General features: G+C 60.5%; 50 protein-coding genes and 6 tRNA genes (2 of these 56 running past the window's edge). 27 read left to right on the top strand and 29 right to left on the bottom strand.

The window, feature by feature from the left end; all coding sequences use genetic code 11:
- Window positions 1-1,374, top strand: the 3' portion of a protein-coding gene (hflX, locus tag HMPREF2526_RS09150) for a GTPase HflX (RefSeq protein WP_070547112.1). 105 nt of this gene lie to the left of the window's left edge; the window shows 1,374 of its 1,479 coding nt (coding positions 106-1,479); its start codon lies off the left edge, out of view; it ends in the stop codon at window positions 1,372-1,374.
- A gap of 34 nt (window positions 1,375-1,408) precedes the next feature.
- A complete protein-coding gene (locus tag HMPREF2526_RS09145) occupies window positions 1,409-2,689 on the top strand; it encodes a uracil-xanthine permease family protein (RefSeq protein ID WP_046648237.1) in 1,281 nt (426 codons plus the stop codon).
- Between the two features lie 364 nt (window positions 2,690-3,053).
- Here HMPREF2526_RS09145 and HMPREF2526_RS09140 read toward each other — a convergent pair whose 3' ends face one another.
- The 3 genes from HMPREF2526_RS09140 to pfkB are packed head-to-tail and all read right to left on the bottom strand — an operon-like array spanning window position 3,054 to window position 6,461.
- Window positions 3,054-3,323: an HPr family phosphocarrier protein gene (locus HMPREF2526_RS09140; RefSeq protein WP_010190265.1), complete on the bottom strand. Its 270-nt coding sequence runs from the start codon at window positions 3,321-3,323 to the stop codon at window positions 3,054-3,056.
- Between the two features lie 58 nt (window positions 3,324-3,381).
- Entirely contained in the window at window positions 3,382-5,466 is a 2,085-nt protein-coding gene (locus HMPREF2526_RS09135) for a PTS fructose transporter subunit IIABC (RefSeq protein ID WP_070547110.1), read from the bottom strand.
- Window positions 5,467-5,489: 23 nt separating this feature from the next.
- Window positions 5,490-6,461, bottom strand: coding sequence for a 1-phosphofructokinase (gene pfkB / locus HMPREF2526_RS09130; RefSeq protein WP_070513101.1), 972 nt, complete (start codon window positions 6,459-6,461; stop codon window positions 5,490-5,492).
- Window positions 6,462-6,697: 236 nt separating this feature from the next.
- On the opposite strand from pfkB, the gene ptsP reads away from it, so the two are divergent.
- Window positions 6,698-8,392, top strand: a complete 1,695-nt coding sequence (ptsP, locus tag HMPREF2526_RS09125; RefSeq protein WP_070547108.1) for a phosphoenolpyruvate--protein phosphotransferase — start codon at window positions 6,698-6,700, stop codon at window positions 8,390-8,392.
- 105 nt (window positions 8,393-8,497) lie between these two features.
- Here the strand turns inward: ptsP and HMPREF2526_RS09120 are convergent, their stop codons facing one another.
- Together HMPREF2526_RS09120 and lexA are read right to left on the bottom strand one after the other, a co-directional pair.
- Complete coding sequence (locus tag HMPREF2526_RS09120) at window positions 8,498-9,280, bottom strand: DeoR/GlpR family DNA-binding transcription regulator (protein WP_046648229.1); 783 nt, start codon at window positions 9,278-9,280, stop codon at window positions 8,498-8,500.
- A 372-nt stretch (window positions 9,281-9,652) separates the two neighbouring features.
- Complete coding sequence (lexA, locus tag HMPREF2526_RS09115) at window positions 9,653-10,375, bottom strand: transcriptional repressor LexA (protein ID WP_046648227.1); 723 nt, start codon at window positions 10,373-10,375, stop codon at window positions 9,653-9,655.
- A gap of 777 nt (window positions 10,376-11,152) precedes the next feature.
- Here lexA and nrdR point away from each other — a divergent pair.
- Window positions 11,153-11,611, top strand: coding sequence for a transcriptional regulator NrdR (gene nrdR, locus HMPREF2526_RS09110; protein WP_046648225.1), 459 nt, complete (start codon window positions 11,153-11,155; stop codon window positions 11,609-11,611).
- Between the two features lie 4 nt (window positions 11,612-11,615).
- On the opposite strand, the gene hrpA is transcribed toward nrdR, so the two are convergent.
- Entirely contained in the window at window positions 11,616-15,491 is a 3,876-nt protein-coding gene (gene hrpA / locus HMPREF2526_RS09105) for an ATP-dependent RNA helicase HrpA (RefSeq protein ID WP_070547107.1), read from the bottom strand.
- 110 nt (window positions 15,492-15,601) lie between these two features.
- On the opposite strand from hrpA, the gene HMPREF2526_RS09100 reads away from it, so the two are divergent.
- Window positions 15,602-16,684, top strand: a complete 1,083-nt coding sequence (locus HMPREF2526_RS09100) for a hypothetical protein (RefSeq protein WP_049157529.1) — start codon at window positions 15,602-15,604, stop codon at window positions 16,682-16,684.
- 164 nt (window positions 16,685-16,848) lie between these two features.
- Here the strand turns inward: HMPREF2526_RS09100 and HMPREF2526_RS09095 are convergent, their stop codons facing one another.
- On the bottom strand, window positions 16,849-17,808 hold the full coding sequence (locus HMPREF2526_RS09095) for a hydrogen peroxide-inducible genes activator (RefSeq protein WP_049157528.1): 960 nt from the start codon (window positions 17,806-17,808) through the stop codon (window positions 16,849-16,851).
- 173 nt (window positions 17,809-17,981) lie between these two features.
- On the opposite strand from HMPREF2526_RS09095, the gene HMPREF2526_RS09090 reads away from it, so the two are divergent.
- Both HMPREF2526_RS09090 and HMPREF2526_RS09085 read left to right on the top strand, forming a co-directional pair.
- Window positions 17,982-18,575 carry a peroxiredoxin gene (locus HMPREF2526_RS09090; protein ID WP_070547105.1) on the top strand — a complete coding sequence of 198 codons (594 nt, stop codon included), beginning with the start codon at window positions 17,982-17,984 and terminating at the stop codon, window positions 18,573-18,575.
- A gap of 44 nt (window positions 18,576-18,619) precedes the next feature.
- Complete coding sequence (locus HMPREF2526_RS09085; protein WP_070547103.1) at window positions 18,620-19,153, top strand: alkylhydroperoxidase, AhpD family; 534 nt, start codon at window positions 18,620-18,622, stop codon at window positions 19,151-19,153.
- Between the two features lie 132 nt (window positions 19,154-19,285).
- Here HMPREF2526_RS09085 and HMPREF2526_RS09080 read toward each other — a convergent pair whose 3' ends face one another.
- The 5 genes from HMPREF2526_RS09080 to HMPREF2526_RS09060 all read right to left on the bottom strand — a co-directional run bounded on the left by HMPREF2526_RS09080 (window position 19,286) and on the right by HMPREF2526_RS09060 (window position 25,446).
- Window positions 19,286-19,996, bottom strand: a complete 711-nt coding sequence (locus HMPREF2526_RS09080) for a VIT1/CCC1 transporter family protein (protein WP_046648218.1) — start codon at window positions 19,994-19,996, stop codon at window positions 19,286-19,288.
- 144 nt (window positions 19,997-20,140) lie between these two features.
- Window positions 20,141-20,518 carry a hypothetical protein gene (locus HMPREF2526_RS09075; RefSeq protein ID WP_046648216.1) on the bottom strand — a complete coding sequence of 126 codons (378 nt, stop codon included), beginning with the start codon at window positions 20,516-20,518 and terminating at the stop codon, window positions 20,141-20,143.
- Window positions 20,519-20,546: 28 nt separating this feature from the next.
- The gene (locus tag HMPREF2526_RS09070; RefSeq protein WP_371326148.1) at window positions 20,547-21,572 is read right to left on the bottom strand and encodes a PTS sugar transporter subunit IIC; all 1,026 of its coding nucleotides are present in this window, start codon (window positions 21,570-21,572) and stop codon (window positions 20,547-20,549) included.
- A gap of 181 nt (window positions 21,573-21,753) precedes the next feature.
- Entirely contained in the window at window positions 21,754-24,327 is a 2,574-nt protein-coding gene (locus tag HMPREF2526_RS09065) for a DEAD/DEAH box helicase (protein WP_070513113.1), read from the bottom strand.
- A 99-nt stretch (window positions 24,328-24,426) separates the two neighbouring features.
- Entirely contained in the window at window positions 24,427-25,446 is a 1,020-nt protein-coding gene (locus HMPREF2526_RS09060) for a PAC2 family protein (protein ID WP_070513116.1), read from the bottom strand.
- 335 nt (window positions 25,447-25,781) lie between these two features.
- Here HMPREF2526_RS09060 and HMPREF2526_RS09055 point away from each other — a divergent pair, with 335 nt between their 5' ends.
- Entirely contained in the window at window positions 25,782-26,930 is a 1,149-nt protein-coding gene (locus tag HMPREF2526_RS09055) for a DUF4192 domain-containing protein (RefSeq protein WP_046648207.1), read from the top strand.
- On the opposite strand, the gene galE is transcribed toward HMPREF2526_RS09055, so the two are convergent.
- The 6 genes from galE to HMPREF2526_RS09025 all read right to left on the bottom strand — a co-directional run bounded on the left by galE (window position 26,887) and on the right by HMPREF2526_RS09025 (window position 32,620).
- Window positions 26,887-27,870 carry a UDP-glucose 4-epimerase GalE gene (gene galE / locus HMPREF2526_RS09050; RefSeq protein WP_046648205.1) on the bottom strand — a complete coding sequence of 328 codons (984 nt, stop codon included), beginning with the start codon at window positions 27,868-27,870 and terminating at the stop codon, window positions 26,887-26,889. The genes HMPREF2526_RS09055 and galE overlap by 44 nt on opposite strands.
- Before the next feature lie 4 nt (window positions 27,871-27,874).
- Complete coding sequence (locus tag HMPREF2526_RS09045) at window positions 27,875-28,555, bottom strand: metal-dependent transcriptional regulator (RefSeq protein WP_046648203.1); 681 nt, start codon at window positions 28,553-28,555, stop codon at window positions 27,875-27,877.
- A 287-nt stretch (window positions 28,556-28,842) separates the two neighbouring features.
- Window positions 28,843-29,838: a sigma-70 family RNA polymerase sigma factor gene (locus HMPREF2526_RS09040; RefSeq protein ID WP_046648202.1), complete on the bottom strand. Its 996-nt coding sequence runs from the start codon at window positions 29,836-29,838 to the stop codon at window positions 28,843-28,845.
- Between the two features lie 139 nt (window positions 29,839-29,977).
- Window positions 29,978-30,454 carry a D-aminoacyl-tRNA deacylase gene (gene dtd, locus HMPREF2526_RS09035; RefSeq protein WP_070513120.1) on the bottom strand — a complete coding sequence of 159 codons (477 nt, stop codon included), beginning with the start codon at window positions 30,452-30,454 and terminating at the stop codon, window positions 29,978-29,980.
- 77 nt (window positions 30,455-30,531) lie between these two features.
- The gene (locus tag HMPREF2526_RS09030) at window positions 30,532-32,073 is read right to left on the bottom strand and encodes a DUF7782 domain-containing protein (RefSeq protein ID WP_210384413.1); all 1,542 of its coding nucleotides are present in this window, start codon (window positions 32,071-32,073) and stop codon (window positions 30,532-30,534) included.
- An 85-nt stretch (window positions 32,074-32,158) separates the two neighbouring features.
- Complete coding sequence (locus tag HMPREF2526_RS09025; RefSeq protein WP_118779511.1) at window positions 32,159-32,620, bottom strand: DUF3099 domain-containing protein; 462 nt, start codon at window positions 32,618-32,620, stop codon at window positions 32,159-32,161.
- Between the two features lie 48 nt (window positions 32,621-32,668).
- On the opposite strand from HMPREF2526_RS09025, the gene HMPREF2526_RS09020 reads away from it, so the two are divergent.
- The 7 genes from HMPREF2526_RS09020 (at window position 32,669) to dhaM (ending at window position 39,569) form a co-directional block, all read left to right on the top strand.
- Complete coding sequence (locus HMPREF2526_RS09020) at window positions 32,669-32,920, top strand: DUF3039 domain-containing protein (RefSeq protein WP_046648196.1); 252 nt, start codon at window positions 32,669-32,671, stop codon at window positions 32,918-32,920.
- A 102-nt stretch (window positions 32,921-33,022) separates the two neighbouring features.
- Window positions 33,023-34,813: a DEAD/DEAH box helicase gene (locus HMPREF2526_RS09015; RefSeq protein ID WP_070513127.1), complete on the top strand. Its 1,791-nt coding sequence runs from the start codon at window positions 33,023-33,025 to the stop codon at window positions 34,811-34,813.
- A gap of 162 nt (window positions 34,814-34,975) precedes the next feature.
- Entirely contained in the window at window positions 34,976-35,422 is a 447-nt protein-coding gene (locus HMPREF2526_RS09010; RefSeq protein ID WP_070513130.1) for a DUF2871 domain-containing protein, read from the top strand.
- 2 nt (window positions 35,423-35,424) lie between these two features.
- Entirely contained in the window at window positions 35,425-37,053 is a 1,629-nt protein-coding gene (locus HMPREF2526_RS09005; protein ID WP_070513133.1) for an MFS transporter, read from the top strand.
- A 124-nt stretch (window positions 37,054-37,177) separates the two neighbouring features.
- Window positions 37,178-38,179: a dihydroxyacetone kinase subunit DhaK gene (gene dhaK / locus HMPREF2526_RS09000; protein ID WP_070513136.1), complete on the top strand. Its 1,002-nt coding sequence runs from the start codon at window positions 37,178-37,180 to the stop codon at window positions 38,177-38,179.
- A 10-nt stretch (window positions 38,180-38,189) separates the two neighbouring features.
- Window positions 38,190-38,855, top strand: a complete 666-nt coding sequence (dhaL, locus tag HMPREF2526_RS08995; protein WP_070513139.1) for a dihydroxyacetone kinase subunit DhaL — start codon at window positions 38,190-38,192, stop codon at window positions 38,853-38,855.
- 3 nt (window positions 38,856-38,858) lie between these two features.
- Entirely contained in the window at window positions 38,859-39,569 is a 711-nt protein-coding gene (gene dhaM, locus HMPREF2526_RS08990) for a dihydroxyacetone kinase phosphoryl donor subunit DhaM (RefSeq protein ID WP_070513142.1), read from the top strand.
- A 164-nt stretch (window positions 39,570-39,733) separates the two neighbouring features.
- Here the strand turns inward: dhaM and HMPREF2526_RS08985 are convergent, their stop codons facing one another.
- The 3 genes from HMPREF2526_RS08985 to ppgK form a co-directional block, all read right to left on the bottom strand.
- Complete coding sequence (locus tag HMPREF2526_RS08985; RefSeq protein ID WP_070513145.1) at window positions 39,734-40,060, bottom strand: hypothetical protein; 327 nt, start codon at window positions 40,058-40,060, stop codon at window positions 39,734-39,736.
- Window positions 40,061-40,168: 108 nt separating this feature from the next.
- On the bottom strand, window positions 40,169-41,641 hold the full coding sequence (locus tag HMPREF2526_RS08980; protein WP_070513148.1) for an RNA polymerase sigma factor: 1,473 nt from the start codon (window positions 41,639-41,641) through the stop codon (window positions 40,169-40,171).
- Window positions 41,642-41,843: 202 nt separating this feature from the next.
- Entirely contained in the window at window positions 41,844-42,641 is a 798-nt protein-coding gene (gene ppgK, locus HMPREF2526_RS08975) for a polyphosphate--glucose phosphotransferase (protein WP_046648180.1), read from the bottom strand.
- Window positions 42,642-42,962: 321 nt separating this feature from the next.
- Between ppgK and HMPREF2526_RS08970 the strand changes: the two genes are divergently transcribed.
- Window positions 42,963-43,253 (top strand): DUF4193 domain-containing protein, encoded by a 291-nt coding sequence (locus tag HMPREF2526_RS08970; protein WP_070513154.1) that lies wholly within the window; start codon window positions 42,963-42,965, stop codon window positions 43,251-43,253.
- Between the two features lie 44 nt (window positions 43,254-43,297).
- Here the strand turns inward: HMPREF2526_RS08970 and HMPREF2526_RS08965 are convergent, their stop codons facing one another.
- Window positions 43,298-43,834 carry a DUF3093 domain-containing protein gene (locus HMPREF2526_RS08965; RefSeq protein ID WP_070513157.1) on the bottom strand — a complete coding sequence of 179 codons (537 nt, stop codon included), beginning with the start codon at window positions 43,832-43,834 and terminating at the stop codon, window positions 43,298-43,300.
- A gap of 124 nt (window positions 43,835-43,958) precedes the next feature.
- Here HMPREF2526_RS08965 and dut point away from each other — a divergent pair, with 124 nt between their 5' ends.
- From dut to dxs, 5 genes are all read left to right on the top strand, one after another.
- A complete protein-coding gene (dut, locus tag HMPREF2526_RS08960; protein WP_070516901.1) occupies window positions 43,959-44,435 on the top strand; it encodes a dUTP diphosphatase in 477 nt (158 codons plus the stop codon).
- Between the two features lie 39 nt (window positions 44,436-44,474).
- Window positions 44,475-45,392 (top strand): DUF3710 domain-containing protein, encoded by a 918-nt coding sequence (locus HMPREF2526_RS08955; RefSeq protein ID WP_070513160.1) that lies wholly within the window; start codon window positions 44,475-44,477, stop codon window positions 45,390-45,392.
- A gap of 182 nt (window positions 45,393-45,574) precedes the next feature.
- Window positions 45,575-46,273, top strand: coding sequence for a DUF3159 domain-containing protein (locus HMPREF2526_RS08950; protein WP_070516979.1), 699 nt, complete (start codon window positions 45,575-45,577; stop codon window positions 46,271-46,273).
- Window positions 46,260-47,576 carry a class I SAM-dependent RNA methyltransferase gene (locus HMPREF2526_RS08945; protein ID WP_070516903.1) on the top strand — a complete coding sequence of 439 codons (1,317 nt, stop codon included), beginning with the start codon at window positions 46,260-46,262 and terminating at the stop codon, window positions 47,574-47,576. Before HMPREF2526_RS08950 ends, HMPREF2526_RS08945 begins: the two co-directional genes overlap by 14 nt.
- Window positions 47,577-47,689: 113 nt before the next feature.
- On the top strand, window positions 47,690-49,618 hold the full coding sequence (gene dxs, locus HMPREF2526_RS08940; RefSeq protein WP_070516982.1) for a 1-deoxy-D-xylulose-5-phosphate synthase: 1,929 nt from the start codon (window positions 47,690-47,692) through the stop codon (window positions 49,616-49,618).
- On the opposite strand, the gene HMPREF2526_RS08935 is transcribed toward dxs, so the two are convergent.
- A complete protein-coding gene (locus HMPREF2526_RS08935) occupies window positions 49,599-50,846 on the bottom strand; it encodes an HRDC domain-containing protein (protein ID WP_070547096.1) in 1,248 nt (415 codons plus the stop codon). The genes dxs and HMPREF2526_RS08935 overlap by 20 nt on opposite strands.
- 1 nt (window position 50,847) lies before the next feature.
- A complete protein-coding gene (locus HMPREF2526_RS08930) occupies window positions 50,848-51,513 on the bottom strand; it encodes a DUF3000 domain-containing protein (RefSeq protein WP_175973075.1) in 666 nt (221 codons plus the stop codon).
- A gap of 126 nt (window positions 51,514-51,639) precedes the next feature.
- Here HMPREF2526_RS08930 and hemQ point away from each other — a divergent pair, with 126 nt between their 5' ends.
- The gene (hemQ, locus tag HMPREF2526_RS08925; protein WP_070547094.1) at window positions 51,640-52,341 is read left to right on the top strand and encodes a hydrogen peroxide-dependent heme synthase; all 702 of its coding nucleotides are present in this window, start codon (window positions 51,640-51,642) and stop codon (window positions 52,339-52,341) included.
- Window positions 52,342-52,375: 34 nt separating this feature from the next.
- On the opposite strand, the gene msrB is transcribed toward hemQ, so the two are convergent.
- The 5 genes from msrB to HMPREF2526_RS08900 form a co-directional block, all read right to left on the bottom strand.
- The gene (gene msrB, locus HMPREF2526_RS08920; protein WP_070547092.1) at window positions 52,376-52,789 is read right to left on the bottom strand and encodes a peptide-methionine (R)-S-oxide reductase MsrB; all 414 of its coding nucleotides are present in this window, start codon (window positions 52,787-52,789) and stop codon (window positions 52,376-52,378) included.
- Window positions 52,786-53,982: a glycosyltransferase family 87 protein gene (locus tag HMPREF2526_RS08915; RefSeq protein WP_070547089.1), complete on the bottom strand. Its 1,197-nt coding sequence runs from the start codon at window positions 53,980-53,982 to the stop codon at window positions 52,786-52,788. The genes msrB and HMPREF2526_RS08915 overlap by 4 nt, the downstream gene beginning before the upstream one ends.
- A gap of 11 nt (window positions 53,983-53,993) precedes the next feature.
- Window positions 53,994-54,644: a dihydrofolate reductase family protein gene (locus HMPREF2526_RS08910; protein WP_070547087.1), complete on the bottom strand. Its 651-nt coding sequence runs from the start codon at window positions 54,642-54,644 to the stop codon at window positions 53,994-53,996.
- A 57-nt stretch (window positions 54,645-54,701) separates the two neighbouring features.
- Window positions 54,702-55,589: a TDT family transporter gene (locus HMPREF2526_RS08905; RefSeq protein WP_070547084.1), complete on the bottom strand. Its 888-nt coding sequence runs from the start codon at window positions 55,587-55,589 to the stop codon at window positions 54,702-54,704.
- A gap of 269 nt (window positions 55,590-55,858) precedes the next feature.
- Window positions 55,859-55,933, bottom strand: a tRNA-Val gene (locus tag HMPREF2526_RS08900).
- Window positions 55,934-56,221: 288 nt separating this feature from the next.
- Between HMPREF2526_RS08900 and HMPREF2526_RS08895 the strand changes: the two genes are divergently transcribed.
- The 5 genes from HMPREF2526_RS08895 to HMPREF2526_RS13510 all read left to right on the top strand — a co-directional run.
- Window positions 56,222-56,297 (top strand) — tRNA-Gly (locus HMPREF2526_RS08895).
- 61 nt (window positions 56,298-56,358) lie between these two features.
- Window positions 56,359-56,430: transfer RNA gene (locus HMPREF2526_RS08890), tRNA-Val, on the top strand.
- 38 nt (window positions 56,431-56,468) lie between these two features.
- Window positions 56,469-56,544: transfer RNA gene (locus tag HMPREF2526_RS08885), tRNA-Gly, on the top strand.
- Window positions 56,545-56,575: 31 nt separating this feature from the next.
- Window positions 56,576-56,646, top strand: a tRNA-Cys gene (locus HMPREF2526_RS08880).
- A 31-nt stretch (window positions 56,647-56,677) separates the two neighbouring features.
- Window positions 56,678-56,727 (top strand) — tRNA-Val (locus HMPREF2526_RS13510) (it continues 132 nt past the right edge of the window).

The raw sequence follows: 56,727 nt of genomic DNA, 5'->3' as shown, positions 1-56,727 counted from the left end.
GCCTTCCGCCGAGTAACCCGCGAGACCACCATTCGCGCAGAAGACACCACCGACGGCTACGAAGTGGAGTACCGCAAGCTGCGCCTTGAACAAGTAGTCCTCGTAGGAGTGTGGACTGAAGGCACCGTGGCCGAGGTTGAGGCCACGATGTCGGAGCTCGCGGCGCTCACGGAAACCGCGGGAGCCGAAGTAGTAGAAGCCCTGTATCAAAAGCGCGATAAGCCAGACCCGGGTACCTATATCGGCTCCGGCAAAGTGAACGAGCTCAAGGATATCGTGGCTGCCACTGGCGCGGATACCGTGGTGTGCGACGGCGAGCTAACCCCCGGCCAGCTCTCTGCCTTGGAACGCGCTCTCAACACCAAAGTTATCGACCGCACCATGCTCATCTTGGATATTTTTGCGCAGCACGCCAAGTCCAAGGAAGGCAAAGCCCAAGTCTCGCTCGCGCAGTTGGAATACCTCTATACGCATACCCGTGGTTGGGGCGGCAACCTCTCGCGCCAGGCGGGCGGCCGTGCTGGTTCCAACGGCGGCGTCGGTCTGCGCGGCCCCGGTGAAACCAAGATTGAGACGGACCGTCGGCGTATCCGCACGCAGATGGCGCTGCTGCGGAAGGAGCTTAAGGCGATGAAGACGGCGCGTGAGATTAAGCGCTCGCGCCGTGCGTCATCGACGATCCCGCAGATTGCGATCGCCGGCTACACCAACGCTGGTAAGTCTTCGCTCATCAACGCAATGACGGGCGCTGGCGTGCTGGTGGAGGATGCGCTGTTCGCTACCTTGGACCCCACCACCCGGCGCGCCGAGCTTGCTGATGGCCGCCAGGTCGTCTTCACCGATACCGTTGGTTTCGTCCGCCACCTTCCCACACAGTTGGTGGAGGCCTTCAAGTCCACCTTGGAGGAGGTCCTCGCAGCAGACTTGATGCTGCACGTCGTGGACGGCTCAGATCCCTTCCCGCTGAAGCAAATTGAGGCGGTTAATGCGGTCATCTATGACATCGTGAAGGAAACCGGCGAGGAGGCCCCGCCGGAGATCATCGTCATCAACAAGATAGACCAGGCCGATCCGCTGGTGCTGGCGGAGCTTCGCCACGCCCTTGACCGTGACAACGTGGTGTATGTCTCCGCCAAGACGGGGGAGGGCATCGATGAGCTCACCACGCGCGTGGAGCTCTTCCTCAATTCTCAGGACGAGCATGTGCAGTTGCTCATTCCGTTTACTCGCGGGGACGTGGTCGATCGCATCCATACCCAGGGTACGGTGCGCAGCGAGGAGTACACGGGGGAGGGCACGCTTGTCGACGTCCGCCTGCCCGCCTCCATCGCCGCCGAACTCAGCGAATTTCGCGTGACTGGTGAGGACGCTTAGGTTTCGGTGCTCGCGTGAGCCATAATTATGGTTCGTGAGTAATTTTGGCTGGGCCGTCCACGGGGACGGAAAGACGATTAAGCCGGGCGCGGTTGTCGCACCCGAAGAACGATTGAGCTGGGGCCGCACCATCGGCATCGGCATGCAGCACGTGGTGGCCATGTTCGGCGCGACGCTGCTGGTGCCCACCCTGACCGGATTCCCGGTCAATACGACGCTGCTGTTTTCAGGCCTGGGAACAATCCTATTCCTCCTGATTACCCGCAACCGCTTGCCTTCCTACCTGGGCTCCTCCTTCGCGTTCATTGCACCGCTGAGCGCCTCCCAGCAGTACGGCATTGGTGCGCAGGCAGGTTCCGTCTTGGTGACGGGCCTAGTCTTGGTGGCGATTGGTTTCGCGGTGAAGGCGGCGGGCCGCAAGGTCCTTGACGCCGTCATGCCGCCGGCCGTAACCGGCGCCATTGTGGCGCTGATCGGCCTTAACTTGGCACCCAATGCTGCCACCAACTATTCGAGCCAGCCTCTGGTTGCCACGGTGACGCTGGCGGTCATCATCCTGGCCACCGTCGCTGGTCGCGGCATGGTTTCGCGTCTGTCGATTCTTATCGGCGTCGTCGTCGGCTGGGCTTTCGCGGCTGCCACGGGCAACCTGGGCGAGGGGGCCGTGGAGTCCATCCGCGAAGCAGCCTGGATTGGCTTCCCCCAGTTCCATGCGCCGGAGTTCCACGTCTCCGCCATCGCGGCAGCACTTCCGGTGCTGGTGGTGTTGATTGCGGAAAACGTCGGTCACGTTAAGGCAGTCTCTGAGATGACTAAGCGCGATCTCGATGATCTCGCTGGCGACGCCCTCATCGCCGACGGCCTGGCCACCTCCTTGGCCGGTGGTTTCGGCGGCTCCGGCACCACAACCTACGCGGAGAATATCGGCGTCATGGCCGCCACCCGCGTCTACTCCACGGCCGCCTACTGGGTAGCTGCTATCACAGCCATCGCTCTGGCCTTCATCCCGAAGTTCGGCGCGCTCATCTTCACCATCCCCACCGGCGTGCTGGGTGGCGCTTGCATCGTCCTCTACGGCCTCATCGGCATGCTCGGCGTGCGCATCTGGATGGACAACAAGGTCAACTTCAACAACCCGGTTAACCTCACGGCGGCGGCGGTGGCGCTCATCGCGGGTATTGGCAACCTCACTCTCGACGTCTTCGGCGTGACGCTGGAAGGTATTGCCTGGGGCTCTGTCGGCATCATCGTGCTCTACCCGGTGATGAAGAAGCTCTATAGCACCATCGGTGAGGGCCGCGGCGCGAAGTACTAGAGGCGCTTCCGCCGACTAGCGAGGATAAGGGACCGGAGTAAAGGCACCATCTGGGGGCTTTGTTTTAGAAAGCCCCCAGGTGAATTCGTGCAGGAATCTGCATAAGGTGCTTTTACTTCGGTCCCTCTGCGGTATGAAGACGCGCATACACATGGTTCCATTCAAACGGTTTGGGTCAGAAGGTTCTTCTGAGGTCAAATGAACCTTCTAGGCACCTCTATTTGGTTTCCTTGCCCCCAACAGAACCGTTTGAGTAGAGCCTGATGACTGGAACCTTGTGCTAGACAACCAAGCAACAGAAAGCTCCCGCTACCCTCAGCAAAGAGGGAAGCGGGAGCGTGGGCCTTAAGCGGCAGGATGCCGTTTAGGAAGCGTCGAGGTCCTGCTCGATGAGGCCGGCGATCTTCTCCACAGCGGCCTCGTTCTCGGAGGTCACGGTGACTTCGTCGCCCTGCTCGGCGCCGAGAGCCATGATCATGAGGGAAGAAGCCGCATCGGTCTCATCCTCGTCCTCATCGCCAACGAGGGTGAGGAAGATGTCCTCATCGAACTCAGCGGCGGCGTCAGCGATGATGGAGGCTGGACGTGCGTGCAGTCCGACGGAGGAGCCAACCTTGACGGTCTTAGAAGCCATGATGATAATCCTTTCGAATTACGGTATTTCGTGCTTACAAGTGTACGCGGGTTAAGCGCTAGGCGGCAGCCTTGGCTTTGTCTGCCTTCGCAGCAGCTTCTTCAGCAGCCTTGTTAGGCCAGAATTGCTTCATCGCGATGACTGCAATGGCGGAGACGATGACGCCAGCGAGGATGGCCACGAAGTAAGCCCACGCAGGTTCGATAGCGAAGATAACGAAGATTCCGCCGTGCGGGGCGCGAGACATGACGTCCAAGGACATCGACAGAGCACCTGTTACTGCGCCACCGAGCATCATGGAAGGGATGACGCGCAGCGGGTCGGCAGCAGCGAACGGGATAGCACCTTCGGAAACGAAGGACAGACCCAGCAGCCAGGCGGACTTACCGTTTTCCTGCTCCGCAGGCGTGAACAGGTTCTTGCGTACGAAGGTAGCGATGGACAGTGCAATCGGCGGAACCATGCCGGAGGCCATAACGGCGGCCATGATCTTCATGGAAGCCTCATCACCCGTGGACAGGCCAGCAGTAGCGAAGAGGTAAGCAGCCTTGTTGACCGGGCCACCCAAGTCGGAGCACATCATAAGTCCCAGGATGATGCCCAGAAGGACCGCGGAGGAACCGGACATAGAGGACAGCCAGTTCTGCAGGCCTTCCATGATGGCGGCCAGCGGTGCACCGAGCAGCAGGTACATGAGCAGGCCAGTAACCATCGTGGCGAGCAGCGGGATGATGACCACAGGCATGAGGGAGCCGATCCAGCGCGGGACCTTCCACTTGCCAATCCACATAGCCACGAAGCCAGCGATAAGGCCGGTGACCAGACCACCGATGAAGCCCGCACCGAGGGTGACCGCAATGGCACCACCGGCGAAGCCCGGCGTGATGCCCGGGCGGCCCGCCAGCGCGAAGGCAATGTAGCCGGAGAGCGCCGCGACGATGAATCCCATCGAGGCTTGACCGATGGCGAAGAGCACGGCGCCGATGTACAGGGCGAACCCTGCCTTCTTGAAGGTCATCATTTCGCCATCAACCATGACGTCATGCCCCGGCAGGTTGGTCAACGAGTAATCGCTGGTGATGGCCTGCCAACCGTTGGCCATGTCGTAGCCACCGAAGAGGAAGCCCAAGGCCAAGAGGAGGCCGCCGGCAGCGACGAAGGGCACCATGTAGGACACGCCGGTCATGATGGCCTGCTGAATGCGCTTGCCCCAGCCCAGTCCTTCGCCTTCTTCCGCGGAACTAGAGGAGGCTGCGCCTGCCGTGCCTGCCACCTTGTGCGCATTGGGATTCTTGGACGCAGCGATGGCCTCATCGAGCATCACGCCCGGCTCGTTGATGGCGCGCTTGACGCCCGACTCAATGACGGGCTTACCAGCGAAGCGCTCCCGGTCGCGAACGCCGACGTCGGTAGCGAAAATGACGGCGTCGGCAGCCGCGATGGTGTCTGCTGAAACAGCGGTGTTGTTGGAGGAACCCTGGGTCTCTACGGTGAGCTCGACATCGTCGCGCTCCTCGGCGGTCTGGGTGAGGGCGTCGGCCGCCATGTATGTGTGGGCAATGCCGGTCGGGCATGCGGTGACGGCCACGATGTGAGTCTTCTTTGAGTCCACAGCCTTGGTCGAGGCAGGCGCTGCAGCCGCAGCGGCAGGTGCCGATTCACTGGACGTCGCCTTCTTCTTCGGCTTTTCGGCGTTAACCACGTCGAGTACCAGGGAGACGATTTCCTCCTTGGTCTGCGCGGTGCGCAGAGCCTCCAGGAAGTCCTTCTTCACCAGCGCGCGGGCAAGCTTGGAGAGGATCTTCAGGTGTGCTTTACCGCCACCTTCCGGGGCAGCAATGAGGAATACCAGGTGGGCGTCACCATCGGGGCCGGAAAAGTCCACGCCGCGCGAGAGGCGGGCGAAGGCCAAGGTGGGTTCAGACACTGCGGCGGAGCGGCAGTGCGGGATGGCAACCCCGCCGGGAACACCGGTGCCGGCCTTGGCTTCACGCTCGATGGCGGGGCCGGCCAGCTCTTCGATGGAGGTGGCGCGGCCGGTGTCATGGACAAGCGTGGCCAGGTTGGTAATGACTGATTCGATGCTGCCACCGAAGTCGGCGTCGAGCGCCACAAGGTCGGTGGTGATGAGTTCTGATGACATCGGGTAAGTACTCCTCAGTACTGCTAAAGGTCGGTGACGGCCTGAACCGTCGTGTGTTTAATATCGAGTTCTTCAGGGGTTGGTATCTGGGTTCCTGGGAGCGCTGCGGCAGCCGATCCGTAGGCCACGGCCTGACGCAACGCTTCGGGGTAGGAGGCACCGCTGCGGCGGGCGAGGATATAGCCGGAGAGCGAAGAATCGCCGGCACCCACGGTGGAACGGAGGGTAATGGGCGGGGGAGTAGCGGCCCACGCTTCATCGGTGGTGACCAGCACTGCGCCAGCGCCACCTAGGGTGACGAGAACCTCAGGAATGCCGCGCTTGACGACGACCCTCGCGGCCTCGACCACACCGCTAAAATCACCGTTCTCGGCGGCAGCTTCGAGGGCCTGGCCATCAACGTTGGCTAGCTGTCCAAGCTCAAGGCCATTGGGCTTGATGAGATCGGGGCTGGCTACCTCGAGGTTCTCTCCGAGAGCCACCATAGGGGCATCGGAGGTGTCGACGGCTACACGGATGTTGGGGTTCGCCTCGCGAGCGACAGTGATGAGCTGCGTGTACCAGTCGGTGGGAACCCCCTTGGGCAGGGAGCCTGCCATGACGATCCACTCGGCGTTGGCGCAGTGTTCAGCAACGGCCTGTGCCACGTCTTGCTGAACTGACTCATCGAGCGTGGGGCCGGGACCGTTGAGTTTGGTCGTCCGGCCGTCTGGCTCGGTCAGAGTGGTATTGGTGCGCACCGCGCCGGCCGTGTGTACTGCATGTACGGGGATGGACGCGTCATCAGCAAGGGCCAAGAAAGGATCAGCGGGGGCGGCGGGGAGCAGCGCCAAGCTGTCGACGTTGGCGAGCGTTACGGCATGCGTAACGTTGACGCCTTTACCGCCAGCAACGCTGGAGACAGACTCGGCGCGGTGGACAGCACCGGGGTCGAGCGCCTCGTTCAGGCGCACTGTGGCGTCGATGCTCGGGTTGGGGGTCAAAGTAAGGATCATCGTGGACAATGTCCCCTTTCGCGGAGTGCGTATATTGGGGCAAAAGCGCCGCGGCGGCTCGAACAAGAACTTCGGTGCAGATTGCCCGTGGTCAGCGTGAAACTAATGTTGCTTAATGTTGATTATTGCCCGTATGTGTCCGAATGTCAACGGAATCACTGTGGTTTTCGTTGCATTTTTGACCGACTTGTGATGATCTGGATAGAGAAAACATCGTCTCCGTAAGGATATGTGTCATGGAAAACGCATCCCCATCCACCATTAAAGGCACCGGCGTCGTCGCCGGCGTTGCATACGCTGAGGCGGTGTGGGTCCGCCCACGCCCAGAACTGCCCACGGCGGGAGAAACCGTGCCGGAGGAGCAGCGTGATGCTGAGTACGAGCGCTTCCTCGAAGCGGCGGACATTGTTGCCAGCCGCCTTGAGCAGCGGGCAGCTGGGGCCGAAGGCCAGGCTGCTGAGGTTCTCGGTGCTACCGCCGGAATGGTGAAGGACCGAGGCTGGCACAAGGCTGTACGCAAGGGTATTCGTAGCGGCAAGAACGCTGAATATGCAGTTGTTGGTGCCACAGACAGGTTTGTCACCATGTTTGAGGCTGCCGGCGGCGTAATGGCCGAGCGTACGACTGACCTCAAGGACGTGCGCGACCGCGTCATCGCACAACTGCGCGGTGAGCAGGAACCGGGCCTGCCCATGGTTGAAGGGGAGGCGGTGCTGCTGGCGGATGACCTCGCTCCAGCGGATACCGCTACCTTGGACATTGCGCATATCAAGGCACTGGTCACCGAGCTCGGCGGGCCGACGAGCCATACTGCAATCATCGCCCGCCAGCTGGACCTTCCGTGCATCGTCGCAGTTGGCGCTGATCTCCGCTCGATTGAAGCGGGAACCCAGATCTTCGTCGATGGTTCCGTGGGAACGGTGTCCCTTGGCGCGGATCGTGACACCTCACTTAAGGCAGTTGAGGAATACCGCGAGAAGGCAGCGCGAGTGGCCGAGTGGCGTGGCCCTGCCCAGACCAAGGACGGTCACCGCGTGCAGCTGTTGGCCAACGTGGCCGACGGGAACGCAGCTCGCATCGCCTCGGATTCGCAGGCAGAGGGGATCGGCCTGTACCGCACGGAGCTTTCCTTCCTCTCTGCCAGCGAAGAACCGACCGTGGAGGAGCAGGCACGCATCTACGGCAAGGTTTTCAACGCTTTCCCCGAATCCAAGGTCGTCGTTCGAACGCTCGACGCCGGATCGGATAAGCCGATTTCCTACGCCACGTTGGACTCTGAGGAGAACCCGGCCTTGGGTGTGCGCGGCCTGCGCATCGCCCGAAACAACGAGGCGCTTCTCACCCGTCAGCTCGACGCCATCGCACAGGCCGCGGAAAAGCGTGCTGATGGCGCTACCACTTGGGTCATGGCGCCCATGGTGGCCACGGCAGTAGAGGCGAAGTGGTTTGCTGAACTGTGTCGTGAGCGCGGGCTCATCGCCGGCGCGATGATTGAGGTGCCTGCAGCGGCCCTGATGGCCGATACCATCATGCCGCACCTCGACTTCGTGTCCATCGGTACCAATGACTTGACTCAGTACACGATGGCCGCGGACCGCCTGTCGCCGCAGCTGGCCTACCTGACCGATCCGTGGCAGCCGGCCGTGCTGCGTTTGATCCAGCACACGTGCGTGGTGGGTCGCGATAACAATGTGCCGGTTGGTGTCTGTGGTGAGGCCGCCGCCGATCCCATGCTCGCTTGCGTGCTGACTGGCCTTGGAGTCACCTCACTGTCCGCAGCGTCGACCGCAGTTGCGGGCGTTGGTGCACAGCTGGCTGAGCTCACACTCGAGCAGTGCCAGAAGATGGCGGAGGCGGCTATCAACGCCGAAAGCCCAGCAGATGCGCGATCCGCAGTGATTGCGCTGCTGGAGGAATACCAGACTGCCTAGTAGCTCTAGCTTGGTTTAGGCCGCTGCTGAAACAGGGAGGTGTGGTTCCCCGAGAGGCCCCTCGGGGAACCACACCGCCCTTACGCGGTCGTGGGATGAAACCGCCTATTTCTCCGAAGCGATAATCACGTCGATGCCGTGCTCGCGCAGGGCTTCGACGTAGGCGGCTGGAGCAGCGGCGTCCGTAATGACGACATCAATCTCATCGAGCGAGGCAAAGCTGACCAGATAGTCATTGCCGAGCTTCGACGAGTCACACAAGACGACGACGCGATGCGCGTTGGTAACAAAGGCCGACTTGATAGCTGCTTCCTGTGAGTCCGCCGTGGATAGCCCATGGTCGATGGTCAGGGCGTTGGTGCCGATGAAAGCAACATCTGCGCGCATCAGCGCCATGGTGCGAAGGGCGGTATCGCCGACGACGGCTTGGGTGATCGCGCGCACCGTGCCGCCTAGGAGCTGCACCTCGGAAACACCATTGCTGGCCAACGAGAGGGCGATCGGTAGGCTATTCGACACAATGCTGAACTGGCCAGCAGAATAGCGCTGTCCGATGAGGTCAGCGAGGGCGTTGGTGGTAGTTCCAGCGTCGATGAAGATACTGCCCCCGTCGGGAAGCTGCTCTAGTGCGGCGCGGGCGATAGCCATTTTCGCGCCCGTGGCGGAACGCTGACGAGTATCGAGTGTAAATTCTGCAGTCTGGAACGATTGGGAAGCAACCGCACCGCCATGAACGCGGTGGACAACTCCTTCCCGGTCTAAGACCGCGAGGTCGCGGCGAATCGTCTCAGCGGTAACATCGAAGCGTTCGGAAAGCTCAGTGACATTGACTCGGCCTTCGACGGCGGTCAATGACGCAATTTGTCGGCGACGCTCTTCTGCGTACATAGTTCCTCCCAGTGAAGTTTGCCTGTGGTAGTCGCTGCGCCCGGCGGTGATAATAAGTGGGGCCGGGGCATGTGAGCGAAGAGAGCAACGAATGTTGCGGCGATGCTTCTATTGTCCCACTGAATGCGAACAAAACGGAACCAAACAAATAAAAGCTCACATTGCTGGCGGCAAACGTGCGAGAAAAACAATGTTTATACTGCATGTTTGCAAATGTGTGATGTCGGACGCTTAAACGGCGCGATTCGGACATGTACACACACAAGGGGGTAAAAAGAAAAAATCCCTCCCTCCAGTTCGCCCGCACCGAGTGGAAATAAGCGGTGGCGTGGGCAACCGGTTGGGGGAGGGATAGTTGTGGCTTAGGGGTGCCTAAAGCTTGCGGAACACCGATACAACCTTGCCCATGATTTCGGCCTCATCGCCCTTGATGGGAGCGTAGGCGTCGTTGTGGGGGAGGAGCCACACTCCAGAAGAATCGCGGTGGAACTCCTTTACAGTTGCTTCTTCGCCTTCGAGGAGTGCAGCGACGAATTCGCCTTCTTCGGCGACGGACTGGGAGCGGATAATAACCCAATCGCCATTGAGGATTCCGGCGTCCTGCATAGAGTCGCCGACGACCTGCAGCATGTAAAGCTCGCCGCTTCCCAGGATCTCACCTGGCATGGGGAAGTAGCCGTCGATGTTTTCTTCGGCGGTGATAGGAGAGCCCGCGGCGATGCGGCCGACTACTGGGATGTAGTTCGGCGTTGCTGCATCCTCGGGGACGTCGGGAGTGGACTGCCCTGCTGTGGTGTTGGCCTGCCCGGCTTTGCGGCCCGGCTTCTTTGGATCGTCGGCGCCGGGGAAGTGGCGCACATCAACGGCGCGCGGCTTGTTTGGATCGCGGCGAAGAAAGCCCTTCTCCTCTAGTTGCTTCAACTGATAGGCCACGGAAGACGTGGACTGTAGGCCTGTTGCATCGCCGATTTCTCGAATGCTTGGCGGGTACCCGCGCAGCATGACAGCGTCATGGATGACTTCCAAGATGCGGCGCTGACGGGCGGAAAGTGAGTCGAGGGTAGGTTGGTCGCTTCGCTTCGGCTTGCGGGGCATTCTTACTCCTAGGGCTATCGGTGTGCGCAAAACAGCGCGTCGGGTTGAGGCGTGCAGGACGCTGGTGGGCATCGCGGTGACGTCTCGTTGGTTGCTCATCGTGGCGTGCGCCGTATTGGTGTTTCCGTTTCCTTTTTAGCACGTAAAGAAAAAATGTTCGACTAACGCCGCTTGGATGTGGACAAACTTTCGAGCGCCTGCTATAAATCGAACATACAGACCAAATCGAACGGTTGGTCGATGGAAGTGTTCGACGATGTCGAACCTCGCTCTTACACTTCAGGCATCACCACAATGAAGAAGAAGTCCTGGAAAGGAACTGTCATGGCCATTGCACTTAATACCAGCTCTGCTCTGCATGGAGTAACTCCCGAGAAGTCCGGAAAGGGTCCTGTGCTCGTCCCGCCCGCGGCCGTGTGGGAACCTGAGCGGTGTCACTCGTTCGCGTTAACGCGTGAAAGTGGTTTGTCGCGTGTTCGAACGCTCGAGCCGAGAGATAGAACACAGGGGCGCACAGATCGAATAGGGGATTCCTCAGTTTCATACCAGCGTGCTGCGTCCCTACCTCGCCGTAGCGGCTCGAACGTAGGTAACTATGTTCTTGGAGCAGTTTTCGGTGCAGCGGTATTTATCGGCACCGTGTGGGGTGGTCTTAGTATTGATGGTGAGGCCCCTAGCGCTAGCGGTGCATCAGCCACAGCGGTTGTTTCTTCGCGCTAGACTTCCCGAGGGGCCGGAAGGCGTCTGCGCAGCGGTCGAGAGGAAGGATACGGCACAGTGTATTGCCCGTTCTGTCACAACGAACAGTCACGAGTGATTGACTCCCGAGTGATCGACAGTGGAACGTCAATTCGCCGACGTCGCGAGTGTGCTGCATGCCGAGGCCGGTTTACCACCATCGAGAAGGCTGTCTTGTCGGTGGTCAAACGTAATGGCTTGGCCGAGCCTTTCAGCCGGGACAAGCTAATCCGCGGCGTGAAGCGCGCGTGCCAGGGGCGGGATGTTAGCGATGATGCCTTGAAAAAGCTTGCGCAAGAGGTCGAGGAAACCGTGCGCAGTCACGGATCGTCACAAGTCAACGCCAACGATATCGGCCTTGCTATCTTGGAACCCCTGCGTGACCTCGATGAGGTGGCCTATCTTCGCTTCGCCTCGGTATACAAGTCTTTTGAGAGCGCCGACGACTTTGAATCCGAAATTCGCCTCATGCGCCGGCGCGACCGCGACAGCTTCTAACGTTTTAGCGCAGCTTGTCCGCGGCTTTTTGGATTCTCCGCACGGACACCGCATGCGCGGTACCCAGGCGTTGTGCGAAGAGCGATACGCGCAACTCCTCGATCATCCAGTAGATGTCCTTGACCTCACGGGTCTTCTCGCGGCCGGCGGGCAGCGTGCGCAAACGATTGTTCAGATATGCCTTCGCTTCGTCGACATCGGCTTGGCGGTCGGCATCCCGATCCGGGTCTAGATTCATGTCCTCGAGCCTGATGCGCGCGGCTTGGATATAACGCGGCAGGTGGCGAAGGTGCTGCATGCCGTGCATAGTGATCGCATTCGGGGGCAACAAGAACTTCAGCTGACCGCGAATATCATCGATTGCCGGCCCCTCCCACTGATTGAGCTCAGCGTTGAGGTTCGAATACTCTGCCAAGCCTGGGGCGATCGCGACCACCGCCTGGCGGACGCGGCCTGGCACCTCCGGTTTAACCGCGTTGAGAAGAGTGGTGAATTCACCAGGACTTCGTACCGGCCCGCCCTTCTCCATCATGATGTCGCGTACTGCGGCGACCCGAGCATCGTTGACGAGACCTTCGGCCCCGCCGTGCGGGTAGGCGTCGACAGCAACCCGCTGCTGCAGGGGCAGGCCCTTGACCATATGCTGCGTGTTTACGGAAATCTCTCGGAGTAGCAGCGTCAGGGTGGTGGTGATCATGGAGGCGTCGGCAGCCGCCTTGGTTGGATGCACCTTCAGCGCCACGCCCTCCTTCGTAGCGACAAGTGCAGGATAAGCGGTGACCTCATGCCCATCAACCACCGTGGTCACTTCCTCATCGATAGCGCCCAGCGTGTCTTCCGACCATTCCTTGACGGAAGCGGATTCGGCGGCGCGGCCGACGCGCGACACGGAGGACGAGATATGCCCGGCTTGGCGTTGCACGAGCGCCTTCAAATCGCGATCGGAATCGATGATCTTGCCCCGCTTGTCCACTGCGGCATAGTTCATGCGCAAATGGGGCGGGAGCTGATCAGGGCGGAAGTCAGCCGCGTTGATGCCCTGGCCGCCCATGTCCCGTAACACAGCTGCGAGCTGGTCGATGAGCGCTCCTTCATAGGGAAGGAGCTTGGGCAAGGCCCGCTCAGCGAACTCGGGGGCCGGAACCACAGTACGGCGCAGCGCTTTCGGTAGCGAGCGGATCAGCTCAGTGACAAGCTCTAGACGCAGGCCCGGCACGAGCCAGTCGAATCCCTCAGTATCCAATCCGGCCAGCAGTGGAACGGGAACCCTGAGCGTGACGCCGTCAAGCGGGTCACCTGGCTCGAACTTATAGGACAGGTCGTAATCGATGCTTCCCTTCAACCACCGATCCGGGAAGGCGTCCTCAGTGACATCGTGGTCATCCTCGAGGAGTGCTTCTGGGTCGAAGTCCAGAGAATGCTTGTTTTTCTGTTTCTTCCACCACGAGTTGAAGTGTCGGGCAGTGGTCACAGATTCCGGGATGCGCTGATCGTAGAAGTCGAAAAGCGTGTCCTCGTCTACAACGAGACCGCGGCGCCGTGCTTTTTCTTCGTATTCGGAAGCCTCGGCAAGCTTGCGCTTGTTGTCGTGGAAGAAGTTATGGTGGGTGGTCCAGTCGCCGTCGACAAGCGCATTGCGGATGAACATGTCACGTGCCGCAACGGGATCGACGCGATGGTAGGGAACGGTTCGATCGGCCACCACGGTGACTCCGTAGAGGGTCGAGCGCTGGGTGACTACCGCGGAGCCCCGCTTGCGCGACCACGTCGGGTCCGAATAGTTGTGCTTGAGCAGGTTCTTGGCCAGCTTTTCTACCCAAGCGGGGTCGATGGCCGCTACGTCGCGGGCCCACAAACGTGAGGTCTCCACCAGCTCAGCCGCCATGAGAAATTCTGGCGGTTTCTTTGCTAGTGCTGAACCGGGGAAGATGAGGAAGCGGGTATTTCGTGCGCCAATGAACTCCTTAGAGTTTCCATCGCGTGCGCCGATATTGGACAGCAAGCCAGACAGCAGGGACATGTGGATGTCATCCGCTCGGCGCTCGGTGCTCTCCTGGGCCGTCCAACCGAGCTGCTTAGCGACATCCCTGAGTTGTCGAACCAGATCAAACCACTCGCGGATGCGCATGTAATGCAAGAAGTCTGCCTTCATCCGCTTGCGGAAAGCATTGCCGCTCATCTCATCGCGAGCTTCTTGGACAAAGTCCCACAGGTTGAGCATCGCCATAAAGTCTGAGGACTTGTCCTTAAAGCGAGCATGGGCCTGGTCGGCTTGGGCCTGTTTGTCGATGGGGCGCTCGCGCACATCCTGGATTGTCATCGCGGCAACGATGACCATGACGTCGTGCAGGCATCCGGAGGTGTTGGCTTCAACGAGCATGCGAGCCATGCGCGGATCTACCGGGATGCGGGCAAGATCCCGCCCAATGCGTGTCAGCACCGGTAGCCCGTCTTTCTCCTTGCCCTCGAGTGCGCCCAGCTCGTGGAGGAGGAGCAGGCCGTCACGCACGGCTTTGGGCTCTGGGGCCTGGACGAAGGGGAAATCAGCGATGTCGCCGAGGCGCAGCGAAATCATTTGGAGAATAACGCTGGCTAGGTTAGTGCGCAGAATCTCAGGGTCGGTAAACTCCGGCCGGGAGAGGAAATCCTGCTCGCTATACAGACGGATAGCAATGCCATCGGCCACGCGACCACACCGCCCTGAACGCTGGTTAGCGCTGGCTTGGGAAATCGGCTCGATGGGCAATCGCTGCACCTTAGTGCGGGTGGAGTAGCGCGAGATACGTGCGGTTCCGGTATCCACGACATAGCGAATGCCCGGCACCGTCAGGGAGGTTTCGGCGATGTTGGTGGAGAGCACGATGCGGCGCCCCTTGTGTGAGCGGAAAACGCGATGCTGCTCCTGGTTGGACAGGCGCCCAAAGAGCGGAGTGACTTCCACGTTGCGCCAATGACGCCCCTCAATCGCTTCCATTGCATCGCGGATATCGCGCTCGCCTGGGAAGAAGCACAGGATATCTCCTTCGCCTTCCGCCATGAGCTCCTCGATGGCTTCACACAGGGCGTCCAGTGGATCGAGGTCAATGGTCTTTCCCCCTGACTCGACTTCGAGGGGACGGTAGCGGATTTCTACCGGGTAGGTGCGCCCGGACACTTCGATGATCGGCGCGGGCTTCCCTTCAGCGTCAGCGAAGTGTTCGGCGAAACGCTCCGGATCGATCGTCGCGGAGGTGATAATGACCTTGAGATCCGGACGCTTGGGAAGCAGCCTCTTGAGATAGCCGAGGAGAAAATCGATATTGAGGGACCGCTCGTGGGCCTCATCAATAATGATCGTGTCGTAGGCGTTGAGGAAGCGGTCGCGTTGCATTTCCGCCAGCAGGATGCCGTCGGTCATGAGCTTCACGGCTGTGGTCGAGGAGACACGGTCATCGAACCTGATGGCGTAGCCAACGGAGTCCCCGATTGATTGGCCGAGTTCCTCCGCAATGCGCTCGGCGACGGTCCGTGCTGCGAGTCGTCGCGGCTGGGTATGGCCGATGAGACCCCGGCGTCCACGGCCGAGCTCTAGACAAATTTTGGGAATTTGAGTGGTCTTGCCCGAACCAGTCTCGCCGGCAATGATGACCACCTGATTATTCTCGATGGCCTCGGCGATATCGTCCCGCCGTCCGGTAACGGGAAGCTGCTCGGGGTAGGAAATCGACGGCACGTTTACGTCGATGGCGCTCACTTTTTCCTGGGCAGATGCAATATCAGCCCCGATAGCTGCAAGCGCTTTGGGGGAGCGAGCCTTGCGGAGGCGGCGGCGGAAAGCACGCTCATCACTCAAGGAAACTGTCGTGAGGGCGTTGTAGAGGTCTTCGCGAGTAGCAGTCATAGTCGACCTAGAAGTCTACTCGGAAGTGCTTTTCGCTCACAGGTCGAGGTGGAGAAATTGGTACTCTTGTGGTGACTGTGTGAAAAGAGATTACAGAAGGGCAGAAGTGTATGACCAATCCTTTTGATCCGAAACCGGATGACAACGGCTCCCACGGCGGGTTCGGCAACAATCCGGGAAACAACGCCAATAACTCCTCGGGAAACAATGGCGGCCTGCCGCGGTATGAACCCACCACGCACCCAGAGGATCAGGCTGGCTTCGGCCAGTCCGGCAGTTATGGCAATTACGGTGGCGAGTCCTACGGCGCTCAGCCCTATGGTGGCAATTCCTATGGCGCCTACAACGCCGGTCAGCCGGGATACGCCGGGGCAAGCTACGGAGGCGATTCCGGATATGAGGGCCCTGGTCCGGGCGCCGGCCCTGCCTACACGGGCCCAGTCAGCGCCCTAGAGGCGATCAAATGGGGCTTCAAGGCTGCGCTGGGTAATGCGATGCTGTGGGTGCTGGGTGCTGTCGTGGTGTTCTTTATTCAGGTTATTCCACAAATTGGCATCAGCGTTGGCGAGCAGAACGCCGATGGTACGGGCGCGAGCGTCATGGTGAGCTTCTTCTCCTTTGCCGTGTCTATACTCTCCATCGTTATCTCTTTGATTGTGTACCGCTTGGCCTATCGCGAGATCGATAAGCCAAGCCCCACGTGGGGCACTCTTTTCCAAGGTGTTCGCTGGGTGTCGCCGCTTGTGGTGAACCTGGTCCTGGGTATTCTTGGCGCTATAGCCCTCGTGATTGTTGTCGTCATTGTGTTTGCTGTGGGCTTCGGCGGGGCCTCTGCAATGGATATGCAGAACGTCGAGAACCTCGGAGACGGGGAGATTCTCGCGCTCGTCGGTTCCATCTTCGGTATTCTCGCCGTGCTCATGCTGATCGGGCTATTCATCCAGCCCTTCTTTACCCTCATGCCCTGGTTGGCAGCGGATACCTCCTCAATCGGTGAGGCGTTCTCGCAGGGGCTCAAGCTAGGCAAACAGAATTACAGCCACATCCTGCTGTTCATCGTTCTTACGGCTCTCATGTTTGCCGCGTCCTTCATCACGTTGGGCTTGGCGCTGGTAGTCATCGCACCGGCTATGCAGCTGGCAACCGCGCACCTGTGCCGCCAGTGTCAAGGGCGTTATGCCCCCGCAGCCTAAACACTAAAGGCCACACGTAGCGCATTTAACGCGCGCCGCCGCCCTGACTGTCCTCTTCGGATAGCCCTTTCACAGAGGAGGGCCTAGACAAGGAGGCCGGTCAGTGGCGGCTTTGGCGTTTTGAGTGTCGCGCTGGGGCACGCGTGTTGATCAGAGGGAGCTGACTAGGGAGACGAAAAGAGGTCCCGAGAGCGCTCGACGGCGTCCTCAAATGCGCTGGTGACCAGTGTCCCGAAAGTGCGGTATTCATCGGCGCGGGCAGCAGACGATCGGAAAACGAGTCCAACCTGGCGTTCCGCCGTTACCGTGGGGGCGAAATGGGCGACCGCAAGCTGAGGGTTTTGGCATTCCGTTGCGAGCGCTGATTCAGGGACAAGGGTAGTGCCGAGGTTTCCCATGACAAGCTGCAAAATAGTGGTCAATGACGAGGCGCGCGTGACGGCGTTGGTGGCCTCGGAGGGGTTCACTTTCGCGCGGCGGCACAGGTCGAGGACTTGGTCGCGGAGGCAGTGGCCGTCATCAAGCAAGAGCAAATCGAGATGCTCGAGCTCCGACAGCGTGAGGTCATCGCGCCCTGCGAGTGGATGCGCCGCTGGAGTTACTGCGGTGAAGGCCTCGGTGTAGAGAGGGATCTCCACCATGCCGGGAGCCTCAGTGGGTAGTGCAGCAACGGCTAAGTCAAGGTTTCCTTCGCGCAGCTTACTCAGAAGATGCTGGGTTTGCTCCTCGACGAAGCGGGGCTCCAAATCGGGGTAAGCATCATCGATGGATCGCAACAGACCCGGCAAGATATAGGGCGCGATGGTCGGGATGATGCCGATGGTGAGGGGACCGGTGAGTGTGCCGTTGGCGCCGCGGGCTTGGCTCAGGAAGGCATCGGAGGCTTCGAGGGCCGCCTTTGCATAGGGCAGGAGCATCTCGCCGGTGGACGTCACGATGACCTTGCGGGTGGAGCGTTCAATGAGCTGCACTCCCAGTCCTTGCTCGAGCGCGACGAGGGCTTGGGAGAGCGAAGGCTGGGAGATATCGAGCTTGGCGGCCGCGGAGCCAAAGTGCTTGTTCTCTGCGATCGTGACGAAGGTACGCAACTGGGCGAGGGTCGGACGATACTCCTTATTGTTCATGCCTATAACTCTAACACCTATAATTCGCGGAGCCTATTGACGCGCGAAATCTTTCGTGGCATACTTAACAGGCGTACGGCTGCGTACCAGCTAAAAGGCAAAGTGGTGTGCGGTCGTAGAGATCTGCATCACTTTTGAGCATTGTTGTGACTATTGAAGGAGATGAGTCTTCTATGCCTATTTTGACTGTTGGCGAGAAGTTCCCGGAGTTCGATCTGACCGCGCTGAAGGGTGGCGACCTCCACGACGTCAACGCTAACCAACCGGAGGACTACTTCGAGCAGGTATCTCTGGACAAGTACCAGGGAATGTGGAAGGTTGTGTTCTTCTACCCGAAGGACTTCACCTTCGTCTGCCCGACTGAAATTGCGGCCTTCGGCAAGCTGAATGAGGAGTTCTTGGACCGCGATACCCAGGTCCTTGGCGGCTCCATCGATAACGAGTTCGCACACTTCAACTGGCGTGCAACCCACCCAGAGCTGAAGGAAGTTCCGTTCCCGATGTTCTCTGATATTCGCCACGACCTGATCCGTGCCCTCGGTGTGGAGAATGCCGACGGTGTTGCTGACCGCGCTACTTTCATCATCGATCCGGACGGTGTTATCCAGTTCGTGTCCGTGACTCCGGATGCTGTCGGCCGCAACGTGGATGAGGTTCTGCGTGTGCTGGACGCCCTGCAGTCCGAAGAGGTCTGTGCCTGCAACTGGGAGGCTAATGACCCGACCAAGAACATCGACAAGCTCGAGGTTGTTCAGTCCGCTCTGTAAAGCAGCACTAAGCACAACCGTCCAACCTTAAAGGAGTTACATCAATGTCCATCGAAAACCTGAAGTCCGCGCTTCCGGCATATGCTAAGGATCAGAAGCTCAACATTGGTTCCCTTACACGCACCACCGAGCTGAATGAGGAGCAGCTGTGGGGTAGCTTGGTCGCTGCTGCCGCTGCGACCCGCAATGATCTGGTGCTGTCGGAGATTCTCGAGGAAGCCCGCGAGCACCTCAGTGAGGAAGCAATTGACGCAGCTCTTGGCTCCGCCACGGTGATGGCTATGAACAACGTGGCCTACCGTGCAAAGAGCTGGTTGGGCGATGATTTTGCCCAGGTCAAGTTTGGTCTGCGCATGAATATCATTGCTAAGCCCGGCGTGGAAAAGGCCACGTTTGAGCTGTGGAGCACCGTTGTCTCCGCCATCAACGGCTGCGAGCACTGCCTGTCCGCACACGCCAACACCCTCTTGGAGGAGGGCGTGACCAAGGAGCAGATCTGGGAAGGTATCAAGGTAGCTGGCGTCATCGAGGCTGTGGCCCAGGCGCTGCAGGCCGAGGCCGTGCGCACCGCTGAGTAAAACCAGCTAGCACTTTTCTAGCTAAACGTAGAGTCCCACTGCCCGCATTAGGCGGGAGGTGGGGCTTTCTGTTTTGGCCCATCGGGGAGGGGCGTCGGTGCGTAGAGGTCGCGTCGGGCGGCTCTTTTCTGCCTAGCCGACGACCCCGCCGAAAGCGACGCCGATGCCATAAGTGACGGCCAGGCCCAGTGCACCACCGATGACGAGGCGGAGCACGGAACGCCCAGTGTTCGTGTCGGCGAGGCGGGCGGAGACGTAGCCTGTGATGGCAAGAGCGACCAAGGTAACGATGGCGACTGTTGCTGCAGCCATGCTCATGGGGGCGAGGAAGATCGACAACAGGGGGAGTGCGGCGCCGGCGAGGAAAGATATGGCCGACCAGAACGCCGCGTGCCATGGATTTGTCAGGTCTTCGCCGTCGATGCCCATTTCAAGCCGGAGGTGTGCTTCGAGAAGTCTATCCTCGGCAGCGATCTCACGGGCGGCAGTGTCCGCGGTTTCGGTGTGCATGCCGTAGCTGGCGAGCATGGAAACGAGCTCGGCATGCTCTTGTTCGGGGATTTCCGCCAGCTCGCGGGTCTCCTTGTCGATCATCATCCGCTCGGAGTCACGCTGAGCGGACACCGAGACGTATTCTCCGAGCGCCATGGAAGCGGCGCCAGACACGGTGGCTGCCAAGCCTGCGGTGAGGATGGTGCTTGCCGACGCCCCCGAACCCACCACGCCGAGTAGAAGCGCGGCGACAGAGACGATACCGTCGTTGGCGCCAAGAACGCCTGCCCGCAAAGAGTTGAGGCGCGCGTTGTGTGAAGATCCGTGGGGTTCGTTGCCATGGTGGGGCATTGCCAGCTCCTCGATGTCCAGAGTGTCCGCGTCGTGCTCTAGTGCTCTCGCAATTGTCTAGAGAACTTCTTACTCTCCAGTATTGTTGCTGGTCAACGCCCTGTAAAGCGTGTGTAGGCTTAGCTGAATGCAGGGAGCGAAGGCTTAGACAATAGTGCCAGTCCATTCGCCACAGGCGGCGCCATCCACGGACAGCCCCATGGTGAAAACCTGGTCGGTGAGTTCAAAATGAGCCGTTGGCACGGTGACTACGAGCTCCTCGGGGGTGTACGTGTAGTGATAATCGACGGGCCGGTGGGCATCCCTGGTGTCCTCACCAAAAGACGCGATTTCCATGGAGACGAGCTGGTCTCGCTCGAAGTGGATGATGAGTTGAAGATCGAGGGTGTGCAGCTTAAACACGACGTCACGGTGGTGAGGAAGGCCTCCGAGAAGCCAGTGGACCGTGACGGCGTCATCCTGCGTTTCAAAGTGAACGCCCGCGAGGCGAATACTGGTGGCTGGGGAGTCTGGAGTATTCATAGCGCCACCCACTGTACTCCCCATGCCACTACTTGAAATCGAGAGAAAAGTATTCAGATTTGGTGAGATGCAGGACCTTCTCGAAGAGCCAGCAAAAGAGCAGCGCAAGGGCGAGTGGCAGGACGAGGTATACGAAGGTGATGATCATTACGTTGCCAGCGCTCCAGCCCCAGCCTTCGTAGTTGAGGGCGGCCAAGGGGCCCATGAGGCCGGAGATGCCGAAGCCAGCGGAAATCGGGGTACCGGAAATCCCTAGGGCGCCGCCGACGCCGCCCAAGACGGCCGCGGAACAAATTACCGGGAGGAAGGTCACTGGTTTGGACAGCATATTGGCCATCTGCACCTTGGGGGAACCGAGGACGTGCAGGATGGAGGTGGCGAAGCCGTTGACGCGCCAACCAGCAACCAGGAGGGTAAATCCGGCGGCCACGGCGCCCAGGTTGGCGGTACCGGAGGCAACGCCGTCAATGAAGATGGCAGTGGCAATGCCAACGGTGGAGACTGGGGAGACAATCATGATGGCGAAGAGGATAGCGAGGACCACGCCCATAAGGACCGGCTGCAAAGTGGTTGCGCCGTTGACCAAGTTGCCCAACCACAGGGTGAAGACCTTAACAACGGGGTAAGTGACTACCCATCCAATCGTGCCCGCGACCAGAGTCACAATGGTGGAGAGCAGCAAGATTGAGTAGTTCTTGAGTTTATCGCCGATGAAAAGAAGCAGTCCCACCGCGATGGCTGCGGTAAGTCCTGAGTTAATCACAAGGCCAGTACCTTTGAGGAAGAAGCCGCCCTCGGGATTCACTGTGGCCACGCCGGAGCCGCAGAAGGAGGCAATACCCACCGCGGCGGTTTGGATGGGTGTCATCTTGAATTCGATGCCAATGAGGACACCGATCATGACGGGCAAAAGGCTAGCGGCCAAACCGGTGAGGGCCATGACGGTGGCGGCGCCAGACCAGAAGGGCAGCAGAGCCTTGGCCAGTTCGCCCAGTAGAGCTTGCGGAACCAGCGACACCACGACGGCGATGGAGATGCCGTTGAGGACCTTCATGGTGAAGGAACCGGGTGTGAGGCGCTCGGCCGCGGGGGCTGCGCTGGCGTGAGGAATTGGGGAAAGCTTGCGTTCGTCTATCTGTTGTGCCGTGCTCATTCTCCAATCATACGAATAATATGCGATGAACGGAAAATATTAATTCAGAAAAGGGGGTATTAATAGTCCCTGCTTATGCGCCCTAGTACTCCACGCGCAGCTCAGAAAGCCGTACTTCCCCGGCTTCATCGGAGGCATCGAGATCTACGATGCCAACGAGCTGATAGGAGTTATCACCCTCTGGGTCCTTAAGGATCTGACGCACGGTCCACGACCGCGAGCCGCCAACTCCACGAGCGCCCGAGCCCGTGTCACCCTTATCCAAGACAAAATATTCCTGCCCCCTAGCCGCTGGCCCAGTGTCGATGTCATCGTAATCATCGAAGTAGTCATCGAGGGCGCGGCCGAAGTCGGGGATCTCCTCCAAGTAATCCAATAGGTTTGCCAAGCGCTCTTCCTTCTCCAAGGCAAAGAGCTGAGCAAGGCGGAAGAAGTAGTTGCGCACCATGATGCTGAAAGCCCGCTGATTCGCGGTCAAGGCAGTGGGAGCCTCAACTCCAAAGGCCAACTCGCGGTCCAAATCCTCCTGGGAAATGGGGGAGTCCTCGCCAGCCATCTCAGCCCACTCGTCGACAAGCGAAGAATCTACTTGGCGGATAAGCTCCCCGAGCCAGACGATGATGTCCTCGAGTTCTTCTGTGAGGAACTCCGCGGGAATCGACTGCTTGAGCGTGCGCCAGGCATCCGTCAGGTAGCGCAAAATGACGCCTTCCGAGCGGGCAAGACCGTAGGTGGCGACGAGATCGGAAAAAGTCATGGCGCTCTCCAGCATGTCGCGCACTACAGACTTAGGCCGCAGCTCGAACTCCTTAGCCCATGGGTTGGTCTGGCAGAAGGTCTCATAGGATTGTTCGAGGAGTTCTTCCAGGGGCTTTGGCCACGTGATGTCTTCCACGATGGCCATGCGCTCGGTATAGTCCACGCCCTCCGCTTTGAGAGCTGCTATCTCCTCACCGCGCCGCTGCTTCTGTTGAGCAATAAGCACCTGGCGTGGATCATCCAGCACCGATTCAAAGACAGAGATGACATCGAGGGCATAGGTCTCGGACTCGGGATCCAGCAAGGTGAGTGCCGCTAGCGCGAAGGGGCCTAAAGGCTGGTTGAGGGCGAAATCGCGCGGCATCTCACGGACCACGTGGTAGGGGCGGCCGTAGATATCGAGCCCCTTCGTAGACTTTTGCACCACGCCCGAATTGAGGAGGCCTCGGAACAGACTCAACGCTGTGAGGATGTCCTCGTTCTGGCGGGCGCGCGTGTTGTGGCTCGTGCGGAGCAGGTGCTTAAGGTGCTCGTAGCCGTTGCCGTGGCGGGCGAGCACGTTGAGCAACATGGAGTTGGACACTCGGAACTGGGACGTCAATTGCTCCGGCTCGGCGTCGATAAGCCGGGCGTAAGTCTGCTCCGACCACGACACTTCACCGTCGCGCGCAGACTTCTTCTTCAGCTTCTTGAGGCGGGCCGGGTCATCGCCCACACGGCGCCGCGCTTTGGCGTTCTCAATCTCATACTCCGGCGCCTGCACTACGACGGTGCCTTCCGTGTCATAACCGGCGCGGCCAGCGCGGCCGGCAATCTGGTGAAACTCACGGGATTTCAGAATGCGTTGGCGGGTCCCGTCGTACTTGGCCAAACCCGTCATCAGCACTGTGCGGATGGGGACGTTGATGCCCACCCCCAAAGTATCGGTGCCGCAAATAATCTTGAGAAGGCCCTTCTGAGCCAGGCGCTCAACCAAGCGCCGGTACTTCGGCAGCATGCCAGCGTGGTGGACACCGATTCCCTTACGCAGAAGCTTAGAGAGGTCTTTGCCAAACGTCGTGGTGAAGCGGAAGCCTGCGAGCTCCGCGGCAATGGCCTCCTTCTCCTCTGCGGTGATGATCTTCGACAGCGAAGTGAGCGCCTGCGCACGCTCTGAGGCTTCGCGTTGGGAGAAGTGGACGACGTAGATGGGCGCCTTGCCATCGGCGAGCAATTCTTCGATTGTTTCGTGGACCGCGGAAAAGACATAAGAGAAGTCGAGGGGCACCGGGCGAGTTGTTCCCGCTACCAGCGTCGTCGTGCGGCCGGTACGCTCCGTCAAATCCTTCTCCAGCCATGCGGTATCGCCCAGGGTGGCGGACATGAGCAGGAACTGGGCCTTCGGTAGCTCCAGGAGCGGTACCTGCCAGGCCCAGCCGCGATCGGGTTCGGAGTAGTAGTGGAACTCGTCCATGATCACTTGATCGATGGCGGCTTCCGCGCCATCGCGTAGCGCAATATTGGCCACGATCTCAGCGGTGGCGGCGATAATCGGGGCGGAGCCATTGACCGTGGCATCGCCGGTCATCATGCCGACGTTCTCGGGGCCGAAAATCTCGCAGAGAGCGAAGAACTTTTCGCTCACCAAGGCCTTGATGGGAGCGGTGTAGAAGCTGCGCTGGCCGCGTGCTAAAGCAATGAAGTGGGCGGCGTTGGCCACCATGGATTTACCAGAACCGGTGGGGGTGGCCAAGATGACGTTATCCCCGGCGAGAACACCAAGGGAGGCCTCTTCCTGCGCCGGGTAGAGCGAGATACCGCGGCCGGAAGTCCAGGACAAAAATGTGTCCCAGATGGCCTCATCAACCATCGACTCGGGGACTTCGGCGAGATCGGGCAACATCTGAGAAAGGTTCACCCGTCCCACCTTAGGCGAAAAGCTCTATTAACCAGAGCGTCGGCCCTGCGCCCCAACTTCACTGCCCTGCCTCTAATTGTGCGGCTGGGCAAGATATGCTTAGACGTCGTCATCCATGTCTAAGCCGGGGCCTTCATCGCGGCCGTAGTTGTCTTCGCGGTCATCGATATCTTCGGACAGGATGTCCGAGCTGTCATCGAGGCCAGCAAGAAAGGCCTCAAAGTCCGCACCGATCTCCTCGCCAGTGGGCATGTGCTCCTCACCTGGCATGATGGCCTGCGGGTGGCGGGAGCGGTAGCGCTCCATGTAGGCATCGTACTGCTCTTCTAGCTGACGTACGACGCCAGCGATCTCCTCAGAATCGGTAACCTGCTCCTCCAACTGCTGGTTGATGCGAGCAACGTCCGCTTCCAGGCTGCCCAGCGGAATGTTGAGGTCAACCGCCGAGGCGACCGAATCTAACAGCCGTAGCGTGGCGGCCGGGTAAGGAGACGCCGCAAGGTAGTGCGGAACATGAGCGGTGTATCCAGCAACGCGGCGGCCCTTCTTATCCAAGGCTCGCTCAATATACAGGGCGGCGGCGCCCGGGACCATCATGGTGGATTCCATGCGCACCATGGAGTTAAGGAGCTCCGGCTCATTGCCGTGCGCCGTGACCACGGTGGGGCGGGTGTGCGGCACCGGCATAGGGGCCGAGTACAGCATGATGGTGTTCTTGATATCGAACTTTTCCACCAAGTTCACCACCGCGTCCGTAAATGCCTCCCAGCGCAAGTCCGGTTCCGGTCCAGAAAGCAGCAGGAAAGGTGTGCCGGAGTTATCCCGGAGCACCTTGATGCCCAGATCGGTGTTCTCAATTTCTACCGTGCGGTCGTGGTCAATGGTGACGGCGGGGCGGCGAGAGCGGTAGTCAATAAGCTCGTCATTATTAAACGAAGCCAGCTGGCGGTTCTCCAACGCGGCTTTGAGGTGATCAGCACTGGCTTCGACGGCCTGGCCCGCATCGGCATAGCCATTCATGGCCACGATCATCGTAGGGCCATTGCCTGGGGCGGAATCGTCCTTGACCACTGGTGCGGGATACTCCAGCTCATACATGCGGCCCTGTTCTTCCTGCATGATTGTGACTCCTCCTTCTATCCGTGCGCTTCTTTAGAAGCGTACGGACCTAATCAGCGTTCTGTGCCTTGCAACGCTGTAGGGCTACTACCTATTCCCAGCTGCGATTGTGCGTTCCTTGCCAAGCCGAGCTGGGATTGATCATGGGCACTGGTGATGATCGTTCAAGCATGCCACATGGCCATCCGTTGTGCCAGCATGTCGAGTTGGTGGGTGTGAATAACTTGGCTCTTTCCCTCGGATTGCAGACCAGTCCGGACTAGTTATCCACAGATTCTCCGTGTGTGGCGTGATCCCCCTAGCGTCCTGTGGCAGCCCTGGTTCAGGGTACAAGTATGAGCACATTCTCAACGCACACAGATAACACCCCACCGATTACGACACCTGGTCATCTCCTTGCTAACATCCCCGGACTCCTTGGCTTCTATCCCACCGAATCGGTGGTATTCATGGCCATTGACACCACCCCGCGCGGCCCGGCCATGGGTCCGCTCGCCCGCGTCGATATCCCCGATGCCGCCGGAGCCCTGCCAGACATCGCGGCGATGCTGGCAGAGAATGCCCGCGAAGGCGTCTTCGCCTTCCTCATTTCGCAGCGCCCGCTTACTGAATTACGGGAGGTGACCCACTGGCTCTACGGCCTGGATCGTTCCTGTGACGGGTTGGAGATTGACGCGGCCTGGTACGCCAAGGAAATCACCAAACATGAGCCCTACGTTCTGTTGCACGGAACCGTCAACGCAGATGGGAGCGGGCCGATGAAAAAGTGGGTAGAAGGCACTATACCGGCGCTTACCGACGCCTCCTCGATGCGCTCCTGCGTCAATCACAATGTTGTTCCAGAGCTCAATAGGGAAGAATTCTTTGCCATTTTCGCGCCGGGAAACCCACACCTCGATTCTGCCGAAGCCGAAGCCCTGAGCCGACAAGCACGCGATACCGCGACTCAGTTTCGCGCCCAGGTGGCCGCGGCGAAAGGGAAGAAGCGCAAGGAACTCCTTGAGCACTTTGTGGATGATGCTCAGTGGGCGCTTCACCAGGTGGCGTCTGTGGAGGAAGCCGAAGAAGATGTAGAGCTGTTGGCATCATGCGCCGTGTGGCTGTCGACGACGTGGACGCGCGACCTCGTGGTGGGCATCTGCGCGGAGGCTGGCGAAACCGGTGCGTACCTTCTCCTAGCAGCAGCGCGCACATTCGGCGAAGAATTACGGGCGAATGCTCTGACCCTGTTTGCCCTGGCACACATGGAACAGGAGTGGGACATCCTGGCTGGACCGGCACTGCAGCTCGTCACGGAAGAGTTCCCCAGCCATCGCCTAGGCTCGCTGTTGTGCCAGGCCTATCGCCACGGGCTGCATGAAAAGATACGTGCTTCGATCCACGCAGGGGCGCGTAAGGCCTTCGACAACGCGGTAGGGGATACGGCTGGGGAGGGCAGCACTAACGCCGCGCGGAATGAGCCCGCTCGCCGAGCTGCCGGGTAAAGTTCCACGCATCCGTCACGATGGTGGTCAAGTCGGTGCGGCTCGGATCCCATCCGAGCTCGGACTTAATCTTGTCCGAGGAGGCCACGAGGGTTGCGGGATCTCCTGCGCGGCGGGGCGCCAGCTCAGCGGGGATGGGGTGTCCGGTGACTTCGCGGCAGGCCTCAATGACCTGCTTGACAGAGTAACCGTCTCCGGAGCCGAGGTTATAGATGCGGTGTGTACCCGCAGCGTTGCTTTCAAGCGCGAGCACATGAGCGTCGGCCAGGTCACGGATGTGGATGTAATCGCGGACGGCGGTGCCGTCGGCAGTGTCGTAGTCATCGCCGAAAATGAAGATCTTGTCGCGATGGCCAAGTGCTACCTGCAATACAAGCGGAATGAGGTGGGTTTCCACCTCGCGGTTCTCGCCAATGCTGCCGTAGGCACCGGCGACGTTAAAGTAGCGCAACGACGTCGCCCCCAAGCCGTAGGCCTGGGCATATGAGGTGATCATGTAGTCGATTGCGAGCTTGGATGCGCCATAAGGATTCGTCGGCTTCGTAGGCATCGTCTCTGTGATCGGAACCTGTGCAGGCTCGCCGTACGTTGCCGCGGTCGAAGAAAACACAAGGTTGGTGACGCCGAATTCGCGCATGGCGTTGAGCAACTGCAGCGTCGTGACGACATTGTGCTGCCAATAGTCAGCCGGAGCCTCAACGGATTCGCCAACGAGGGAGCGAGCGGCAAAATGCACAACGCCGTCGAAGCCTCCTTCAGATAGCACTTCACGAGCGACATCGGCCACGTCACCCTCGACGAGGCGGGCCTGCTCTGGGATAGCTTCGCGGTTGCCGGTGGAAAAGTTATCGATGATGGTGACGTCGTGCCCCTTCTCCACGAGGACGGCCGCGCACACGCTGCCGACATAGCCGGCACCGCCAGTAACAAGTAGCTTCATCGCCTTAGTCCTCCTTGACTCGGATAGCGTGCGCGAGGTCGTCGACAAGCTCGACGGTGTGGCCCGACTCCGTGGTCAGCGTAATCGTTCCGCTTTCATTGACCACGGTAACCTTCGAACCAACCTGAATACCGCACGAGTAAAGCTCGTGGAAAGTCGAGTTATCCGCCTGCAAAACCTCGTTGATCTGGACGATGGTGGCTGCAGTCTTTTGCCCGGTGGGAAGATCGATGGCGCGAGTCCCCAGGTCGAGTTCCGCGGGGGTCATGCCAAGCTGCGCCAAACCTGGGATGGGGTTGCCGAAGGGGGAGCGGGAAGAATCCTCAAGAACGGCTATGACTCGCTTCTCTACCTCTTCGCTCATGACGTGCTCCCAACGGCAGGCCTCATCATGAACCTTGTGAATATCGAGGCCCAGGACGTCCGTGAGCAAGCGCTCAGCGAGGCGGTGCTTGCGCATGACATTGGTGGCCAGTTCGCGACCTTGCTGGGTGAGGTCGAGGCTGCGGTCCGTGCGCACGTGGAGCAGGCCATCGCGCTCCATGCGAGCCACAGTCTGGGACACAGTCGGCCCAGATTGCTCTAGGCGCTCTGCAATGCGAGCACGCAGTGGGGTAATTCCTTCCTCTTCGAGCTCATAAATGGTTCGCAGATACATTTCCGTGGTGTCAACTAGATCCCTCACGTGGGCTTACCTTTCTGCGTTGTCGGCGGTCCGTAGCCACATAGGTTTAGGCGCGGTAATAGGAGTGTATTAAGAGAATATCTTAAACAATAGCGTATTTTTTCAGGGCTTAGCGCACGCAGCGCTGCACGCTGCGCGGGGTGAATAGGAAGATATGGACAAAGAGATTCACGGCCCTCGAGAAATGACGAAAGCCACCGAGCATCGACCTCCCCGAGCCCAGCCAACAATTTAGGTGGGCAGGAGGGATGAACCTCGATGGCTAGCGCCAAGCTATGAAACAGAACTTAAAGCGCGTATTCGCGGAGACGATCGGCGCGGTTGCCCTCCCGCAGCTTGGCCATGACCTCGCGCTCAATCTGGCGAACACGCTCGCGGGAGAGACCGAACTTGCGTCCAATCTGATCGAGGGTGCGCGGAACACCGTCGTCCAAGCCATAGCGCAGGCGGATGACATCCTGCTCACGCTCCTCGAGGGAGCCGATGACGGAGCGGATATCAGAGTGGCGCATGGATGCCACCACGGCGGTTTCCGCATCGGTTGCCTCGGCATCCTCAATGAAGTCACCCAACGGTGCTTCTTCATCGGTGCCCACAGGCATATCCAGGGAGACGGGATCGCGAGACTGGCGCAGCAGCATTTCGATCTTGGACTCTTCGATGCCGGATTCCTCGGCCAGCTCCTCATTCGTAGCCTCGCGGCCCAAGGACTGATACATCTCGCGCTTGATGCGGGAAAGCTTATTGACCTGCTCTACCAGGTGCACCGGGAGGCGGATGGTGCGGGACTGGTCAGCCATGCCGCGGGTAATGGCCTGGCGGATCCACCACGTGGCGTACGTGGAGAACTTGAAGCCCTTGGCATAGTCAAACTTCTCCATTGCGCGAATCAGGCCCAGGTTTCCTTCCTGGATGAGGTCCAGCAGCGGCATGCCGCGGCCGGTATAACGCTTAGCCAGGGAGACCACGAGGCGCAGGTTAGCCTCGAGGAGGTGGGAGCGTGCCTTCTTGCCTTCGCGGGCGAGAATCTTGAGGTCGCGCTTCTCGGCGCGGGTCAGCTTCTCGGCATTGGCGAGCTTGTACTCGGCGTACAGGCCCACCTCGATTGCCTGTGCGAGCTCAACTTCGTCTTCGGCGCTCAACAACGCAGTCTTGCCGATTCCGTTGAGGTAAACGCGGACCAAGTCCGCGGAGGGATTGTCATTAGTCTGGTTACGGCGTGAGCCGCGGTCAACTTCCTGTCCGTCCTCGTCCTGGACGCTAGCAGCGGATGATGTGGCCATCTCATGCCTCCTAAGTTGCGGCTTGGTTCATCTCCTACAACGGACCTTCGGCGCAGATAGTTCCCACGGTTTGAAAAATGTTCACGCACCCCGGTCTGCGAGGTGGGTTTTAGGCCATTTTGGGGGAGGCGCGCCGAGGCTACACCTCAACGAGCACGGTAAACGGCCCTTCATTGACGGAGGAGACCTGCATCATGGCTCCGAAGCGACCTTCCTCCACGGTGATCCCGCGCTCCCGCAGGCGAGCGACAACCCCTTGGATCACCGGTTCCGCCGCGTCCCCGGGTGCGGCATCTGACCACGATGGCCGGCGGCCCTTCGCCGTTCGCCCGTAGAGAGTGAACTGGCTTACCACTAGCACTGGAGCTCCACTGTCAACCACGCTGGTTTCGCCCTCGAGAATGCGCAGCTCAGCGATCTTGCGTGCCATCGTGTCCATCCGCTCCTCCAAGGATGGCCCGTCGGCAGGACCAGCTTCGGCGCCTGCCGTGACATCGTCACGAGATACACCAATGAGCGCTAGGATGCCGCCGGTGTCGGGACAGCTGATGGAACCGACAACGTCGCCTTCTACCGTGACGGAAGCTTCAGAAACGCGGGTGAGAACAGCACGCATGGACGGGGATACACAACCTTTCTTGTGGAGAAGTTTTCAGTACGCAATGAGGCTGATGAGGATATAGCTAACGCGAACTACTCGGTGTTGCTAAAAGCTAGCAGCTCCGTGGGGATCAGCAGACCATGGCGGATGAGATCCACGATGGCAGGAAGCGCAGCACTCACCAGTGCGGTCTCATCAAAGCCTTGTGCGGCGGCGTAAAGCTCGATGGTTTCGCCGATGCTCAACCCATGCGGATTAAGCCCAGCGACGATAGCCGCGAGGTGCTCGTCGACATCATGCTGCCAGCGCGGACCGTCGGTCCGGCTCAATCGGAGCGCTGCGCGCTCAAAGCCCATGCCAAGCTCAGCATCTGGCAGGGCCACGTCCTCCCGAGCAACACTGGGGCGCAGCTGAACGTGCTTGGTCTCCAGCTCACCCGGCACCAAAGCGCGCAGCCACTCGACGCGCGCAAAGTATTCTTCCACCTCGGGCCCGAGCGGATCGATGACCGGCTGTGACATTGTCTCCGCCAGAATGTCCGAGGGCTCGTCGTCCCCAATCCGCTGGATGGCTACGAAACCAAACCCAATGCCGGTGACCTCATGGTCGCGGAAGTGTTCGAGCCAACGGCGCGAACGCTCCCTTCCTGCAGGGCTGCGAACATCCACGGACTCATCGCTTAACCAGGTGGACACATACAGGGCAGGATCTGCCACGTCGCGTTGAATGATCCATGCGGCTACGCCGGTGTCCGGCAACCATGAGGCAACCCGCTGTTGCCAGGACTCCTCGCCTTGATGAACCCACGCGGCGAGCACATGCGCGGTTCCTCCAGGGGTGAGGTGTTCCACAGCCTGGGACACCACGAGCTCACTAGCGCCATCGAGGTTGAGGCCGGAATCTCGGTACACATGGCCGACCTCAGGAAGACCCACCACGAATGGAGGATTGGCCACGATGCGGTCGAAGCGCTCGTGTTGTACCGGCTCGAACCACGAACCCTGGCGCAGTTCGACCCGTTCCTTTGCGTCCGCTGCAGCAACGGTAGCGCGGGCGAGCTCGAGGGCTCGCTCATGGACATCAGTAGCGACGATGCGCTCTGCAGAATCCAGCTGCCCCAGGACCTGCACGCCAGAGCCTGTGCCCAGATCCAGCACCGATGACACCGGAGTAGTGGGAGTCGAATGAAGTAGGGAAAGGCTGGCAGAGCCGACACCCAAGACGTGCTCGGGACCAGGAACGTGGTCCACGAGGGAAGCATCAACATCGGAAAACACCACGCGATTCTTGCCCACGATGACGTGCGGCCGAATGTCGTATGCCACGTAGACAGTGCCGTGATCGTCGGTAAGCGCGACACCGCTGTCAAGCAATTGGGTGGCTAGGCGGGCACCGAGGACGTCGGAAAGCAGCGTGGCCGGCACGTGCTCGTGCAACACAAAGATGCGGATGAGGCGGTCGAGACGGGAGTCGCCGCTAGCACCCAGCGCCACGGCCTCGGGCTCCCCGCGATGTAGGGCCTCGGTGTACTCCGGCCCTAAGTGTCCCGCGATGCCGTCCGCGCTGAATCCCGCGTCAGCAAAGACACGGGCGAGGTCGGCCGCAACATCCGCGACGGGGTTCTCTGGGTTCATCGCCGGGCCAAAAGGAGAAGGCTGTTGTGTACTCACAAAAGTGTCCTTACATTGCTTCGGGAGGGAAACGGTAAACGGTTAACGTCTAGTCTTCGTGGTCGATGGTGTTGTGCTTCGCCGAATCGTCGTGTGATGATGGCGCGCCGGGAAGCGCTCCATGGGACCGGCTTGTCAGTTGCTCGCGCTGGGCCTGCGCCATTTGCCGAGCCATAGCGGGCTTATAAACAGCCTTCTCGCGCTTGTCTTTCTTTTGACCCCGGCCATTGCCAATGACCACGGCGATCCAGGGGAGGGGGAAGGTGACGGCCACGACGAGTGCAGCGGGGATCCACCACTGCCAAACATAAACCATGGCCCCGGCTATCAGGAGGGATGGAACGCGTAAAAACTGCAGTATGGAGTAAATGATCTCGCGGCGATACCGGTCTTGACCCGGGGCGAGCTTGGCAGTCGTGATGAGGTGCGTTTCGCGCCCGAATCGGCGTCCGCGCCGCTGCCCCGAACGTGGGGTATGGCGGGCGTTATCGCGCGAGTTCGAAGGGGTCATGCCTACAAGCGTAGCTGCAGGACTCGCCAACTTCGATACCGATGCGGCATGATAGGGGGCGTGAGTACGACGACTAAGACTATTGAACGCCCTGATGTCCGCGAGGATACGTCGACCAACGACGACACCCCGAAGTTCTTCCACTACGTGAAGAAGAACCAGATCCTCGATTCCGCGGTCAACGGCAAGTACGTCGTTGCCCTGTGTGGAGAGACCTTCCCGGTGACCAAGCAAGCGAAGCCCGGCTCACCCGTGTGCCCAGACTGCGAGCGCATATACAAGAGCTTGCGCCGCCGTTAAGTCCGACGTCGACGCTCATCCTGCGTCGGCGTAAAACGAAACGTACGAAAAACTTCACAGAAGCGGGATGTTGGGATAACTAGAGGGGGAAAGTCGCTGACCGTGTCTACACAGACTCCAGCACAGAGATTTGCCAATAATGGTTCGCTGCGCGTGTGGCAACGCGCGGCTTTGGATAAGTTCCTAGCCACCAAGCCGCAGGACTTCATGGCGGTGGCAACGCCAGGCGCAGGTAAGACCACCTTCGCCCTGCGGGTGGCCACAGAGCTCATGGCGGACCGCACCGTAGAGCGCGTCATCGTGGTGGTGCCCACCGAGCACCTCAAAGTGCAGTGGTCGGAATCCGCCTCCCGCGTAGGTTTAGCGCTCGACCCCAAATTCACAAACTCCTCGGGAGTCAACCCCGCGATGGACGGTGTCGTGGTGACCTATGCGCAGGTGGGCATGCACCCGTACAAGCACCGCGCGGTTGCCTCAGCGCGGCGCACCCTGGTGATCCTTGATGAGATTCACCACGCCGGAGATGCCAAGAGCTGGGGCGATGGCGTGCGGGAAGCCTATGATGATGCGGAGCACCGCCTCGCACTGACTGGTACGCCCTTCCGCTCCGATGACTCGCAGATCCCCTTCGTGCGCTATGAGGAGGACGGGGAAGGCCACCTCGTATCCCGCTCTGATCACACGTATGGCTATGGCGATGCGCTTGCCGACGGTGTCGTGCGCCCCGTGGTCTTCCTCAGCTACTCCGGCGAATCCCGCTGGCGTGATAGCGCCGGTGAGGAACATGCGGCCCGGCTCGGCGATATTCTCAATCCGGAGCAGACAGCCCGCGCCTGGCGCACGGCCCTCGACCCGAAAGGCGAGTGGATCCCCACCGTCTTGCAGGCGGCGCACACGCGGCTGATGCAGATGCGCCGCAACATGCCGGATGCCGGCGGTCTGGTACTTGCTACCGACACGACAACCGCGCGCGCCTACGCCAAGATCCTCAAGCAGATCTCCAATACTCCAGTCTCCGTCATCCTCTCCGATGACCCAGGCTCCTCCGCGCGCATTGCGGAGTTCTCTGAATCCACCGACGAGTGGATGGTGGCCGTGCGCATGGTGTCGGAGGGCGTCGACGTTCCCCGCCTCGCCGTGGGCGTGTACGCCACCTCTGCCTCGACCCCGCTGTTTTTCGCTCAGGCCATCGGGCGTTTCGTGCGCTCCCGCATGCCCGGCGAGACGGCCTCCGTCTTCCTGCCCTCCGTGCCGGTGCTCTTGGGCCTTGCCGAGAACATGGAAAAGCAGCGCGACCACGTCCTGGGAGGGGAGAAGAACCCCGACAAGGAAGGCTGGGACGACGAGCTTCTGGAGGACGCTAACCAGAAGAAGACCGAGCCCGATATGCTCGAGCCTTCCTACGAGTCCCTCGGAGCGGAGGCAGAGTTTTCCGGGCTGCTTTATAACGGCTCGCAGTTCACGACGGGCAATATCACGGACGAAGAGGAAGACTTCCTCGGAATCCCCGGGCTTCTCGACGCCGACCAGGTCAAGGACCTCCTGCGCAAAAAGCAGTCCGAAGAGTTGGACCGCCGCGAGGCAGAAGAGAAGGCGCGCCGGGCTGCGGAAGCAGCGGAGGAACAACGCCGCAAGCTCTACGGCACCCCACATGCACCCAAGCGTGGGGCAGAGGCGTCGTCAAGCAGTGCTGGTTCCCAGCCAGGCGTGGTGGATGAGATTTCCGCGCTGCGCAAAGAGCTCAACACGGTGGTGTCTATCACCGCCCAACGCACCGGGCGCCCGCATGGTGCCATCCACACCGAAGCCCGCAAGGCCTGCGGTGGCCCGCCGACTGCGTTGTGCGACGCCGAGCAGCTGCGGGAGCGCATCGATTACCTGCGCAAGTGGTAGCCGGCGCGGCCGCGCTATCAACTAGTTGGTTGATGAGAAACTCAACCGGCTACGCGATGGAAACGCTGTGAGCGCGAAGCAGGATGGATAGCAGATGGTCTAAAGGCCAATCACCATCCTCGACGCAATCGCCACAGCAGCGTGGCTAGGAAGGAACACACAATGCAGTCCCTCTATAGAGCAGCCATCTTCTACCTTGTCATGGGGTTGAGCGCCGGCGTGTTCTACCGCGAGTTCACGCGCGCGAACGATTTCCCGGAGGGACAGTTCACCCAGCTAGGAGTGGCCCATACCCACCTCTTGGCGCTGGGGTTCATGATGTTCCTCATCTTCCTTGTGGTGGACAAGGTCTTCGCCGTGTCCCGCAACACGAAGCTTTTTAACTCCTTTTTCTGGTTCTACAACATTGGCGTTGTGCTTACCGTTGGAATGCTCATCTGGCACGGTAGCTTAACTGTGCTGGGGGAGGAATCGACCGCGATGATCGCCGGAATCGCCGGCCTCGGACACATCTTCATCACGGTGGGTCTGGCACTCTTCCTCGTCGCACTTGGCCGCGCATTGAACGAGCCCGCTAACCCTGCCGCCGCAACTTCTGTGAGCGCCTAGCTATGCCCGCGGCTACAACAGAATCCAGCACGGTGGCACCAACCCGCCGTGACTGGATAAGCCTTGCGGTTTTATCGGTAGGTCTGGGCCTCATCGTCCTCGACGGCACCATCGTCGGCGTGGCATTGCCCGCCATCATCACGGACCTCAACCTGGATATTACCCAGGCACAGTGGGTCAACAGCCTCTACGCGGTGGTGCTTGCCGCACTGCTACTGTCCACAGGAAAAATCGCGGATAGTTGGGGCCGCAAACGAGCTTTCCTTCTCGGCCTCGCCGTATTCGTAGCAGGCAGCGTGTGGGCTGGTTTCTCCGAAACAGCGGGAATTCTCATCTCGGCACGTGCCGTGCAGGCAGTGGGCGCGGCTTTTATCATGCCCTCCACCCTGTCCACCGTGAACGCCGTATTCCGCGGGAAGTATCGTGCGGCCGCATTCGGCGTCTGGGGCGCCGTCATCTCAGGCGCTGCTGCCGTAGGCCCTCTAGCCGGCGGCGCGCTTACTCAGTGGGTGTCCTGGCACTGGATCTTTCTGGTCAACGTCCCCATCGGCCTTTTCGTGGCCGGTGGAGCGGTCCTTACCGTCCGGGAAACCCGCAACCCAGAGACTCGCCCTGGAGTCGACGTCGACGGCGCGCAGCTGAGCGCGATTGCCTTTGGGGCCCTTGTTTTCGCTGTCATCGAGGGGCCCAGCCTTGGCTGGTGGACACCGCAAGCGGAGCTGACTGTGTTCGGGTGGACGTGGCCTACCACCGCGTCGGTATCCGCTGTGCCGGTGGCGCTACTCATCGCCGCGGTCGGATTCACTTTGTTTATCCGTTGGGAGAAGCACCGCGAAAAGGTTCAGCGCTCCGCACTCTTGGACTTGGGGCTATTTTCCTATCCGACGTTCTCGTGGGGAAATACCACCGCCGGTGCGGTAGCCATCGGGGAGTTCGCCATCATCTTCGTCTTGCCGTTATACCTCATTAATGCGTTGGGCTTAAGCGTAATGTCTGCCGGCCTTGTGCTCGCGGCGATGGCCGTCGGAGCCTTCATTTCAGGTGCAGCCGCACGCCACGTCGCTGGGCGCTTCGGCGCCCCTGGCACCGTACTCATCGGCCTGAGCCTCGAGGTCGTCGGTGCTCTCATACTCGCGCAAATTCTCGGTCCCGACACCAGCGGATGGCTCATCGCGCTGCCGCTTGTGATCTATGGAGTGGGCCTAGGATTCGCTTCTGCGCAGTTAACCGGAACCGTCTTGCGTGACATCCCCGTGGAAAACTCGGGCCAAGCTTCCGCGACACAGAGCACAGTTCGTCAAATTGGTTCTTCCCTGGGAACCGCGATTTCCGGTTCGGTCTTTTCCGTCTCGCTAGCGCTGTCTCTGCCGAAGGCGCTTAATACCATTGGCTTCGATGGTCCGGCTGCGGAAGGAATAGCGGAAGCAGCGCGTCAATCGGCTGGGTCGAGTATCGCTGGGCTGCGTGCGCAGGGTGCCGCCAGTCCCTTCGGAGAGGAGACTGCCGTGTTGGTCCGAGCACTCAGCGACGGTATGAGTGATGCAGCGCGTTGGTCATTGCTGACCGCAGTTGCGTTCTTAGGGCTCGGTTTTATTGGTGCGTTGCAGGTCCGCAAAGCAGCGCAGGGCTAAGCAAGGGGGCGTAGCCCACGGTGTTGGCGCAACGGTTTCAGCGAAACATCCAGCAGCGAAGGGTAGGCTCGGCAGCATTGTGAGAAGAGTGCTCTAGGCCAAAGACAACCTAAGGAGATGGATGATGAAAAAGCTCGTCAACTCGCCGGACAACGTAGTAGCCGAATCAGTAGAAGGCTTCGCGTTAGCCCACGGTGACATTGTGACTCGCAACACGGAACCGCTGTTTGTTGCCCGCGCACAGAAGAAAGAACACGGCAAGGTGGCTATTGTCTCCGGTGGTGGTTCTGGGCACGAGCCTTTGCACGCGGGTTTCGTTGGTTACGGCATGCTGGACGCGGCGGTGCCGGGCGCCATGTTTACGTCGCCTACACCGGATGCAATCCAAGCAGCCACCGAAGCGGTAAGTGCTGGGGCGGGCGTTCTTTACATCGTCAAGAACTATACCGGCGATGTTCTCAACTTTGATACGGCAGCCGAGCTGGCTGACTTCGATGATATTGAGGTCAGCCAGGTCATCGTCGACGATGATGTCGCGGTGGAGGATTCTACGTTTACCGCCGGACGCCGCGGCGTGGCAGGAACCTTGTTGGTAGAGAAGCTGGCAGGTGCCGCAGCCGAGCGCGGCGATGATCTTGCTGCGGTGACAGCGGTGGCTAAGAAGGTAGTGGAGAATACCGCGACCATGGGCGCGGCACTGAGCGCCTGCACGGTGCCGCACGTGGGCAAGCCCTCCTTCGACCTTGGGGAAGACGAAGTCGAACTCGGCGTGGGTATCCATGGCGAGCCGGGCCGCAAGGAAATTCCACTGGTTTCTGCCGATGACGTTACTGATCACCTACTCGACCCCGTCTTGGCAGATCTTAAGCTGAGCGAGGGGGAGCGCACCATCGTCGTCGTCAATGGCATGGGCGCCACCCCGGCCTCTGAGCTGTACGTGGTCTACCGCCGCGTGGCCCAGCGTCTCCAGCAGGCTGGCATCGCCATTGAGCGCTCCCTCGTGGGTAACTTCGTCACCAGCCTGGACATGGCTGGGTGCTCTGTTACCGTCATGCGAGCGGACGACGAGGACCTCGCGCTTTTCGACGCTCCCTGCCACACCTCCGCACTACGCCAAGGAATGTAACAATCTAACTATGACGAATTCTGAAACTCTTTCAAGCGCGTGGGCACAGGAATGGATGAAAAGCTGTGCCGAAGCCGCGCGTGAACACCGTGAGGAGCTCATCGAGCTCGACCGTGCCATCGGCGATAGCGACCATGGAGAAAACGTCGACCGTGGTTTCCGCGCCGTCGTCGACAAGGTTGCTGCGGATATCTCTTCGGATGACTCAACGGTCGCTGATGTACTCAAACTAACCGCGAAGACTCTCATGTCCACCGTCGGCGGAGCCTCCGGCCCATTGTTGGGCACCGCCTTCTTGCGTGCGGCGAAGGCCGCCGGCACCGGTGACATTGATGCTTCTACGACGGCTGCGCTTATTGAGGCCGCCCTCGAGGGAATCATGACCCGCGGCAAAGCAACGGAAGGGGAGAAGACCATGGTCGATGCTTGGGCGCCAGCGGCGCGCGCTGCCCGCGACGCCGCCGATGCCGCACAGAGCCCCGCCGAGGTCTTGCGCGCGGCTGCCGACGCGGCCGCAGCCGGCGCGGACGCTACTATCCCGATGGTTGCGACTAAGGGACGCGCTTCCTACCTGGGCGAGCGTTCTGCCGGGCACAAGGATCCGGGTGCCGCCTCCTCGGCGCTTTTCCTCGCTGCGGCTGCTGACGCCGCCGACACTACTGGGAAGGGGGCGTAGAGCATGGCACAGCCGCGCGTTGGACTCGTTCTCGTTTCGCATTCCGCGAAGCTCGCAGAAGGATTGGCTGAGCTCGCCGCCCAGATGGCCGCTGATGTCACCATCCTTCCTGCAGGTGGCTTGGAAGACGGCAGTATCGGAACGTCCTATGACTTCATCGAAGGCGCTATCAGCCACGCCATAGGTCAAGGTCTCAGCGTTGTTGTGCTCACGGACTTGGGCTCGGCAACGATGACCGTCGAATCGGTTCTGGAGTTTCTGGACGAAGAGCAAGCACTGTTCGTTGATGCCCCACTGGTCGAGGCCACTATCGCTGCGGCAACCGCCGCCCAGCAAGGCGATGATCTGGGGGCAGTTGCTGACGCCGCTAGACGAGCTATCGAGGCTTTAACTCCTCAGCAGCCTGCTGCTCCCGGGACTGTGCGCGAGCAAGACCAAGAGGAAGATCCACATCGATACTCGCTGACTGTGACCATTGCCGATGAAGCAGGACTCCATGCCCGTCCCGCGTCCAAGATCGCTGAAATGGCGGCTGAAGCAGAGGGCGATATCGTCCTTACCTATAACGGTGAGGCAGTAGAGGCAGACTCCGCGATGATGCTGATGTCGCTCGGTGCTTGCCAGGGTGCATCGGTGACCATTAGCGGAGATGTCTCCGATAAGGAAGTCATCGACCGGATTGCCACGGCCATCGAGCTGGGGCTCGACGGTTAGAAGCGTGCCCCGAATGGTGCGGCGTGCGGGCACCGTCCCCCGCATGAAAGGACGCTTCCACTGCCTTCGAATAAGGTAAAGGCAGCGTCCTAGTTGAGTTCTCTTGAAAGCGGGGAATCCATGAACCAGCCCGATTACGTACAGGCTTATCCGAATACTTCCCCTTATTCCTCTGCGGGCTCGCACGCGCCGCCGATAGAACACCCTTCCACGCCGAATCCCCTCGCGCCGTGGGTACTGGGGCTGGCGGTGCTTCCGCCACTCGTCATCATCGTACTGTCACTCTTGTGGGGTGCAGTGGGATTCTTGTCGTCGATGCTGACGATCTTTACCGGATGGTGCGCGGTGGGGTTGGGGATCGTGGCGCTCATCCTCGGATCAGGGCGAAGCCCGGAGCATAGGCGAACCGGCATCACAGTGTCCGGGATGATCATCGGATTCTGCTGGAGTTGCATCGCACCGTTCGTTCCCATGGCCATGATGGTGGTCATGGGACTCAATCCCTAGAGCTGTTAGGAAACCCAGAGCCCTGGAACATACAGAAAGAAAAGTGGCGGCGAGGAAAAGATTTCCTCGCCGCCACTGTCGTGTCCGCGGGCTTAGTCGAGATAGTCTCGCAGCACCTGGGAGCGCGAAGGGTGGCGCAGCTTGGACATGGTCTTGGACTCGATCTGGCGAATACGTTCGCGGGTGACACCATAGACTTGGCCGATTTCGTCTAAAGTGCGCGGCATGCCATCGGTGAGGCCGAAGCGCAGACGAACCACGCCCGCCTCACGTTCAGACAGGGTCGTGAGCACGTCCTGCAGCTGGTCTTGCAGCAAGGTGAAGGAGACCGCGTCGACAGCAATGACGGCCTCGGAGTCCTCAATGAAGTCACCCAGCTGGGAGTCACCCTCATCACCGATGGTCTGGTCCAAGGAGATGGGTTCACGAGCGTACTGCTGGATTTCCAGCACCTTTTCCTCGGTGATGTCCATTTCCTTCGCCAGCTCCAGCGGCGTGGGCTCGCGGCCCAAATCCTGCAGCAGCTCTCGCTGGATGCGGCCCAGCTTGTTGATGACCTCGACCATGTGCACAGGAATGCGGATGGTGCGTGCTTGGTCTGCCATCGCGCGGGTAATAGCCTGACGGATCCACCAGGTGGCATACGTGGAGAACTTGTAGCCCTTGGTGTAGTCAAACTTCTCAACAGCGCGGATGAGACCCAAGTTGCCTTCCTGGATGAGATCCAAGAAGGCCATGCCGCGGCCGGTGTAGCGCTTGGCCAAGGACACCACGAGACGCAGGTTTGCCTCGAGAAGGTGGTTCTTCGCCTTGCGGCCATCACGAGCGATGGCACGCATGTCACGCTTTTCCATGGGGGAAAGCTTGGCGGCCTTGTCGCCTTCGGCACGGGCCTTTTCCATCTCATCCATGCGGTACTGAGCGTAGAGGCCAGCCTCGATTCGCTTGGCGAGGGAGACCTCTTGCTCGGCATTGAGCAGGGCGACCTTACCGATTTGCTTCAGGTAGGCGCGGACAGAGTCTGCCGACGCGGTCAGCTCCGCATCTTTGCGGGCTTGGCGCAGGGCTGCGGACTCATCCTCGTCCCAGACCGAGGAACCATCGTCCTCGTCCTCATCAGCGTCGTCGCCCTCGAGGTCATCATCGTCGTCGCCGAACTCGTCTTCATCATCCATCTCGGCGTTGTCCGGATCGAAATCGATATCGGCATCGTCAGTGGTGTCGGCGTCCAACTCGTCGGTCTGATCCTCGGCGAGATCCTCGGAAGACTTGGCAGCTTCAGGCGACGTTGCCTTTGTGGCTGCTGACTTACGCACAGTCTTCTTGGCCGCCTTTTTTGTGGCCTTTTGTGCAGACTTGCGGGTGGTCTTCTTTGTTGCCTTCTTGGCCGTCTTTTTAGCCGTTTTCTTGGCTGTCTTTTTGGCTGTCTTTTTCGCGGTTTTCTTGGCCGTTTTCTTAGCGGTCTTTTTTGCCGTCTTTTTGGCGGTCTTCTGTGCAGGTGCAGATGCCTCGGAGGTGCTCTCGCCCGCGCCGAGTACCTGGTCTGAAGAATCAGTGGCTGCCACGTACGCCCTTTCGACTTGCTCTCTGAGTGGAAACTATGGGGACGCGCAAGTTAGTCGCGACTAGTCCCCGATGCTAGCCCGCCTCCGAGATGAGCAGGGGAGGCGCGCCGCTGGATATTGGATAATCGACAGCCCAGTATAGATCATTTCTTGCACTAGGCGGTGACTGGGGTCAACTCGGAAATGCTGGCCCCCGGTTGCCTTATGGGCGAATACCTTCTTGTGCTGCCATGGCTGCGCCTACTATACCGGCGCGATTGCGAAGCTGAGCTGCAACGACGGGCGTTTCGATGCGGAGGTGCTCTCCCCACTTGTCAAACTTGCGGGAAATTCCTCCGCCGATGACGAAGGCTGAAGGGTTAAACAGGGCCTCATACTCGTGGAGTACGCGGTTGACGCGCTTCGCCCACTGCTTGGTTTTGAGCCCCTCGCGGTCCTTGACGGCTGAAGAAGCTTGGTGCTCCGCCTCCTTCTCGCCAACGATGAGGTGCCCAATCTCCGTATTGGGGAAAAGCTGGCCATCTAGCAGGAAAGCGGAACCAATACCAGTGCCCAAAGTGAGGAAGATGACGGGGCCGGAGCGCGCAATCTCGTCGCCATAAGCCACCTCGGCGAGGCCGGCCGCGTCGGCGTCGTTAAGCACGGTAAAAGGAACGTCGAGGTATGAGCTCAACAATTCCTGTGCATCCGTGCCGATCCAGGATTTATCAATGTTTGCCGCGCTGCGGATTACCTGGTCCTTTACCACCGCTGGCATGGTAATGCCGACGGGACCGTCCCAGTTCTTCTCTTCGATGATCTGGGCAATCACCTTGGCGACGGCGTCCGGCGTTGCGGGCTGGGGAGTAGCAATCTTGAGGCGGTCACCAACGAACTCTCCCGTTGCGAGGTCGACTTCGGCACCCTTGATGCCAGAGCCTCCAACATCGATGCCGAAGGCGTGGCCTTCGTGCTGCGGGCTCGGTTTCGTGTCCTGGTGCTGTGATTCATGGGCGGTCATACCGACAGTCTATGTGGGCCCGCGCGATGATGCGGCATGATCCGAGGGATGAAAAGGGCAGTAGCGGTAGTGCCGTGCGGTTTGCGGTGCGTGACGCGCTTTTTGGGCTGGCGGTAAGCACAGACTGTGATGAAATTCTTGCGGCCCGCTATAGAGCTGGAATCAGCAGGTCACAGGGGTGAAGGAGGAGTAATAGGGGGTAGGATAGTGCAGGGTTTGGTGCCCCCACGGCGGGGCGAGTGTGACACAGAGGCCAGTCTGGTTTAGGATGCCGTCGATAAATACACATACCTATCGATCTGACTCACAGGGGCAAGCATTATGGCCACGGATTATGACGCACCGCGTCGCCGCGCTGAAGACGACCTCGAGGCCGATTCCCTCGAGGGCCTGAAGGCGGCTGAAAGCGATAACAATGGCATGGATGACGATGGAGAAATCGTCGAGGCCTTCGAACCGCCGTCAGTGGACCTGACCGGTGAAGAGCTCAACGTCACCGTCGTTCCGCGCAAAGAAAACGAGTTCACCTGCTCTGTATGTTTCTTGGTGCAGTCCAACAAGCGCCTTGACCATGAAGAGGACGGCGAGCCAATCTGCATGGACTGCGCCTAGTAGGCCAGTTTCACCGAGGCGTGGCTGAGGCCTTAATTCAAGCCTTAATTGCTGCGCCTTGTAGCTGCTGCGGCCTGCTCGGGGACAAAGGCTGCGAGGAGTTTTTCGGGGTTGGTGGATCCGATGAGCCAGTAGGGCGTTGGATCTTCGGGGTCATCGAGGACGAGCATGACGTGTTCGGGTACCCAGCCGTGTGTGACGAGGAAGGCAGCCGGATCGAGCTGTGGACCGAGCGCGTTGCGGCGTGCAGTGGCCGGCACCGCGGTACTGCGGGCGACAACATCGTTCGGCAGCTGCGCGTCCTTGACGGTGAGCCACCGTGTGCCGTCGGCATCCTGTTCCACCTGCACCACCGTGTTGGACCATGTCAGCAGGACCCACGCGGCGATGGCACTGAGCAGGATGGCGGGGACGATGACCCACATGATTCCACGGTTGAGGCTGACTGTGGCGGTGGAGATCGCTACAACAAAGGCCGTCATCAGCCACCAGTACCACGGCACCCATTGGCGCTCACGGTAGAGGATCACTGGGGAAGCGGCTGGTGCCGAGGGGGAAGCAGACGAAGAACTCGAAGTCATGACCTTCGAGTCTAGCCGTCGGGGAAGGGGAGAGCCCAACACGCAGAGTAGGCGCGGCTGCCAGGCTGACGCGGCTTCCAGCCCTGACGGTTGGGGATGGAGGGGACAAGGTAGGCTGGGCCGCGTGAATGAGCAACACCCTCTCGTAGATCCAGTTAGTCCCTTCGGCGACATTCAGGTCAAGCGCCTTGATAAGGAGCTTCCGCTACCGCATCGCGCTCACGGCGGCGATGCGGGCGCGGATCTCTACGCTGCTCACGACGTTACTTTGCGGCCCGGCGAGCGCGCTCTTGTCGGTACGGGCATTGCCCTTGCCCTGCCGATGGGCACGGTAGGCTTGGTCCACCCGCGCTCGGGCCTGGCGGCCAAGCACGGCATCTCCGTCGTGAATACCCCCGGCACCATCGACGCCGAGTATCGCGGTGAGATTAAAGTATGCCTCATTAATCACGACCCAGAGGAGACCTTTGAGGTCACGCGGGGAATGCGTATCGCGCAGTTGATTGTCCAACGCGTGGAGCTGGTGGGCTTCCAGGAAGTCGAGGAACTTGATGACACCGCTCGTGGCGACGGCGGGTATGGATCAACCGGCGTTAACTAAGTTCAACAAAGCAGACACGGAATGAGGAAGGCTTAAACTATGGCGATGTGGCCCTTTGGAAAAAAGAAGAAGAACTCTGCCGTCCACCAGGAAGAGGCGGCTACCGAGGCCGTGGCCGAGGACACCACCACAGTGAACCCGGCAGCGGAGAACGCAAACGATGGCGCCACTGAGGCCGCTCCCGAGCCAACCACTGGTCTTGTCCGTGAGGATGAAGATGATGCTCAAGCTTCTCTAGCCGTGAAGGCTGTGGCTCACGATGCCATCAACGGCGACATGGGTCCCTACGATGGCGATAATGTCGACATCGCTGAGTTTAACTTTGAGGACTTCTCCGTAGGCCTGTTGGATCTGGGCTCACTGCGCATCCCGCTGCCGAAGGGCTCACAGGTCCAGGTGGAGATGGGCCAGGAAGGCCCGCGCATGCTCCACATTCTCACCCCACACGGCCGCATGACCCCAGTGGCCTTTGCCGCGCCGCGCACGCCGGGGCAGTGGGCGGAGTCTGCGGAGGACATCATCAAAGGCTTGGAAGCCGATGGTTTCGCTGCCCACCCGGAGGATGGCCCGTGGGGTTCTGAGATCGTTGGCAGCAGCGAGAAAGGCGGCATACGCATCATTGGTGTAGAGGGGCCGCGGTGGATGTACCGCCTGACCCTGGCCGCACCTGCCGGCAAGGAAGAGGAATTGGCGCAGCTAGGGCGCGAAGTCGTTGCCCGCACCTTTGTCTACCGCGGTGAGGATCCCATCCTGGCTGGCAGCTCCCTGCCTGTCACGCTTCCGCAGCAGCTGGCTGAGCAAGTTCAGCAGGCGCTGAAGGAACGCCAGCAGCAGGCCGCGCAGGCAGCCAGCGCGGATAGTGCAGCGCCAGCGGACACGGCCACGGAAACAGAAAAGACCGCGGAGTCCCAGGCCCGCGAGCAGTTGCGCGACCTCGAAGACAACGAGAACAAGTAGCGCACTTCAGCCTGCCGGCCAGACCCCTCCGGCACTACCGAAAAGGACCCCTTAAGCACGTGACCAGCCCTACTCCCGAAGAGCGCGAGCCTTACCGCCCCCCGGCGTCTGCGCATGACCCCGATACCACCGAGCGCGCTACTGAACCTGCCCCTGAGCCATCCTCGAATCCTGGCGCCGACATGGCGGCAGGACAAGCGACGGTGTCGCCAGAAGCTGATCCGGAGCCGTCGTTGCTCGACCAGATGGGTGGGCTGACCGGGCTCGTGTCTGCGACCCTGCCCGTGCTGGTTCTCATCCCGGTCAACAACGTCTGGGGGTTGGGGCCGGCGCTTGTTGCGGCACTGGGCGTGGCGCTGGCTATCAGCCTGTGGCGCCTTGCCCGCAAGGAAACCCTGCAACCAGCTTTTTCTGGTCTGCTGGGCGTGGCCATCTGCGCCGGAATCGCGTGGTTTACCGGGGATGCCAAAGGCTATTTCCTCTACGGAATTTGGATGTCGCTCGTGCTGTTCATCGTCGCGATCGTTTCCATTATTCTGCGCTGGCCGCTTGTCGGCGTGGTATGGAAAGGCCTCAACGGTGAGGACATGGGGTGGCGCACAGTGCCACGGGCGCGACGCTCCTATGCCTATGCCACCGCCGGGTGGGCGACGGTGTTCATCGCCCGTTTTGCGGTGCAACGCGCGCTCTACGATGCCGATGCCACCACAACGCTTGGTATCGTCCGCATTCTCATGGGCTGGCCGTTAACGGGTATTGTCACCCTCCTCACTATCTGGATGGTGCGCCGCGCGAATGCCGCCGTGGAGGAAGCACAGGGCAGCGACACTACGTCGCAGGGCGGCGACAACTCTAAGGAGAAGATCCATGACCGCGACTGATCACAACTTTGCGAAAGATCAGAGCGCCGCTGCCGGAAGCCTGAGCAAAGGGCAGTCATTCGACACCACCATCGAACGTATGGGGCACGGCGGTGTCGGAATCGGGGCGGCCCCCGACGGACGCGTGTGCTTCGTCTCGGGTGCCTTCCCCGGCGACCATGTCACGGTGACTGCGACCAAGGTGAAGAAGTCCTTTGTGGAAGCCGCGCTGAGTTCCGTCGTACAACCTGGGCCCTACCGTGTCGAGTCTGTGTGCCCGGCCGCGCAGCGTGGCGCCGGCTGTTGTGACTTCGCTGAGCTCGATCCCGCGGCGGAGCCAGACATCAAGGTCGCAGTCTTGCTCGATCAGCTGCGCCGCGTGGCTCACATCGAGGATGCTCCCGACGTCGAGACCATCGATGTGGCACCGCATCGCGGGTGGCGTACGCGGGTGCGGTTGGGCGTCGACAAGCAGGGCCGTGCTGGTCTGCGCAAGCGTGGCTCCACGGAGCTCGTCACCGACGTTGCGTGCAGCCAGCTGATTCCGGGGCTCGTCGACGGCCTAGTGGGGCCTGATGCCCGTACCTTTAATCCAGGTGCAGAGGTAATCGCGGTCATGGATAGCGACGGCAATAGGCACGTCGTGGAAACCCGGAAGGCGCCGCGGGGGCGGCGAATCGAGACCATTCGAGAGGTCATCGAGGCGCCAACTGAGAATGTGGTGCAGCGTGCTGACGGCCACGAGTTCCGCTTCCCGCCCACCGCTTTTTGGCAGGCGCACGTCGGAGCACCGGACGTTTACACCAGCCTTGCACGCGAGTGGCTCGGCGCAGAAGGCCACGGGAACGGCGGTGAACCTGAGGCAGCGGACGAGCCCGCTGTACATGCAGTGGCCTGGGATCTGTATGGCGGCGTTGGTCTGTTCGTTCCCGCGCTCGCAGATGTCACCACACCCCAGGGCGGGCACACGGCCGTGTATTCCGTCGATTATTCGCCCGCAGCAGCGGCGCCGCAGCCGGGGCTCGCAGGCATTGACGTGCACTTCCGCACCGCCAAGGTGGAGCAGGTGGCCAGCCAGCTTCCGCAGCCGGCGTCGGTGATTTTGGATCCGCCGCGTACCGGTGCTGGCAACGACGTGGTGGCCGCTGTCGCCGCGGCAAAGCCGCAACGCATCCTGCATATCGGTTGCGATCCCGCTACGTTCGCCCGGGACTTGGCTGCTTGGTCGGAGCATGGTTACCGCGCGAAGCGCCTCGCCATGGTGAATGCTTTCCCCGGAACGCATCACTTTGAAACCCTGGCACTCCTGGTTCCACTGGCCTAGGGCGCACAGGGGGCGCCGCGGGAGTGGTCGGGCAATGATTGACGCGTCACGCGTGTCAACGGGTACGGTGGTAAAGAAGAAAACGATCGATGAAGGGGTTTAAGGCAAGCTCTATGGGCATTCTGGATTCCATTCAATCACCAGGCGATCTTAAAGCCCTGAGCAAGACGCAACTGGTTGAGCTCGCGGCGGAAATCCGTCAGCGCCTTATTGAGAAGGTGTCCGCTACAGGCGGCCACCTAGGCCCTAACCTGGGCGTCGTGGAGCTCACGGTGGCGATCCATCGCGTCTTCGATTCCCCGCGCGATCCCATCGTCTTCGACACGTCACACCAGTCCTACGTGCACAAAATGCTCACGGGCCGCGCCTCCCAATTCGATACTCTGCGTCAGAAGGGCGGTTTGTCCGGCTACACGGATCGCGCAGAGTCAGAACACGATTGGACCGAATCCTCGCACGCCTCGGCAGCGCTATCCACGGTGGACGGGCTCTCCAAGGCTTTCAAGATTCGGGGTGAATCCCACCGCAATGCCGTGGCGGTCGTGGGCGATGGCGCCCTTACCGGCGGCATGTGCTGGGAAGCCCTCAACAACATTTCTGCCGACAAGGACCGCAACGTTGTCATCATCGTTAATGACAATGGGCGTTCCTATTCGCCGACGATCGGTGGCCTCTCAGAGAATCTGGGGCGCATTCGTGCGCAGCACGGATACGACGAGTTCATGGCGCTGGGCAAGAAGCGCCTCAAGTCCATGGGTTGGGTAGGCGAGCGCACCTTTGATGCATTGCACGCGGTCAAGGAGGGTGTGAAGTCGACCGTCATGCCCACGGAGATGTTCCCGGAGCTGGGCATCAAGTACATTGGCCCGATTAACGGCCACGACATTGAGGCAGTTGTGCGGGCGCTGAGCTACGCCCGCGACTATGACGGTCCCATCATCGTGCACACGGTCACCGAGAAGGGGCATGGCTTTGCTCCTGCGGTCAACGAGCCGAAGGACCAGATGCACTCCACCGGCGCCATCGACCCGGTCACCGGTGTATCTAAGGGACAGAAGCAACCGGGGTGGACCGCGGCGTTCTCGGAAGAATTGATCAAGGCGGGCCACGCCCGCGAGGACATCGTTGCCATTACTGCCGCCATGGCTGGGCCGACGGGGCTAACCCCCTTCCAAGAGGAGTTCCCGGAGCGCTTTTTTGATGTCGGCATCGCTGAGCAGCATGCCATGGCTTCTGCATCCGGTCTGGCGCTGGCCGGGATGCACCCGGTGGTGGCGGTGTACTCTACGTTCCTCAACCGTGCGGTGGACCAAGTCATCATGGACATTGCGCTGCTCAAGCTGCCAGTGACCATTGTCCTCGACCGCGCCGGTGTCACGGGCTCTGATGGCGCTTCACACAACGGTGTGTGGGATATGGCGCTCATGAGCATCGTCCCCGGCATGCGCATCGCCGCCCCGCGCGATGGTGCCCGCCTGCGGGAACTCTTTAACGAAGCCATCGCAATCGAGGATGGCCCGACCGTGGTGCGCTTCCCCAAGGGCAACCTCCTTGATGACCGCGACGAACTCAAGCGGCTCGATGACGGGGTAGACATCCTGAGCTATTCCGATGCTGCTGCCGCTACGGAGGAGGCTACTGATGTGCTTATCGTCGCCATCGGTGCCATGAGCGCGCGTTCCCTGGGTGCAGCTGAGCTGCTCGAAGCCCAAGGCTTCAACGTGACCGTCGTGGACCCGCGCTGGCCGGTACCGGTACCGCAATCCATCATCGCGTTGGCGGCCGATCACGATCTCGTGGTGACGGTGGAGGATGGCATCCTGCGGGGCGGTGTGGGGTCCATGGTGGCCGAGGCCCTCGACGCCGCCGATGTGGACACTCCAGTACACAGGCTCGGCGTACCCGGCTGCTTCCCCAAGCATGCCAGCCGTGGAGAAATCCTCGAGGACTTTGGCTTGACCCCGGAAGGCATTGCGAACTCAGTGCGTGAGTGGGTAGCTGCACGCGATGCTGAGGAGTCTGCTAAGAGCGCGGGGGAGTAGGGCGCATCCGGGCTAACCCGCGCTGCAGGAGCGGCGTGGCCAGCTCGACTTGCCAGTCGCGCGCGCCCTGGGAGCGCAGGAAATCGGGGAGATCGGCATCTTCCGCGATCTCCCCCGCGACGCCGCCTTCTGGCCCGAACGCTGCCCACACCGCTGTACGTATCAGACTGGGTTTGAGGATCAGCTCGTAGCTCATGCGCAGTTCGTCACCGAGGTCCTCGAAGTCATGGCGGATCTCGCAGTAGAGCTGCCACAGCTCGGGAAAATCCCGGTTAAATACTGATTTGGAGGGCACCGGGCGGGGGCTGCGCAGTGGCTTTGGCCACTCCTGGCGCGGGCTGTCCAGCGCAGTCGTGACGGCATCGAGCCAGCGCAACGTAGCCCCACCGCGGCGGCGGGGGAAACCTTTAATCTGATTGATGTCGTGCGGGGTGCGAGGCACGCGGCGCGCTATGTCCACGAGCACGCGGTGCGGCAGCACCCGGTTGGGGGCGATGTCCTGGGAACGTGCGATGGATTCGCGGCGTTGCCACAACTCGCGAGCCACGGCGAGCTGTTCGCGTGTGCGTAGCGAAGACACACCTTTCAGCTCCCGCCACGTTCGAGGCTCAGGGCCGGTAATCCCGGCATGCTCGTCCACGATCCGGTCGAATTCTTCAAAGGCCCAGTCGAGTTTGTCTTCTTCCGCAAGGATGTCTCGCAACGTCACAGCAAGTTCGTTGAGCAGCTCCACGTCGAGCGCCGCGTAGTTGCGCCATGTCCGGGGAATGGGTGTTTGGGACCAATCGGAATCGCCGTAACCCTTTTCCAGTTCGACGTCGAACAGCTCCAGCACCATCGCCCCCAGGTTGGGATGCGCAAAACCGGCGAAGCGGGCGGCAAGCTCGGTATCGAACAGTGTTCCGGGGTGTAGCCCCAGCCAGGCCAGACAGGGAAGATCAGAAGGGGCGGCGTGGACTACCCAGTCCTGGCCGTTGAGCACCGGCGCTAGCGCGGAACTCAGTTCATGCCGACGATTCTCCGGGGCAAACAAAAGCGTGCCTGCGCCTTCCCGGCGAATTTGCACTAGAAAGGCGCGGTCATCGAAGCGGTAGGCCGACGCGCGTTCGGTATCAATTGCGAAGGGTCCAGTCCCCGCGGCCAGGCGCGCGGCACCCGCCTGGAACTCACGGGGAGAAAGCAGGACTTTTGGCGTGCCGTCGGCGGGGACCTGGCGCAGTTCGCTCATGTTAGCGCCCGAGCTCGGTGACGCCCTCGGGCGGCAGGCCTGCGACGAGAGAAAGCACCTGTGCAAAAGCCTCGACGTGTGGGGCAAGATCCAGGTCGGCTGCAGTCCAGGACGCGCGCATTTCCAACTGATAGGCGCGCGGAGGGCCTCCGATCTCGCCGAAGCGCACCGAAGCAGTCGAGGTGACAGTACCTCCGAGGTTGGTGTGTGTTGCCTCGCGCACGTCGAGGGATTCGGTGAGCCACTCCCAGGCGACGTCGGGAAGCAGCGGGTCCCCGGCTACGGCATCCTCCAAGTCTGCCTGGATGTAGGCCACCAGGCGCATCGCACCTTCCCAGGCTTCCTCAGCGCCTGGGTCGTGCAACAGGATAAGGCGGCCGAAGGCATCACCCTCAGAGTCGGTGGGGATAGCCTCCTCCTGCTCGTGACGCTCAACCTCCAGGCCAATGGCATGGCTGAACGGGGCCAGTCGCTGCGGGGGTCGGATGGTGCCCAAGGTGATTTCTGGGCGCAGCTGCGCAGCGTGGAGGGACTCGACGGCCTCCGTGAAGGCAGCCGGAGTGCTCGGTTCTGCGGGGCGCGATTCGGCGGGAGAGGCGGCGGCGCGATCGTGCAGGTTGGTCGGTGCCCCTGCAAGGTTGCGCGAAGAAACGTCGGAATTGCTCACGGGGTTCAAGGTATAAGCTCCGCCCGTGTGGCGGTGGAAGGCGCGCCGAAAGGCTAGTGGCGCGCGAGGGCGTCTCCAACTTATGATGGATAAGAAACTTTGTCGGTTGAAAAAAAGGAGAGAGGCATGTCGAAGGTCAACTTCGCCGAGCTCAACAAGGTCCAGCGCTACTCGCAGCACGCGGTGTTCCAGGTCATCCCGGGGGCGCTGGGCACTGAGCGCGAGGAGATCGTCGCGCAGGCGCAGAAGTTCTTCTCTGAGCTCGAGGAAGCAGGCGTGGTTATCGTGCGCGGTATCTACGATCTGTCCGGAATGCGGGAGAGCGCTGACTTCATGATCTGGTGGCACGCTGAGGAATTCGCCGACATCCAGAAGGCCTTCGCGGACTTCCGCCGCGAGACCGTCCTGGGCCAGGTCTCTGAGGTGACGTGGGTAGGAAACGCCTTGCACCGCCCGGCGGAGTTCAACAAGTCCCACCTGCCGTCCTTCATCATGGGCGAGGAGCCCGGTGAGTGGATTTCCGTCTACCCCTTCGTGCGCTCTTACGACTGGTACACCATGGACGAGGAAAAGCGCCGCCGCATCCTCATGGAGCACGGCATGCAGGCGCGTGATTATCCGGACGTGCGCGCGAACACCGTGCCGGCCTTCGCGCTGGGTGACTACGAGTGGATCCTGGCCTTTGAGGCCCCGGAGCTGCACCGCATCGTGGATCTGATGTACCTCATGCGCTACACCGAGGCGCGCCACCACGTGCGCGAGGAGATTCCCTTCCACACCGGTCGCCGCGTGAAGGATGTGGCTGAGCTCATCGCGATTTTGCCTTAAAGGGTCGTTATAGCGCCGGAAGCCGGTTGAGGGTTTAGTCCTCGACCGGCTTTTCTTCTAGGTTGAGGCAGATGGAATTGATGCAGTAGCGCAGGTCCGTCGGCGTATCGTATCCCTCGCCTTCGAAGACGTGGCCTAGGTGGGACTCGCAGTTGGCGCACAGCACTTCAATGCGGCGCATGCCCAGTGAATTGTCCTCGCGCTCAATGACGGCGTTGCCAGCCAAAGGGGAGAAGAAGGACGGCCATCCGCAGTGCGATTCAAACTTTTCCGTGGAGCGGAAGAGCTCGGCGCCGCAGGCTCGGCAGGAGTACACGCCTTCGGTGGTGGTGTTGGTGTATTCGCCGACGTGCGGTGCCTCGGTGCCGGCCTCACGCAGGACGTGGTACTCCTCAGGACTCAGGCGCTGGCGCCATTCGGTATCGGCAATGAGCTTGAAATCAGTCATGCGGGAATCTTATCGCTCGACTGAGCTTGCCGGCTAGCCCCTCGTTCCGCGCTCCACCAGCCGGCCACGGAGGCAGCGGTCACGACGATGAGCAGGCCCCACCCGATGGTGGCGATGAACACGCTCATCCAGTGCGCGGCGGTGGGCATGCTGGACGACGTCCACTCGAGCGGCGCCAAGAATAAAAATGCGGCCAACCATGCTCCCCACGTGTGGAAGACCGAGCGGCCCAGCACCACCGTAAACAGCATTGGGATAAGCCACATGGAGTAGTATTGCTGTCCCAAGGAGGAAAGGAAGAAGATCCCGACCATGATGGCACCACTTGTGCTCAGCGCCCAGAAGGTCGGCTCGCTGTCGCGCCAGCGCAGCAGACCGAGGATCGCCACTGCGGCTAGCGCCGCGAAAAGGATCCAGATGGGGTAGTAGATGACGCCGGGGAGATCGAAGTAAGCGCGCACGCCCGGCCATGAGGCGTTGGCGTAGTCGCGCGTGGTGGACAGGTAAGGAAGAAGGTTGGCGCGGAAGCCTTCCGCGCCCGGAACGAACGGCCATGCAGCAACGTTGCTCCCCAGCGGTATAGCCACGCCCAAACCTAAGGTGAGCCAGCGCTTGCGCACCAAGGCGAGGAAGAGCAGCGGGGCAAATTGCGGCTTAACCAGAATCGCCAGACCGATGCAGAGTCCAGCGGCCCATCCGTGTTTATCCAACAAAGCCAGGAACGCCACCATCGCGAGCAGCAACAAGCCATTGATGTTGGTAAAGACCAACGTGTTGATGACTGATTCGGTAGCGAAGGCTGCGGCGATGCTGACCGGCCACAGCGGGCCCCGCAGGCTGTGACCTACGAAGCGGGTCAGCAGGGCCAAGGCAGCGACGATGGCAGCGGCGTTGGCCAGAATGAAGGCGATGCGCGCGTGTTCCTCAGACACGAGTCCTAAGGGAGACAGCAGGACGGTGGCCCCTGGGTTATACAGGTAGAGCGGTTCCACGAAGGAATAGTTCTGTTCATAAACCGGGTTGCCTTCCCACAACCTCCGGATCGCGCGGTAGACGGTGCCGAAGTCATCAGTCACCGAGCCGTTAACAGCGAGCACGAACACGCGGTGAAGGACTAAAACGATGGCGGCGGGCCAGGCGGCGGCCGTCCACAGTCGCGCGGAAGCTGGGGATGAGGGAGCCGGAGAAGTCACGGCAGCAAAGTTTACGGGGTTTGTGCGCGCCGGTAGCGCAGAAACACCGTGCTGTCGACGGTGTCGACGTTCTCCAGCTCGAGCTTGAGCGCGGGGGAGGTGGCCTCGCCGTCGACGACGGGCTTTTCGACGGAAGGGGAAAGGTGCGGATCGAGCGTCAGATAAAGCTGGTCGACGAGGCCTTCTGCGATAAAGGCGGAATAAACGGATGGGCCACCTTCGCAACTGATGCGGCGCGCGCCTAGAGCGTGAAGAGCTGAAACAGCCTCGCTCATGGTTCCGGTACCTGTGCTGATGACTTCGGCACCGGCGTCGGCCAAGCGCCGTGCCTCGGGCGAAGACGCGCGCTCTGCCGGGGTAAGCACGATGGGGCCTGCTGCAATGAAATCCTCGAAACCGGCAAAATCGAGGGAGTGGCTAAGCACGGCGAGGCGCGTGCTTGTCGACGGCCCATATTCCTCCGCCTTCACCGTGGCTGAGCCGACGACGGCAATATCGGACCACTCGCGTAAAGCCGCCAAGAGCTCGGCGTCAGTGTCGTTACCCATGGGACCGGAAGTGCCATCGATGGTGGCGGAGCCGTGGAGCGTACTCACCGCAATCAAGCGGATTCCTTCTCGGTCTGGCCCCAGTAGGCGTTCTATCAGCGCAGTGTCACTCATGGCGCCCCACGGTACCGCAAAGGGTGGCTACTGCCTGGGGAAGTGGATCTCATGCCATTAGGCGCGCTGGAGCCGCCATGTGCCGAAGCGCAGCGCGCAGGCTCCCCAATGGAGCAATAAGAGCACCAAGAGAACGAAGGACAACCGGTGCCAGCCTTCATTCCATGAACCTAGGCACAGTGTTCCGACCGGGAAGGTCGAGCCCCACCAGCCGGGGCTGTAGGGAGTCCACTCGAAGACCGCTCGGTAGAAGCAGTACATTGCGAATGCGACGCAGGGTGCTCCAATGGTGAACATGATGATGCCGTAGAGGTGGGCGTCAAAAAGCAGTGTCGAGGCTGCCGTTGACTGTCCAACCACGCCGAGCGGGATCCACGCTGTCCCTGCAGCTGCCCCGCGCGGCCTTTCTCGGCGTTGTACAAGGGACCAGTAACAGTAGGCGAATAGTGGAATTGCGGTGATGAACGTGAGGAAGAAGCATAACTCGCCGGCAAAGTGGTAGAACTGCCCGTGGTTGATAGCCAACTGACCTGCGGAGGTCGCCGCCACCATGGGAGAAACAAGTGCCAGGCCCCAAGGAAAAGCGGGCTTGTCGTAGAGGTGCGGCTGTTTGAACAACCCCCATAGCTGCCACAAACAGACCACCACCGATAGCGGTGCACCAATCCACCAACTTGCCAACTGGAAGGCATCGCTTCCGGTAAGCGCGGTCCATGCCGAGCCGCACGCCAGCAGCCCCATCGTGTACATGCCCCACGCCGCCATGTTCTGGTGCCGGGGAGGCTCATTCTTCGTCCCCGCGGTAACAATCACCAGCAGCACCGCTGCGATAAAAGCGAAGACGAACTGCGCTACGCCTAAACCATGCAACCCCGACAAAGTCGATGCAATCGAGGTACCCATCAAGGCACCGGCCCAGGCCGGGCCGCACTTTGGCAACCGCATAAAATCACCCTATTCCTGCACTTGTTGCTATCGAACCCTTATGGAGCAATCGGATAAGTGTGCGAGGGGGACAGGTTCAATGTCATGCAGTCTTGTGTAACCGTGCCGTGTCCCCAACGCGTCGAGGTTTTCGTCTAGCCCTTGTGGCCAAGATGAGGCACAATGAGAAAACGCCCCCGCGAGAAACCATTAATGTAGATTTATAATCCACATAGTATCCACGCGAAGGCTTGTGCCACATGCTGCAGGTCTCTGACCTGCAGTTATGATGGTGGTTCTAGCTGGGATTGAACCAGCGACCTTTCCGGTGTGAACGGAACGCTCTCCCACTGAGCTATAGAACCTCGGTGCAGCACTTAAGGTACACCGCGCGTGTAGTAACCCCCTAATCGTCCAGCTCAAACGCGCTTTAAGCTGTATGTGTGGGCGCTGGCTGTCGTGGTGGAATCGGTAGGGGGTCTCTTGTTGTCATCGCCGCCGCTCGCTGTAACTGCAGTCTCAATCACACTGATGTAATCCGCAGGCTTTGGGGAGTCTGGGGATTAGTGCCGTGGGCTGCGGATTTGGAAACTACGGCGGCGCACGATAAAGTTTCTTCTCGCACCACGGCATACCGGCCGGGAACGTGCAATGCGGATGTAGCGCAGTTGGTAGCGCATCACCTTGCCAAGGTGAGGGTCGCGAGTTCGAGTCTCGTCATCCGCTCCAAGACTTTCTTGACGCCAAACTTTTTGGCATAAGTGAGTGGAGGGTCTTGATAAATACATATGCGCGATTAGCTCAGTGGGAGAGCGCTTCCCTGACACGGAAGAGGTCACTGGTTCAATCCCAGTATCGCGCACAAGGACTTTGTCCTAGAAACCGGGCCTGGTTTCGAATGCGGATGTAGCGCAGTTGGTAGCGCATCACCTTGCCAAGGTGAGGGTCGCGAGTTCGAGTCTCGTCATCCGCTCCAGCACATGTAGTGTGTGAGGCGGTATCGCCACGGTGGAATGGCCGAGTGGTGAGGCAACGGTCTGCAAAACCGTGCACACGGGTTCGATTCCCGTTTCCACCTCAAATGCTGGCGCCCAAACAGGGCGCTGCGAGCGCGTTTAGCTCAGCGGGAGAGCGCTTCCCTGACACGGAAGAGGTCACT

Origin of the sequence: Corynebacterium sp. HMSC070E08 (genome assembly GCF_001808895.1) — a bacterium.
In the GTDB taxonomy this organism is placed as follows: Bacteria; Actinomycetota; Actinomycetes; order Mycobacteriales; family Mycobacteriaceae; genus Corynebacterium; species Corynebacterium hiratae.
Note: the sequence above shows the minus strand (reverse complement) of the source record. Positions and strands in the feature narration are given on the sequence as shown.

Bases quoted from the DNA above. Each gene is read 5' to 3' on its own strand.
- HMPREF2526_RS09140 (WP_010190265.1), bottom strand. From the start codon at position 3,323: ATGGCTTCTAAGACCGTCAAGGTTGGCTCCTCCGTCGGACTGCACGCA.
- HMPREF2526_RS09135 (WP_070547110.1), bottom strand. From the start codon at position 5,466: ATGTCATCAGAACTCATCACCACCGACCTTGTGGCGCTCGACGCCGAC.
- pfkB (WP_070513101.1), bottom strand. From the start codon at position 6,461: ATGATCCTTACTTTGACCCCCAACCCGAGCATCGACGCCACAGTGCGC.
- ptsP (WP_070547108.1), top strand. From the start codon at position 6,698: ATGGAAAACGCATCCCCATCCACCATTAAAGGCACCGGCGTCGTCGCC.
- HMPREF2526_RS09120 (WP_046648229.1), bottom strand. From the start codon at position 9,280: ATGTACGCAGAAGAGCGTCGCCGACAAATTGCGTCATTGACCGCCGTC.
- lexA (WP_046648227.1), bottom strand. From the start codon at position 10,375: ATGCCCCGCAAGCCGAAGCGAAGCGACCAACCTACCCTCGACTCACTT.
- hrpA (WP_070547107.1), bottom strand. From the start codon at position 15,491: ATGACTGCTACTCGCGAAGACCTCTACAACGCCCTCACGACAGTTTCC.
- HMPREF2526_RS09100 (WP_049157529.1), top strand. From the start codon at position 15,602: ATGACCAATCCTTTTGATCCGAAACCGGATGACAACGGCTCCCACGGC.
- HMPREF2526_RS09095 (WP_049157528.1), bottom strand. From the start codon at position 17,808: ATGAACAATAAGGAGTATCGTCCGACCCTCGCCCAGTTGCGTACCTTC.
- HMPREF2526_RS09090 (WP_070547105.1), top strand. From the start codon at position 17,982: ATGCCTATTTTGACTGTTGGCGAGAAGTTCCCGGAGTTCGATCTGACC.
- HMPREF2526_RS09085 (WP_070547103.1), top strand. From the start codon at position 18,620: ATGTCCATCGAAAACCTGAAGTCCGCGCTTCCGGCATATGCTAAGGAT.
- HMPREF2526_RS09080 (WP_046648218.1), bottom strand. From the start codon at position 19,996: ATGCCCCACCATGGCAACGAACCCCACGGATCTTCACACAACGCGCGC.
- HMPREF2526_RS09075 (WP_046648216.1), bottom strand. From the start codon at position 20,518: ATGAATACTCCAGACTCCCCAGCCACCAGTATTCGCCTCGCGGGCGTT.
- HMPREF2526_RS09070 (WP_371326148.1), bottom strand. From the start codon at position 21,572: ATGAAGGTCCTCAACGGCATCTCCATCGCCGTCGTGGTGTCGCTGGTT.
- HMPREF2526_RS09060 (WP_070513116.1), bottom strand. From the start codon at position 25,446: ATGCAGGAAGAACAGGGCCGCATGTATGAGCTGGAGTATCCCGCACCA.
- HMPREF2526_RS09055 (WP_046648207.1), top strand. From the start codon at position 25,782: ATGAGCACATTCTCAACGCACACAGATAACACCCCACCGATTACGACA.
- galE (WP_046648205.1), bottom strand. From the start codon at position 27,870: ATGAAGCTACTTGTTACTGGCGGTGCCGGCTATGTCGGCAGCGTGTGC.
- HMPREF2526_RS09040 (WP_046648202.1), bottom strand. From the start codon at position 29,838: ATGGCCACATCATCCGCTGCTAGCGTCCAGGACGAGGACGGACAGGAA.
- dtd (WP_070513120.1), bottom strand. From the start codon at position 30,454: ATGCGTGCTGTTCTCACCCGCGTTTCTGAAGCTTCCGTCACGGTAGAA.
- HMPREF2526_RS09030 (WP_210384413.1), bottom strand. From the start codon at position 32,073: ATGAACCCAGAGAACCCCGTCGCGGATGTTGCGGCCGACCTCGCCCGT.
- HMPREF2526_RS09025 (WP_118779511.1), bottom strand. From the start codon at position 32,620: ATGACCCCTTCGAACTCGCGCGATAACGCCCGCCATACCCCACGTTCG.
- HMPREF2526_RS09020 (WP_046648196.1), top strand. From the start codon at position 32,669: ATGATAGGGGGCGTGAGTACGACGACTAAGACTATTGAACGCCCTGAT.
- HMPREF2526_RS09010 (WP_070513130.1), top strand. From the start codon at position 34,976: ATGCAGTCCCTCTATAGAGCAGCCATCTTCTACCTTGTCATGGGGTTG.
- HMPREF2526_RS09005 (WP_070513133.1), top strand. From the start codon at position 35,425: ATGCCCGCGGCTACAACAGAATCCAGCACGGTGGCACCAACCCGCCGT.
- dhaK (WP_070513136.1), top strand. From the start codon at position 37,178: ATGAAAAAGCTCGTCAACTCGCCGGACAACGTAGTAGCCGAATCAGTA.
- dhaL (WP_070513139.1), top strand. From the start codon at position 38,190: ATGACGAATTCTGAAACTCTTTCAAGCGCGTGGGCACAGGAATGGATG.
- dhaM (WP_070513142.1), top strand. From the start codon at position 38,859: ATGGCACAGCCGCGCGTTGGACTCGTTCTCGTTTCGCATTCCGCGAAG.
- HMPREF2526_RS08985 (WP_070513145.1), bottom strand. From the start codon at position 40,060: ATGACCACCATCATGGCCATGGGAACGAACGGTGCGATGCAACTCCAG.
- ppgK (WP_046648180.1), bottom strand. From the start codon at position 42,641: ATGACCGCCCATGAATCACAGCACCAGGACACGAAACCGAGCCCGCAG.
- HMPREF2526_RS08970 (WP_070513154.1), top strand. From the start codon at position 42,963: ATGGCCACGGATTATGACGCACCGCGTCGCCGCGCTGAAGACGACCTC.
- HMPREF2526_RS08965 (WP_070513157.1), bottom strand. From the start codon at position 43,834: ATGACTTCGAGTTCTTCGTCTGCTTCCCCCTCGGCACCAGCCGCTTCC.
- HMPREF2526_RS08955 (WP_070513160.1), top strand. From the start codon at position 44,475: ATGGCGATGTGGCCCTTTGGAAAAAAGAAGAAGAACTCTGCCGTCCAC.
- HMPREF2526_RS08950 (WP_070516979.1), top strand. From the start codon at position 45,575: ATGGCGGCAGGACAAGCGACGGTGTCGCCAGAAGCTGATCCGGAGCCG.
- HMPREF2526_RS08945 (WP_070516903.1), top strand. From the start codon at position 46,260: ATGACCGCGACTGATCACAACTTTGCGAAAGATCAGAGCGCCGCTGCC.
- dxs (WP_070516982.1), top strand. From the start codon at position 47,690: ATGGGCATTCTGGATTCCATTCAATCACCAGGCGATCTTAAAGCCCTG.
- HMPREF2526_RS08935 (WP_070547096.1), bottom strand. From the start codon at position 50,846: ATGAGCGAACTGCGCCAGGTCCCCGCCGACGGCACGCCAAAAGTCCTG.
- hemQ (WP_070547094.1), top strand. From the start codon at position 51,640: ATGTCGAAGGTCAACTTCGCCGAGCTCAACAAGGTCCAGCGCTACTCG.
- msrB (WP_070547092.1), bottom strand. From the start codon at position 52,789: ATGACTGATTTCAAGCTCATTGCCGATACCGAATGGCGCCAGCGCCTG.
- HMPREF2526_RS08910 (WP_070547087.1), bottom strand. From the start codon at position 54,644: ATGAGTGACACTGCGCTGATAGAACGCCTACTGGGGCCAGACCGAGAA.
- HMPREF2526_RS08905 (WP_070547084.1), bottom strand. From the start codon at position 55,589: ATGCGGTTGCCAAAGTGCGGCCCGGCCTGGGCCGGTGCCTTGATGGGT.